We start from the raw sequence: 57,671 nt of genomic DNA, 5'->3' as shown, positions 1-57,671 counted from the left end.
CCTGCTCTTCGCCGAGGCCGTCGAGACCGCGAAGTGCTTCGAGGAGGGCGTCATCGAGTCGGCCGCCGCGGCCAACATCGGCTCGATCATGGGCATCGGCTTCCCGCCGATGACCGGTGGCGCCGCGCAGTACATGCAGGGCTACGAGAACGCGGCCGGCCAGGTCGGCCTGGGTGCGTTCGTCGCCCGGGCCGACGAGCTCGCCGACGCGTACGGCGAGCGCTTCCGCCCGACGGCGTACCTGCGCGAGCTGGCCGCCTCCGGCGGCTCGTTCCCCGCCTAGTCAACGCGTAGTAGCAGTGGGGGTCCTGCTCCTGGTCCGGCACGGTCAGGCGTCGTTCGGCACGGACGACTACGACGTGCTGTCCGAGACCGGCTGGGAGCAGGGCCGCCTGCTGGGCGCGTGGTTGCGCGACCGGCACGTGGCCCCGGACGCGGTGGTGCGCGGCGGGATGCGCCGGCACCGCGAGACGGCCGAAGCGATGGGGCTGTCGGACGCCGAGGTCGACATCGGCTGGGACGAGTTCGACCACCTGTCGGTGGTGGCGTCCTACCCGGACCTGCCGCCGGGCGAGCTCGACCGGCGCGAGTTCCAGCGGGTCTTCGAGCTCGCGACCGCGCGCTGGACCGGCGGCGGCAGCGACGGCGAGTACGCCGAGCCGTGGCCGGTCTTCCAGGAACGGGTGGCCCGGTCGTTCGACGCGGCGTGCCTCCGGGCCGGGTCCGGCCGCACGGTCGTGGCCGTGACCTCGGGCGGCGTGATCGCCGCGGTGTGCGCCGCCCTGGTGGACCCGGAGGCGGACGCGGCGACGTTCGCGCGACTCTGGGGCCGCTTCAACACCGTGCTCGTGAACTCCTCGGTCACGCGGGTCGTCGTCGGCTCGACGGGGGCCCGGCTGCTCACCTTCAACGAGCATCCGCACCTCGAAGGGAACGCGCTGACCTACCGCTGACCTGCCCGCGACCGAGGTGCATACGTGGTATACATACCCGGTATCTACTCGCCGCGGGCGGGTGCTGACGGGGTGTGGAGGCTCGGATGTCGGTCAAGCAGGCACTGCTGGCGTTGCTCGAGGAGGGACCGCGCTACGGCTACCAGCTGCGCGCGCAGTTCGAGCAGCGGACCGGCGCGACGTGGCCCCTCAACGTCGGGCAGGTCTACACGACCCTGACCCGGCTCGAGCGGGACGGGCTCGTGGTCGGCGCCGGGGCGGACGGCGAGGGTCACGTCGTCTACCGGATCACCGACGAGGGCCGCGACGCGGTCGCCGCGTGGTTCACCACCCCGGTCGAGCGCACCCAGCCGCCCCGCGACGAGCTCGCCATCAAGCTGGCCCTTGCTGTGACCGTCCCCGGCGTCGACGTCGCGACGGTGATCCAGCAGCAGCGCTCGGCCACGATGAGCGCGCTCCAGGACTACACGAGGCTCAAGCGCCAGGCGGAGGGCGGCGAGCTCTCGTGGAGCCTGGTCCTCGACTCGCTGGTCTTCGCGGCCGAGGCCGAGATCCGCTGGCTCGACCACTGCGAGGCGCGGCTCCGGCGGGCCCAGCTCGAGCGACCCGAGACGCTGCTCGAGGAGATCCTCGCGGACGAGGCGGACGAGGAGGCGCGTCGATGAGCGCCGGGACGAGCACCGTGCTGCGGATGGACGCGGTGACCCGGGTCCACGGCGAGGGCGCCACCGAGGTGCACGCGCTGCGGTCGGTCTCCTTCGGCGCGCACGCCGGCGAGCTGGTGGCCGTGATGGGCCCGTCGGGCTCCGGCAAGTCGACCCTGCTGACGCTGGCCGGCGGCCTGGACAGCCCGACGTCCGGCACGGTCAGCGTCGAGGGCACCGACCTCGAGGGTCTCGGCGCCGCCGGCCGCGCGCGGATGCGGCGTACGTCGATCGGCTACGTCTTCCAGGACTTCAACCTGATCCCCGCGCTCAACGCGATCGAGAACGTCGCCCTGCCGCTCGAGCTCGACGGCGTGCGGACCCGTACGGCGCGGGCCGCGGCGCGCGCCGCGCTCGACGAGGTCGGCATCCTCGACCTGGCCGACCGGTTCCCCGACCACATGTCGGGTGGCCAGCAGCAACGGGTCGCGATCGCCCGCGCGGTCGTCGGCGACCGGCGGCTGATCCTCGCCGACGAGCCGACTGGCGCCCTGGACAGCGACACGGGCGAGAGCATCCTGCGACTGCTGCGCGCCCGGTGCGACGCCGGGGCCGCGGGCGTCCTGGTCACCCACGAGGCGCGGCACGCGGCCTGGGCGGACCGGGTCGTCTTCCTGCGGGACGGGGTGGTGGTCGACGAGACCGGCACCGATGCCCCCGAGGCGCTGATCGACTCGGGCACCTCGCGATGAGCCGCGGCACCTCCTGGCGACTGGCCCTGCGCCTCGCCAGACGCGACGCGCTGCGCAACCGCGGGCGCTCGATCCTGGTCCTGGTGATGATCGCGCTGCCGGTGCTCGCGGTCACCGCCGCCGACGTCGTGATCCAGACCCAGGACGTCAACGGCGTCGAGTCCCTCGACCGGCGGATGGGATCGGCGGCCGACGCCCTGGTCACCGTCGAGGCCCAGGGCGCGCCCGTGATCCAGTTCTTCGACCCGTGGGACGGGTCCGGGACGACCGGCGACCAGGGCGCCGGCAGGCCACCCACGACCGAGCAGCTCTCCGCGGCCCTCGGTGGCGCGCGGCTGGTCGAGATGCGCAGGGGTGACGCGAACGTCCGCACCGACGACGGGGTCGGCTACCTCGCCGGCACCGAGGTCGACCTCGACGACCCCCTCGCCGACGGGCTCTTCGACCTGAACGCGGGACGGTGGCCGGCCGACACCGACGAGGTGGTCGTCAACCAGGCGATGCTCGACCAGGGCTACGCGCTCGGTGACGTGCTCGACCTGACGGAGGACGAGGCTCCCGCGCCGACGATCGTCGGCATCGCCGAGTCCGCCGAGCTGCGGACCACCCCCGCCGCGGCCGGCCCGATCGGGTCCCTCGGGCTGGGTCACCGCGAGGACGACGGCTATCCGCCCTCGTGGCTCGCGGGCGGCGGACCGGTCTCGTGGGAACAGGTGCGCGCCGCCAACGCGCTCGGCGCGACCGTGGTCTCGCGCGCGGTCGTCACCGACCCACCGTCGGCGTCGGAGCTGCCCGACGAGATGCAGGGCTGGGGTGGCAGCACCGACGACCAGATGGTGGCGGTGGTCGTGCTGGTCGTCGCGATGGCGCTGCTCGAGGTCGTGCTGCTCGCCGGGCCGGCGTTCGCCGTGACCGCGCGGCGCCAGTCGCGCACCCTCGCCCTGATGGCCGCGACCGGCGGCACGCCGGCCCAGAGCCGCCGCGTGGTGATCGGCGGCGGCGTGGTGCTCGGCTCGGTCGCCGCGCTCCTCGGGGTGGTGCTCGGCATCGGCGTCGCCTGGCTCCTGCTCCCGGTGCTCCAGCACTGGTCGAACGCGTGGTTCGGCCCGTTCGAGGTGCCGTGGCTCCACCTGGTCGGGATCGCGCTCTTCGGGCTGCTCAGCGCGGTCCTGGCGGCCGTCGTGCCGGCCTGGATCGCGTCGCGGCAGGACGTGGTCGCGGTCCTGGCCGGTCGCCGGGCGGACAAGCGCCCGTCGCTCCGGTCGCCGATCCTCGGGGTCGTCCTGCTCGGGATCGGCATCGCCGGCTCGGCGTACGGCGCGACCGCGAGCTCCAGCGGCGAGTTCGCGATCGCCGGCTCCGCGGTCATCGCGGTGATCGGCATGATCTTCCTGGTCCCGATCGTCGTGGTCGCGGTCGCCCGCCTCGCCGGCCGGCTGCCGCTGTCGCCGCGGTACGCCGCGCGCGACGCCGCCCGGCATCGCACCCGCACGGTGCCCGCGGTCGCCGCAGTCGCAGCCACGGTGGCCGGCGTGGTCGCCCTCGGCATCGCCGTCACCAGCGACGAGGCGCAGAACCGGGAGACCTACCGCCCCGAGCTGCCGGCCGGCATGGGCTCGGTCAGCGCGTATGTCGACGAGGGACCGGTCGACTGGACGCAGCTGCGCGCGGCCGTGGCCGACAAGCTGCCGGACGCGCACCTGGTCCCCGTGCACGGCCTGATCGAGAGCAGCACGGACGACGCGCCGTCGTACTGGCTCGAGATCAAGGCCCGCGACACCGACGAGCCGGACCGGCTGCTGGACAGCTACGGCACCTCGTGGGGTGCCTCGACCCTGGTGGGGGAGTCCACTCTGGAGGACCTCCCGATCGAGATGACGGACGCCGACCGGGAGGCGGCGCTGCGCATGCTCCGCGCCGGCGGCGTGGTCGCCTTCACCGACCAGGGCGTCGAGACCGACCACCTGCAGCTCGACCTGCACGAGTACTCGCCGGACTCCAGCGACGACGACGTCACGACGCTGTCGGTGCCGGCGGTCATGGTGCCGGTCGCCCTCGGCAACGCCGGGCCGCAGGCGATCCTCTCCACCGAGGCGGCGAAGCGTCTCGGGGCGCCGACCGGGGTCTCCGGGCTGGTGGTCTCCGGGCCGATCTCGCGGGCCCAGGAGGAGGCGGTGAGCGAGGCGCTCGCGGCAGCCGACACGAGCTCGTCGTTCTACGTGGAGCGCGGCTACCAGACGGACAACGAGACGATGATCGTCCAGCTGGTGCTTGCCGCCCTCGGTGGTGTGCTGATGCTCGGCGGGACCCTGACCGCGACGTTCCTCGCGCTCTCCGACGCGCGGCCGGACCTCGCGACGCTGTCGGCCGTGGGCGCATCGCCCCGACGGCGGCGCTGGGTCGCCGCGTCGTATGCACTGGTCATCGGCTTCGTCGGCGCGGTGCTGGGAGCGGCGGTCGGGTTCATCCCGGGCGTCGCCATCACCTATCCGCTGACCAGCGGCTACTCCGAGGCGACCGCCGGCCACTACCTCGACGTGCCGTGGCTGATGATCCTCGGGCTGGTCGTCGTGCTGCCGCTGCTGACGGCCCTGATCGTCGGCCTCACCGCCCGCTCGCGACTGCCCCTGGTGGCCCGTCTCGACTGACCCTGCTACCCAAAAAAGTCAGGCTTGACTGTTTGTTAGTACGTCGAGCATGCTGACCGGGTGACGACGGCGGCGGGGACGGCGCGGGTGCCCCAGGAGGAGCGCACCCGGCTGATGCGGGCCCGGTTGCTGGAGGCGACCGTCGACTGCCTGGTCGAGCGCGGGTTCGCCGGCACGTCGACCACGCTGGTCTCCGAGCGCGCCGGGGTGAGTCGCGGCGCGCAGCTGCACCACTTCCCGACCAAGAACGACCTCGTCGTCGCCGCGGTCGAGCACCTGACCGAGAAGCGGGCCACCGAGCTCGCCGCCGCGGCCGAGGCGCTGCCCGACGGTCCTCGGCACACCCGGGCGGTGCTGCAGGTGCTCGCCGACCACTTCGCCAGCCCTGTCTTCGCGGCCGCCCTCGAGCTGTGGGTCGCCGCGCGCACCGACGAGGCGCTGCTCGTCACGGTCGCGCCGTTCGAGCAGCGGGTCGGGCGCGACACCCACCGGCTCGCGGTCGACCTGCTCGGTGTCGACGAGTCGGTCCCCGGCAACCGGGAGCTCGTGCAGGCGACGCTCGACCTGGTGCGCGGCCTCGGCCTCGCCAACACCATCACCGACGACACCCGACGCCGCGAGCGGATCCTCGACCGCTGGGCCGACGTACTGGAGAAGGAGCTGTCATGACGCTGCTCGACGACCTGCTCGACGACCTGCACGCCGAGGGCGACCTGCTGTGGACCGCCGTCGCCGGCCTCGACGCCGAGGCCTGGCGGACGCCCACCCCGGCCGCGGGCTGGACCGTCGCGACCCAGGTCGCGCACCTGCTCTGGACCGACGAGGTCGCGGTGCTCGCCGCGCAGGCGCACACGCCGGAGGGCAAGGAGGCCTGGGACGCGCTGGTGCTGGAGGCGATCGCCGACCCGACCGGGTACGTCGACCAGCAGGCCTTCGAGGTCGCCCGGCTCGCGCCCGAGGCCCTGCTCGCGCGCTGGGGCAAGGCACGCGACGCGCTGCCGGCCGCGCTGCGGTCGGTGCCCGACGGGCAGAAGATGCCGTGGTTCGGCCCGCCGATGTCGCCGACGTCGATGGCGACGGCGCGCTTCATGGAGACCTGGGCGCACTCGCTCGACGTGTACGACGCCCTCGGCGTCGAGCCCGAGCGCAGCGACCGGGTCCGGCACGTCGCGCACCTCGGCGTCCGCACCCGCAACTTCGCGTTCTCCGTCCACGAGCTGCCGCCGCCGGCCGAGGAGTTCCGCATCGACCTGGTCTCGCCGTCCGGCGAGCAGTGGACCTGGGGTCCGGAGGACTCCGGCCAGACCGTGACCGGCTCGGCGTGGGACTTCTGCCTGCTGGTCACCCAGCGCGTGCACCGCGACGACACCGACCTCGTGGCGAGCGGCGCGGACGCCGAGCAGTGGCTGACGATCGCGCAGGCCTTCGCCGGTCCGGCTGGGGACGGGCGGCCGCAGAAGTGAGGATCGGCAACTGCTCCGGCTTCTACGGCGACCGGCTGGCCGCGATGCGCCAGATGCTGGAGGGAGGCCAGCTCGACTACCTCACCGGCGACTACCTGGCCGAGCTGACGATGCTCATCCTCGGCCGGGACACCATGAAGAATCCGTCGCTGGGCTACGCCAAGACGTTCGTGCGCCAGGTCGAGGACTGCCTCGGTCTCGCGCTCGAGGGCGGCGTGAAGATCGTGAGCAACGCCGGGGGGCTCAACCCCGCCGGTCTCGCCGACCGGCTCCGTGAGGTCGCGAAGGGGCTCGGGCTCGACCCCGCGATCGCGCACGTCGAGGGCGACGACGTCCGGGCGCTCGACCTGCGTCCGGGCGCGCTGACCGCCAACGCCTACCTGGGCGGCTTCGGCATCGCGGCCGCGCTGAACGCCGGCGCCGACATCGTCGTCACCGGCCGGGTCACCGACGCCTCGCTGGTCGTCGGACCGGCCGCGGCCCACCACGGCTGGACGCCCACGTCGTACGACGAGCTGGCCGGCGCCGTGGTCGCCGGGCACGTGCTGGAGTGCGGCACCCAGGCGACCGGCGGCAACTTCTCGGGCTTCAAGACGCTGCCGCACGACGGCCTGCCGCTCGGCTTCCCGCTCGCCGAGATCGCGGCCGACGGCTCGAGCGTGGTCACCAAGCACGCCGGGACGGGTGGCGCGGTCACCGTCGACACCGTCACCGCGCAGCTGCTCTACGAGATCCAGTCGACGCGCTACCTCAACCCCGACGTCACCACCCTCCTCGACTCTGTCGAGCTGGCGCAGGTCGAGCGCGACCGGGTGTCGATCACGGGCGTCCGCGGTGAGGCACCGCCCGAGCGGCTCAAGGTCTGCGTCAACGAGCTGGGCGGCTTCCGCAACACGGTCGAGCTCGTGCTGACCGGCCTCGACATCGACGCCAAGGCCGACTGGGTGCGCGAGCAGCTGACCCCGGCCCTCACGGCGAGCGACGTCAGCTGGACCCGCACCGCGTTGCCGCCCGCCGACGCCGACACCGAGGAGGGCGCGTCCTGCCTGCTCCGCTGCACGGTGAAGGACGTCGCCGCCGACCCGGTCGGGCGCAGCTTCACCGGTGCGGCGGTCGAGCTCGCCCTCGGGTCGTACCCCGGCTTCACGATGACCGGTCCGCCCGCCGCCCCGACGCCGTACGGCGTCTACCGCGCGGAGTACGTCGACCGCTCGGCCGTCACCCACACCGTCGTGCACGCCGACGGACGACGCGAGGTGGTGGCCGACCCGACCGAGTTCTCGGAGACCGACCCGCGCGAGGGGCTGCGGCCCTCGCCGTACCCGGCACCGCTCGACTCGCTGACCCGGCGGGCCCCGCTCGGCTCGTTCGTGCACGCCCGCTCCGGCGACAAGGGCGGCGACGCCAACCTCGGGCTGTGGGTGGTGCACGACGGCTCGGAGAAGTACGCCGAGCGCGTCACCTGGCTGACCAAGCTGATCACGCCGCGCAAGGTGCGCGAGCTGCTGCCCGAGGCCGCCGACCTGGACGTCGAGGTGCACGTGCTGCCCAACCTCGGCGGCGTCAACGTGCTCATCCGCGGGCTCCTCGGAGACGGCGTCGCGGCGTCGACCCGCTTCGACCCGCAGGCCAAGGGGCTCGGCGAGTGGATGCGCTCGCGGGTCGTGCACGTGCAGGAGGGCCTGCTGTGACCGAGCTGAAGCAGCTGGGCGCGGAGTTCGTGCGCCGCGAGGTCGCGCCGCACCTCCAGGAGTGGGAGGACGCGGGCGAGGTCCCGCGTTCGGTCCACCTGGCCGCCGCGAAGCAGGGCCTGCTCGGCATCTCGTTCCCCGAGGACGTCGGTGGTGAGGGCGGCGACGTCCTCGACACTGTGGACCTGCAGGAGGGGATGTTCGAGGCCGGGGCGTCGTCGGGATTCATGGCGGCGCTCTTCACCGGCGGCATCGCGCTGCCGCACATCGTCGCGGCGGCCGAGAACGGGCAGAGCACGGACCTGATCGACCGCTTCGTCCGGCCGACCCTCGCCGGCGAGACGATCGGCGCCCTGGGCATCACCGAGCCCGGTGGCGGATCCGACGTCGGCGGCATCATCACCACCGCCGTCCGCGATGGCGACCACTATGTCGTCAACGGCGCCAAGACCTTCATCACCTCCGGCGTGCGCGCCGACTTCGTGACCACGGCGGTCCGCACCGGTGGCCCGGGAGCCGGCGGTGTCAGCCTCCTCGTGGTCGAGAAGGGCACGCCCGGCTTCACCGTCGACCGTGGCCTGCGCAAGATGGGCTGGCACTGCTCCGACACCGCCGAGCTGTCGTACGTCGACGTGCGGGTGCCGGTCGCCAACCTGGTCGGCGAGGAGAACTCAGGCTTCCTGCAGATCGCAGCCCAGTTCGTGGTCGAGCGGCTGGCGCTGGCCGTGCACGCCTACGGGATCGCCGCCCGCTCGCTCGACCTGACGGCGGCGTACTGCCGCGACCGGGAGACCTTCGGCAAGCCACTGATCAGCCGGCAGGTGGTGCGCCACCAGCTCGTCGAGATGCGCCGGCAGGTCGAGGTGGCGCGCACCTACACGCGCGAGGTCGCACGCCGTCACTCGCTCGGTGAGAACGTGATCGCCGAGGCCTGCCTGGCGAAGCAGACCGCGGTCGACTGTGCGACGTACGTCTGCGACCAGGCCGTCCAGCTGCACGGCGGGACGGGATACATGCACGGGACCGAGGTGGAGCGGCACTACCGCGACGCCCGGATCCTGCCGATCGGAGGAGGGGCCAGCGAAGTGCTGACCGATCTCGCAGCCAAGCTGCTGGGCTACGCGTCATGACGAACAGAGAAGCGATGCTCGAGAAGCTCGCCGACCTCGACGCCGAGCACGCCAAGGCGGTCGCCGGGGGCGGTGAGCGGTCCGTCGAGCGGCACCACGGTCGCGGCAAGCTGCTGCCCCGCGAGCGCATCGAGCTGCTCGTCGACGAGGGCTCGGCCTTCCTCGAGCTCTCGCCGCTGGCCGGCTGGGGCTCGGACTTCGCTGTCGGCGCGAGCGTCGTGACCGGCATCGGCGTCATCGAGGGCGTCGAGTGCATGATCACCGCCAACGACCCGACGGTGAAGGGCGGTGCCTCGAACCCGTGGACCGTGAAGAAGATCTTCCGGGCCTCGCAGATCGCCGAGGAGAACGGGCTGCCGACGGTCTCGCTCGTCGAGTCCGGTGGGGCGGACCTGCCGACCCAGAAGGAGATCTTCATCCCGGGCGGCAAGCTCTTCCGTGACATCACCCGCGCGAGCGCGCGCAAGGAGCCGACGATCGCGCTGGTCTTCGGCAACTCGACCGCGGGCGGTGCCTACGTGCCCGGCATGTCCGACTACACGGTGATGGTCCGCGAGCAGGCCAAGGTCTTCCTCGGCGGTCCGCCGCTGGTGAAGATGGCGACCGGCGAGGAGTCCGACGACGAGTCGCTCGGCGGGGCCGAGATGCACGCACGGACGTCGGGCCTCGCCGACTACCTCGCCGAGGACGAGCTCGACGCGATCCGGATCGGGCGGCGGATCGTCGCGCGGCTCAACTGGCGCAAGGGTCTCGACACACGCCGCTCGTCCCTCGCGGCGCACTCGACCACCGAGAGCACGTACGCCGAGCCCGACGAGGACCCCGAGGGTCTGCTCGACCTGATCCCGACCGACCTCAAGGAGCCGTTCGACCCGCGCGAGGTCATCAGGCGCATCTGCGACGGCGTCTCCGAGACGAACGGGGCTGTGTTCGACGAGTTCAAGCCGCTCTACGGACCGTCCCTGGTGACCGGGTGGGCGCGGCTGCACGGGCGGCCGATCGGCATCCTCGCCAACGCCCAGGGCGTGCTCTTCTCCCAGGAGGCGCAGAAGGCGACGCAGTTCGTGCAGCTCGCCAACCAGACCGACACGCCGCTGCTCTTCCTGCACAACACCACCGGCTACATGGTCGGCAAGGAGTACGAGCAGGGCGGCATCATCAAGCACGGCGCGATGATGATCAACGCGATCAGCAACTCGACCGTGCCGCACCTCAGCGTGATCATGGGCGCGTCGTACGGCGCCGGCAACTACGGCATGAACGGCCGCGCCTTCGACCCACGCTTCCTCTTCACCTGGCCGTCCGCGAAGTCGGCCGTGATGGGCCCGGCCCAGCTCGCCGGCGTGCTCGAGATCGTCGCCCAGCAGTCGGCCGAGTCGAAGGGCCAGCCCTTCGACGCCGAGGGGTTCAAGGCGATCAAGGAGGTCGTCGAGGCGCAGATCGCGGAGCAGTCGATGCCGCAGTTCCTCTCCGGGATGCTGTACGACGACGGCGTCATCGACCCGCGCGACACCCGCACCATCCTGGCCATCTGCCTGTCCGTCATCGAGAACAAGCCGATCGTCGGCACCGACCGATTCGGGGTGTTCCGTCCGTGATCACGAGACTGCTGGTCGCCAACCGCGCCGAGATCGCGAGCCGGGTCTTCCGGACCTGCCGCACACTCGGCATCGAGACTGTGGCGATCCACTCCGACGCCGACGCGGCGCTGCCCTACGTGCGCGAGGCCGACGCCGCCGTACGCCTGCCGGGGAACGCACCTGCCGAGACCTACCTGCGCATCGACCTCGTGCTCGACGCCGCTCGCCGCTCGGGCGCCGACGCGATCCACCCGGGCTACGGCTTCCTCTCCGAGAACGCCGACTTCGCCCGCGCCGTGATCGACGCCGGCCTCACCTGGGTGGGGCCGACACCGGAGTCGATCGACGCCATGGGCTCGAAGATCGAGGCCAAGCGGATCATGCGCGAGGCCGGCGTACCCACGCTGGAGGCGCCCGCTGAGCCGACCGAGGCCGACCTCCCGCTGCTGGTGAAGGCGTCCGCGGGTGGCGGCGGCCGCGGCATGCGCGTCGTACGCCGACTCGAGGACCTCGCCGGCGAGGTCGCCACCGCCGAAGCCGAGGCGCTGTCGGCCTTCGGCGACGGGACCGTCTTCGTCGAGCCGTACGTCGAGAACGGGCGCCACGTCGAGGTCCAGGTCGTCGGCACCACCGTCTACGGCGAGCGGGACTGCTCGCTCCAGCGCCGCCACCAGAAGGTGGTCGAGGAGGCACCCGCGCCCGGCCTCAGCGACGACGTGCGAGCGGCGCTGCACGATGCCGCACGGAAGGCTGCCGAGGCGGTCGACTACCGGGGCGCCGGCACGGTCGAGTTCCTCTACGACCCGGCCACCGAGCGGTTCTTCTTCCTGGAGATGAACACCCGCCTCCAGGTCGAGCACCCGGTCACCGAGCTGGTGCACGGCGTCGACCTGGTCCAGCTGCAGATCGCGGCCGCGGAGGCTTCCGGGGTTTCGAGGCCCGCTGCGCTCGCACCTCAACCGCCGGAAGGGCACGCGATCGAGGTGCGGCTGTACGCCGAGGACCCGGCCGCGGACTACCAGCCGCAGAGCGGCGTGCTGTCCACCTTCGAGATCCCCCTCGAGGAGGGCATCCGGGTGGACGCCGGCTTCGAGTCGGGCAGCGAGGTGTCGACGCACTACGACGCCATGCTGGCCAAGGTCATCGCCTACGCGCCGACCCGGGAGGCCGCCGCCCGCAAGCTCGCCGGTGTGCTCAGCCGCGCGAGGATCCACGGTCTGGTCACCAACCGCGACCTGCTCGTCTCGGTCCTGCGCGAGCCGCGGTTCATCGCCGGCGACGTCTCGACCGCCTTCCTCGATGGTTTCGAGACGGGACTTCGTCCCTCCTCGACCACCGAGGCGGTGGCTGCTGCCATTGCACTGGCCGAGCGGGCCAAAGAGGCGCGGACCGTCCAGCGCGGCGTCCCGGTCGCCTGGCGCAACGTGGTCTCCCAGCCGCAGCGCACGGTCTTCGAGGAGGCGACCGTCGAGTGGTACGGCGACCGCGACGGCTACGTCGTCGAGGGCCACACGGTCGTGTCCGCGAGCCCGACGAGGGTCGTCCTCGAGACCGACGGCGTCCGGACGTCATACGAGGTGGCTGCGGGGGCGACCGGCTCGTATGACGTCGACAGTGCCCGCGGGCACGTGCGGCTGACGCGGGTGCCGCGGTTCGTCGACCCCGCCGACGCGGTGGCGAGCGGCAGCCTGCTGGCGCCGATGCCCGGCACGGTCGTCCGGGTCGCGGTCGAGTCCGGTCAGGCGGTGAGCGCCGGTGACCCGGTGCTCGTCCTCGAGGCCATGAAGATGCAGCACGCCGTGAGCGCGCCGTACGCCGGCGTCGTCACGGAGATCAACGTCGAGGCCGGGGCGCAGGTCGCCGCCGGTGAGGTTCTGGCAGTAGTGGAGGAAGCAGAGTGAGCACGTTCAGCGAGACCGAGGAGCGCCAGGAGCTGCGGAAGGCCGTGGCCAAGCTGGCCGGCAAGTACGGCCGCGAGTGGTTCACCGAGAAGGCACGCGCCGGCGAGAAGACCACCGAGCTGTGGCTGGAGATCGGGAAGAACGGCTACCTCGGCATCAACATCCCCGAGGAGTACGGCGGCGGTGGCGGCGGCATCGGCGACATCGCGGCCGTCTGCGAGGAGCTCGCCGCGCAGGGCTGCCCGCTGCTGCTGATGGTCGTCAGCCCCGCGATCTGCGGCACGATCATCAGCAAGTACGGCACCGAAGAGCAGAAGCAGCGCTGGCTCCCGGGCATCTGCGACGGCACCTCGACGATGGCCTTCGCGATCACCGAGCCCGACGCCGGCACCAACACCCACAACATCACCACCACCGCCCGGCGTGACGGCGACGAATGGGTGCTCAACGGCCGCAAGATCTACATCTCCGGCGTCGACGAGGCCGACAACGTGCTCGTCGTGGCGCGGGCGGAGGACGCGAGGACCGGCAAGGTGAAGCCGGTGCTCTTCGTCGTGCCGACGGACTCGGAGGGCTTCGAGTACAAGCACATCCCGATGGAGATCGTCAGCCCCGAGCTGCAGTTCCAGGTCTTCATCGACGACGTGCGGCTGCCGTCCGACGCCATCGTCGGCGACGAGGACGGCGGCCTCGCCCAGCTCTTCTCGGGGCTCAACCCCGAGCGGATCATGGCCGCGTCGTTCTCGACCGGCCTGGCGCGCTACGCCCTCGGCAAGGCCACGTCGTACGCCAAGGAGCGCGTGGTCTTCAAGGACGCCATCGGTTCGCACCAGGCCGTCGCGCACCCGCTCGCCCAGGTGCACATCGAGACCGAGATGGCCCGCCTGATGACGCAGAAGGCCGCGGCCCTCTTCGACGCCGGCGACGAGTTCGGCGCCGGCGAGGCCGCCAACATGGCGAAGTACGCCGCCGCCGAGGCCGCCTGCAACGCCGCCGACGCCGCCGTCCAGACCCACGGCGGCAACGGCATCACGCAGGAGTACGGCGTCGCCGGGCTGCTGGTCGCCACCCGGGCGGGCCGGATCGCCCCGGTCAGCCGCGAGATGATCCTCAACTTCGTGGCGATGCACTCGCTGGGGCTGCCCAAGTCGTACTGACCGGTCAGGAGCCCCAGATCGCGGCCACCCACTCGGGGTGGTCGATGAACGGGTTCCGGTTGTGCTGGTACGTCGTGTAGATGACGTCGTTGCGCGTCTTCTCACGAGCGTCGGGCGGGTCGGCCTGGTTCCAGGCCTTCAGCACCGAGAGCCGGCCCAGGAACGCGGTCGACCCGTTGACGGTGTCGTTGACCTCCAGGTCGGCGAAGCCGTCGCCGCCCTCGTAGCGGATGGCCATGTAGAAGACCATCCGCGCCACGTCGCCCTTCACCGCGTCACGGGGCTCGAACGAGTCGGCGTCGCTCCAGCAGTCGGTGCACTGCGCGACCGCCGTGCCGCCGTTGTCGAAGTCCTTGTTGCTCCGGGTGCCGTTGACCGTCACGTCCTCGGGGCGCAGGTGGTGCAGGTCGGTGCCGGGGCCGGCGGAGGTGCCGAAGTCGCCGTGGCTCTGCGGCCAGACGTGCTCGCGGTTCCAGTCGTCGACGCCGCCGCCGTTCGACGACTTCGGGACCGAGCGGCCGGAGTAGAACTCGATCACGTTGCTGCTGTTGGCGGGGTCGGCGTCGGTGACCTTCAGTGCGTCCCAGACGCCGGCGTACGAGAGCTTCGTCTGGTCGTCGATGATGCCGTGCAGCGCGGTGCGGAGCGCGGCGCCCGTCTTGCCGATGGCCGGGGCGTAGTAGGTGCCGTCGTACGGCCCGCTCGTCGTGGTGGCCGTCGGTGTCGGGGTCGGGGTCGGGGTGGGCGTCGTCGTGGTCGACGCGAGCGCGAACGCCGTCGTGCCGGTCATGCCGGGGTGCGAGAAGTACGCGCCGAGCGCACCCGTGACGTCGATGCGGGTGCCGAGGAGGCCGGGGTTGGACTTGAGCCCCCATGCCGACCGGAAGGCCGACGGGATCTGGACGTAGAGCATGTTCGACGTGCTGGTCTGGCTCGCGGAGTCAGCGATCGCGAGCGCGTAGTCGTTGGGGTAGTTGCTCGTGACGACCGTGCTGGTCGCCGTGGGCTGGCCCACGACGTACCCGCGCACGGTCTGGGTGCCGCTGTTGGAGGAGATCGCGGAGGCGACGGTGATCGGTGTCGCAGCGTCGGCCGAGGACGGCCGGAGCACGAGCAGCATCGCGGCGACGACCGTGAGGACGGCGGCCGCGACGCCGACGACGGCGACGGGTCCGGCGGAGCGTGGGGGGTGGGCAGGGCGAAGGGTCCCGAGAGTGGATGCCATGCCGACATCCTGCGGCACCGCGCCCGGTCTTGCCAGAGTCGAACATGTGTTCGATCATGGGCGGGTGATCCTGCACGCCGACCTCGACGCGTTCTTCGCCTCGGTCGAGCAGCGCGACGACCCGCGGCTGCAGGGACGGCCGGTCATCGTCGGCGGCGGGGTCGTGCTGGCGGCGAGCTACGAGGCGAAGGCGTACGGCGTGAAGTCGGCGATGGGCGGTCGCCAGGCCCAGCGCCTGTGCCCCGACGCCCTCGTCGTGCCGCCGCGCTTCACGGCGTACGTCGAGGCGAGCCGCGCGGTCTTCGAGATCTTCGACGACACGACGCCGCTGGTGGAGGGCATCTCGATCGACGAGGCGTTCCTCGACGTCGGCGGGCTGCGCCGGCTGGTCGGCGACCCCGAGACCATCGGCGCCGCGCTGCGCGCCCGCGTGCGCGCGGAGGTCGGGCTGCCGATCTCGGTCGGCATCGCGCGCACCAAGTACCTCGCCAAGGTCGCGAGCGCCGTGTCCAAGCCGGACGGGCTGCTCCGGGTGCCGCCGGACGGTGAGCAGCAGTTCCTGCACCCGCTGCCGGTCGAGCGGCTCTGGGGCGTCGGCGCGATCACCGCTGCCAAGCTGCATGCCGACGGGATCCGCACCATCGGCGAGCTCGCGCGTCGCGAGGAGGTCGAGCTGACCGCGGCCGTGGGCAAGGCGGCCGGGCGGCACCTGTGGGCGCTGGCCAACCTGCGCGACCCGCGCCCGGTCGAGGTCGGCCGGCGGCGGCGCTCGATCGGCTCGCAGGCCGCGATCGGCCGGGCCGGGCGCGCGAAGAGCCGCGAGGAGCTGGACGCGCTGCTCGCCGGGCTGGTCGACCGGGTCGCCCGGCGGCTGCGTGGAGGGGAGCGGATCGGGCGGACCTTCACGCTGCGCCTGCGGTTCGACGACTTCACCCGGGCGACCCGTTCGTCGACGATCCCGCGGTCGACGGCCTCGACCGCGACCTGGCTGGAGACCGGGCGCGGGCTGCTCGACGTCGCCTGGCCGCTGATCGAGGAGCGCGGGTGCACGCTCCTCGGGATCACCATCTCCGGCCTGGTCGACGCGAGCGGCGAGGAGCAGCTGGAGCTGCCGCTCTTCGCGGCCGAGACCGCCGCGGGCAGCCTCGACCTCGCGCTGGACCGGGTGCGCGACAAGTTCGGGTCGAGCTCGGTGAAGCGGGCCGTCCTCGTCGGCCGCCACGCCGGCCTCGAGATGCCCACGCTGCCCGACCCCGGACCGCCCACCCACCGTCCCCGCCCGCGTCTACGCTGACCGCCATGTCCAACCCGATCGAAGAGCACGCCCCCGAGGTCGCGGCCGCGCTCGCCGCCGTCGGCGCCGCGCGCACCGCCCTGGACATCGATCTCGACGACCCGCGTGTGGAGAACTTCGCCGACCAGTTCGGGGTCGACGTGTCGGTGATCGACGACGACTTGCGCCGCCGCTTCCTCGAGGCGACCGGGCCGACGGCCTTCGAGGTCGCCCAGACGATCTACGTCGACGACTACTGGCCGCGGATCGCCATCGTGTCCGGCGAGGTCCTCGGTGGCACCTGGGGCGGCGGCGAGCTCGGCGAGCCGACGGAGCTGTGGCCGCTGATCGAGGAGTTCATGCGGCAGGTGGCGCGCCTCGACACCCTCGACCCGGTGCTCACCGAGCTGGTGCGGCTGCGTGGTGCCCGTCAGCACGAGTGCCGGCTGTGCCGCTCCCGCCGGTCGGTGGCCGCGCTCGAGGCCGGTGCCGACGAGGCGACGTTCGAGGCCGTCGACGCGTACGCCGACAGCGACCTGCCGCCGGCGTACAAGGCCGCGCTCGGCCTCACGGACGCGATGATCTGGACGCCGTACCTCGTGCCGGACCAGGTCGTCGAGGACGCGCAGGCCCACCTGGCGCCCGAGCAGGTGGTCGAGGTGGTGCTCGACGTTGCCCGCAACGCGGCCAACAAGATCGCCGTCGCGCTGGGCGCGGACGCGGCGACCGTGACCGACGGGGTCGAGCTGTTCAGCACCGACGCCGACGGCAACCTGACGGTGGTGCCGCCCGAACCTCGGTAGCGTGTGCGGGTGGGCAAGGTCATCGACGGCGCCGACCGCGCCCAGCAGCGTTGGTCGGTGCTGGGCTATCCGGTCGCGGTGATCTACAAGTACTTCGACGACCAGGGCAACTACCTCGCCGCGATCATCACCTACTACGCCTTCATCGCGATCTTCCCGCTGCTGCTCCTCGGGTCGTCCGTCCTCGGCTTCTTCCTCGAGGGCAACTCGGACCTCCAGCAGGACCTGCTCGACTCGGCGCTCGCCCAGTTCCCGATCATCGGCGACCAGCTCGGGCGGCCCGAGGGTCTCCAGGGGTCGGTGACGGTCGTGATCATCGGTGGTCTGGTGGCCCTCTACGGTGCGATGGGCCTCGGGCAGGCGCTCCAGAACGCACTCAACATCGCCTGGTCGGTGCCGCGCAACAGCCGGCCCAACCCGATCCTGCTGAGGCTCAAGAGCCTCTTCCTGCTCCTCACGGCGGGCATCGCCGTGCTGACGATCTCGGTGCTCTCCACGCTGGCCGCCAACACCGAGGTGCTCGGCGAGACGGTGTCGTCGTACAAGTGGCCGATCACCCTGCTCACGGTGGTGATCAACACCCTCGTGCTCACCGCGCTCTTCCGGGTAGGGGCGGCGCGCAGCCACAACATCTGGCGCGGCTCCATCCCGGGAGCCATCACCGCCTCACTGCTCTGGATCGGGCTCCAGAAGATCGGCACCGTCTACGTCACCAACGTGATCGGCGAGACCGTCGGGATGAACCAGACCTTCGCGTTGGTCCTCGGTCTGATCGGCCTCATCTGGCTGACCGCCGCCCTCGGCGTCCTCGGCATCGAGGTCAACGTGGTGCTCGAGCGGCGGCTGTGGCCGCGGGCGCTGCTGACGCCGTTCACCGACAACGTGGAGCTGACCGAGGCGGATCGGCGCGCCTACATCGGATATGCGAGAGCCCAGCGCCACAAGGGGTTCGAGACCGTCGAGGTCACGTTCACAGACACGCAGAAGCTGCGCATCGTCCAGGCCGAGCCGGACGACGACGCCGATCACGCGTCGTAGTGCACCAGGTGCGACCAGGCGGACGACCACGAGCCGACCGGGCCGGCGCAGACCCAGATCCCGGCGCCGACCTCCTCGTTGTCGGCGCCCGCCGTGTTGCGCAGGCGGGCCTTCAGCTCGCAGCCCTCGAAGGCGCCCTCCGGCGAGCCCTGGAGCACCGCGACGACGGGTAGTGCGTCGTCCGGCGGCGGCCCCCAGGCCCGGTAGCCGTTGTGGCCGCTGTAGACGGGCAGGCCGACGTCGTACCAGGACATCGCCCCGGCCTCGCCGTAGTTGCTCGTGAAGACGATCGCCGTACGTCGCTGTTCCGGCGGCAGGTCGTCGACCACGGCTCGGACCTGGTCGGTGTAGTCGGGCCACCCGATCGTGTCGAGCTGGACGTCGTTCATGTCCGCCCAGACCGAGCCGGCGAACGTCGAGGCGGGCACCGCCGGGACCACGGCCGGGTAGGCGACCGCCGCCGACGCGACCAGGACGGCACCGGCGATCGTGACCCTGCGCGTCGACCAGCGCTCGGCGAGGTCGGTGCAGCCCGCGGCGATCAGCGGCGGAACCAGGCCGGCGAGGTAGTAGCCCTTGCCGCCGGTCACCAGGAAGACGACCAGCACGACGAGGAAGGCGATCGCCAGCGGCCGGAGACGGACCCAGTCGGGTCGGCGTAGCAGCCGGACCAGGCCGTAGACCCAGAGCACGCCGATCACGGGGCTGAACATCACGAAGGCCTGCGCCACGAGACCGATCCGACCGCCGAGGCCGCCGTACTCGTCGGCGATGTCGGCCGAGAGGTCGAGGACGGGCCAGTCGTGCTGCGCCTGCCACACGAGGTTGGGCACCCACATCGCCAGGGCGACCAGCCCGGCGATCCAGGGCCACGGCGTGCGCAGCACCGGCCGCGTCTCGCGGACCAGGGCGACGCCGACCAGGATCCCCAGCAGGCAGAAGACGACGGCGTGCTTGTTGTTCAGGCCGATCCCGGCGAGGACTCCCGCGAGCAGCCACAGCCGCGGGCGCTCGTCCGCGAGGGCCTGCGCGACCACGACCAGGACGGCCGTCCAGAAGAGCAGGTCGAAGGTCGCCGTCGAGAGCATGTGGCCGAGCCCGAGCACCAGCGCGGAGAAGGCGACCGTGACCGCGGTCAGCACCTGGCCGGCCCGCCGCGCACCGAGCAGCCGCGCGAGCTGCACCGACAGGAGCACGACGGCCGCGACCGCGAGGACGCTCGGGATGCGCAGCACGACCAGCCCCGACGGAGCGACCAGGTCGGCGAGCCCACCGAGCATCGGGGTGAACGACGGCTGGTCGGGATAGCCCCACGCGAGGTGCTGCCCGGCGACGACGAAGTAGAGCTCGTCGCGGTGCGGTCCGTAGCGCGGCGCGAGCAGGACCAGCGCCACGGCCTGCAGCACGACGACCGCGGCGACCTCACGGACGGCGTACGGCGCGCGACTCACGCACCCATGGTGGACCTCAGGCGGTCAGTCTGTCGCGCAGCTCAGCGAGGAGCAGGTCGTCGAGCCCGAGGCCGTCGCGCAGGTAGCCGTCGACGGAGCCGTAGAGCTCGTCGACCGCGTCGTACGCCGTCTGCAGGTAGGACTCCTCGACGAGCATCGTCGGCTCGTAGACGGCTTTCTTCTCCGCGCCCAGGTGCTCGGCCACCAGCGCGAGGTACTTGGTGCGCGTCGCCGACGAGAACGTGTTGGTGAGCAGGTAGTCGGCCATGATCGTGGCCCGGTCGACCCCGGCGATCTCGAGCAGCAGCGCGGCCGCCCAGCCGGTGCGGTCCTTGCCGGCCGTGCAGTGGAAGAGCTGCGGCAGCGGGCCGGTCGCGAGGTCGGTGAGCAGTGCGGCGTACGACGCACGCGCCTCGGGGGCGCGCACGAACACGTCGTACACCTGGCGCATCACGCGGACCGCGGCGTCGGCGTCCTCGAGGCCGGAGATCATCTCCATCGGGATGCCGGAGACCTCGACGTGGTGCCAGACGGCGCCCGGCACCTCGACGTCGGGGTGCGCCTCGATCTCCATCTGGCCGCGCAGGTCGTGGATGCGGGTGACCCCGAGGTCCGCGAGCACGCCGGCGTCGGCGGAGCTGAGCTGGAGCTCGTTGGAGCGGAAGAAGGCGCCGCGCCGGACCCGACCGCCGTCGACCGTCGGGTAGCCCGGGCCGGTCCCGGCCACGTCGCGGAAGTTGTCGGCCGACGCCAGGCGCACCAGCTCGTCGGGGACCGTCGTGTCGCTCACCCGCGCAGCATAAGGGTGGTCCAGATACGTCCGGCTTTCCGGGATGTGAACGCTCGACCTCGCCTACCGTGCCGGACATGTTGCGCAAGCTCATGGCCGTGCTGGCCGCACTCGCCGTCGCGACGGGCCTGACCGTCGCCGTCACCGCGATCACGTCGGGCGCCGACGCCAAGGCGGTCCTCCCCGCCCACGGCAACTACTCCGGCGTGGACCACGCCGGCCGCGTCGTCACCTTCAGCTTCTCGGGCAACTACATGTCCCACCTCACGATCAACCACCACACGATCGGCGGGGCCCACGTGGCCGGCGCCGCGTGGCACGAGACCTGCCACAACGGCTTCTGCACCCGGGGCACGTGGACCACCGACACCCACGTGGCGGGCTCGTGGCGCACCGGCGGCGGCCACTGGACGCACTTCTCCGCGTCCGTCGTGCCGTCGCTGCGGCCGTACGCCGGGCCGTACATGGGGCGCGACCACACCGGGCTGGCGATCCACCTGACCTACGGCAGCAGCATGATCCACGGCTTCAAGCTCGACCACAGCGTGCGCGGCAACATCGCGGTCCACAACGCCAAGTTCGACACCTGCCTCAGCTCGATCTGCGTCAAGGGTCACTGGCAGTCCGACTACGAGGTCGTCGGCTCGTGGCGCCCCGTCCACGGCTCGCACTGGGTCTCGTTCGAGGCGTACGCGTACGCACCCTGAGCTCACCGCAGCGGCACGAACCGGTAGCGCCCGTGCCGGCTGACGCGCACCTCCCCGGCGGTGCGCTCGATCAGCAGCATCTCGCCGGCCACCGGCAGCACCATCCGCGCCTCGTCGGCGAGCTGCGAGACCAGCTCGGTGGGGAGGGCGGCCGCCTCGGCGGACACCAGGACCCGGTCGTACGGCGCCGCTGACGGGTCGCCCAGCGTGCCCGGAGCGGCCGGGTCGATCCGCGCCCACGGCCACTCGCCGTGGCCCAGGTTGGCGCGGCCGAAGGCGACCAGGTCGGGCTCGAGCTCCAGCCCTCGTACGCTGCCGTCCGGGCCGACCAGGTGGGCGAGCAGGCCCGTCGTCCAGCCGGAGCCGGAGCCGACGTCGAGGACCCGGTCACCCGCACGGACGTCGAGCAGCCGCAGCATCGCCTCGACCGTGCGCGGCTGGGAGTTCGTCTGCCCCCTGCCGATCGCGATCGGACCGTCGTACCCCGAACGCTGCTGCTCCCGGATCGGCAGGAACCACTCGCGCGGCACCGCCGCGAACGCGTCCGCGAACCGGTCGCCGTCCATCTGCCCGAGTCTTCCACCGATCTGCTGACGCGGGGGCCTGCGATCCGTCACACTCTCGCCGTGATCAAGATCGAGGGTCTTTTCGGGATCGTCACGCTCGCCCTCTGGGTCTTCTGCCTGGTCGACTCGATCGGTAGCCCCGCGGACCGGGTCCGCAACCTGCCCAAGGTCGCGTGGGTCATCATCATCCTGCTGTTCCCGTTCGTCGGCTCGATCGCCTGGCTCGTCGTCGGTCGGCCGAAGTCGACCAACGCCCGCCGCTCGGCGTACGAGCGCGAGCAGCCGGGCTTCCCGGAGTACGACCGCCCCGGCCGCGCGGCCGCCGTCGACCCCGAGAAGGACGCCGAGTTCCTCCGCGGCGTGCGCGAGCGCGCCGAGGCGCAGCGCAAGGCGTACGACGAGCAGAAGAAGCGCGAGCGCGAGGCCGACGGCACTGCCGACGGCGCGTCGTAGGGGGACGCGGCTAGGGGGTGGAGCCGATGCCGCCCGACGTGCGCTCCGTCCCGCGGGGCTCGGCCGGGCGCGGGCGGAAGCGGTCCTTCAGCCGCAGGAACCGGCGCTCGACCAGTTCGTAGGACAACGTCGCCGCAGCGACGGTGGCGAGCACGTTCCAGGGCCATTCGTGGAGCACGATCACCGGATCGATCGGGCCGTTGCGCACGAACAGCCCCTGCCACAGGTAGATGCCGTAGGAGATCGTGCCCAGGTAGAGGATCGGTTGGACCTCGAGCAGGCGCACCGGCCACGAACGCTGGTTGCCGCACACCCACAGCAGCAGCAGCGCGATCGCCAGCCGCTGGATCTCCAGGTAGTTGGCGTCGATCCACAGGCTGTCGGACAGCAGGGGGGCGGCGATGGCGGCGATGCTGACCACGAGCGTCACGGGCGTGTGCGCCACGGCCCGCACCACGCGGTGCCCGGGCCGAGCGCAGACCAGGAGCGCCAGGATGCAGCCGATCAGGATCGCGTCCGCGGCCGGCAGGAAGTAGCGGTCGACGTAGTGGTTGAGGTCGGCGGGCGGGTAGGTGCGCCACCACCAGGAGGCGCAGACGCCGGCGATCGCCAGGGGCAGCGCGATGCGCCGTCCCCAGACCATGACGAGCGGCCACAGCACGTAGAACTGCTCCTCGACCGCCAGTGACCACAGGTGCGAGGTCTCCCGCGCCAGCGCGGGGAACGGCGCGTAGTTCGTGAGGTAGAAGCCGCCGGCGACCAGGGCCTCCCAGGGGACTGTCGCCCAGCCCAGGACGCCGAAGGCGGCGACCGCGATCAGGTACAGCACCAACGCTGGGTAGAGACGCAGCACCCTCCGTCCCCAGAACCGCCAGACGCTCCGGTCCCCGGAGTTCATCAACAGGCCGGTGATGAGGAACCCGGACAGGACGAAGAACATCGTGACCCCGTCGGCCCACTTGTGGCCGAGGTGGGTCGAGATGGTCGCTGCCACGGCGATGGCACGCAGCCCGTCGAAGCCGGCGATGCGACCCCGTCCGGGGACCACCACGGGCTCGTCCTTCATGCGCAGCACCCTAGGGCACGGCTCCGGGACGCTTCGGAGGGAGCGGGACGAACATCGAGGTGCGGGCGGCGTACTCGGGGTAGCCGGGGCGCTTCATCATGGTCCGCTCGAGCAGGCGGGCGCCGGTGATCCAGACGAGCCAGACCGTCATCGCGACCGGCGAGAGCAGCGAGGCCAGCCCGGCGAGCCAGCCGGAGGCGAGCCCGCCGGCGAGCCAGATGCCCCACCAGAGGCAGGCGTCGCCGAAGTAGTTGGGGTGCCGGGACCACGACCAGAGGCCGCGGTCCATGACGGGGCCGCGGTCGGGGTCGCGCTTGTACGCCGCGAGCTGGGCGTCGCCGACGGCCTCGACGACGACGCCGACGACCCAGACGGCGACGCCGAGCCAGACGGCCCACGACCAGTCGAGCCCGGCGACGGCGGCGGCCTGGAGCGGGAGCGAGACCAGCCAGACGGCGGCGCCCTGCACCAGGAAGACCCGGCGTACGGCGACGCCCATGCCGACCTCGGGCAACGGACCGCCGAGGACGGCCAGGTAGCGCGGGTCCTCGCCGTGGCTGCGGGAGCGCGTGAAGATGTGGGAGGAGAGCCGGCCGGCCCACACGCCGACCAGCACGACGAGCACCCAGCTCTGCCAGGTGCCGGAGAAGGCGGCGCAGGCGAGGGCGACGACCAGGAGGGCGATGCCCCAGGCGGTGTCGACCACGGAGACCCGGCCGACACGCGCGGCGACCAGGGCCGTCACGGTCATCACGACCACCGCTGCTGCCAGCGAGAGGCCGGCGACGAGCAGGAAGTCAGGCAACGGGTCGCTCCATCAGGATCTGGTCGACGCCCATCCTGCCGTCCCGGAAGGCCATCGAGCCACCGACCAGGTAGAGCCGCCACGCCCGCACGACCTCCTCGCCCATCAGCGCGGTGAGGCGGTCGAGGTGGGCGTCGAAGTTCTCGAGCCAGCCTGCGACCGTGTCGACGTAGTGCTCCCGCAGCGCCTGGACGTCGCGTACCTCGAGCCCCCCGGCCTCGAGGTACGCCACCGTCTCACCGAGCGGTCGCATGTGCATGTGCGGCGCGATGAACGCCTCGATGAACGGCCCGCCGCCGGGATGGCGCCCGCCGTTGCGGCCCTGGCGCGACATCTGCTGGACCAGCACCCGACCGCCGGGGCGCACGGCGCGGTGCAGGACCCCGGCGTACGTCGCGTAGTGGCGGCGCCCGACGTGCTCGCCCATCTCGAGTGAGCCGACCGCGTCGAATCCGGTTTCGGGGATCTCGCGGTAGTCCTGCACCCGGATCTCGACCCGGTCGGTGAGGCCGCGGTCGGCGATCCGCTTGTCGATGAACGCCTTCTGCTCCGACGCGATGGTCACGCCGGTGACCGTCACGCCGAAGTGCTCGGCGGCGTGCAGCGACAGCGAGCCCCAGCCGCAGCCGACGTCGAGCATCCGCATGCCGGGCTGGAGACCGAGCTTGGTGCAGACCAGGTCGAGCTTGGCGTGCTGGGCCTCCTCGAGCGACATCTCCAGGGAGCTGTAGTAGCCGCAGGAGTAGGCCATCGACGGGTCGAGGATCAGCTCGTAGAACTCGTTGGAGAGGTTGTAGTGGTCCTTGGCGGCGCGGACCTGCGACGGCGGGGTGCGCGGCGGCCGGCCGAGGGCGCCGATGCCGCCGGCGGTGCGGACGGCGCGCGCGACCGCGGTCAGAGACGGTCGGCGCCGGGGAAGCCCACGCTCCCTCGCGACGGCGAAGGCATGCGTCAGCGCCTGGTCGAGGTCGCCGGGGACGTCCAGCTCGCCGGTGACGTAGGCCTGCGCGGCTCCGAGCTCGCCCGGGTGCCACAGCAGCCGGCGTACGGCGTCCGGCGAGCGCAGCGCCACGACGGGTGCGTCGACCGGGCCGGCGGCAGAGCCGTCCCAGGCCTCGAGGCGCACGGGGAGGTCGCCACCGACGAACGGCGCGAGCGCCTCGGCCAGCGCGGGTGCGACGGGCCTCATCCGGCCGTCCGCTCCAGCAGCACCTGCTCCACGTCCAGGTAGCCCGACGCGAAGCCGGCCCGCGAGTAGCAGAGGTAGAAGTGCCACATCCGCAGGAACGTCTCGTCGAAGCCGAGCCGGCGCACCTCGTCGGCACGCTCGAGGAAGGTGTCGTCCCACCGGCGCAGCGTCTCGGCGTAGTCCTGCCCGAACGCCATCCGGTCGGTCACCCGCAGCGAGGTGTGCTCGCGGGTCACCTCGTCGATCGCCTGCGCGGAGGGCAGGAAGCCGCCGGGGAAGATGTACTTGTTGATCCAGGTGAAGCTGCCGCGCGTCGCCAGCATCCGGTCGTGCGGCATCAAGATCGCCTGGATGCCGGCCCGGCCGCCGGGGGCGAGCAGGCCGTCGATGGTGGCGAAGTACGTCGGCCAGTACTCCGCGCCGACGGCCTCGACCATCTCGACGCTGAGCACGGCGTCGTACTCGCCGTCGACGTCGCGGTAGTCGCACAGGTCGACCTGGACGCGGTCGGTCAGGCCGGCCGCCTCGATCCGCTGGCGGGCCAGGGCCTGCTGCTCGGAGGAGAGCGTCACCGACCGGACGGTCGCACCGCGCGCGGCGGCCCGGATCGCGAGCTCGCCCCAGCCGGTGCCGATCTCGAGCACCCGGGTGCCCTCGCCGACCTGCGCGACGTCCAGCAGCCGGTCGATCTTGCGCAGCTGGGCCTCGCGGAGGTCGCCCTCGGGGTCGCCGTCGAACCAGGCGGACGAGTAGCTGAGCGACTCGTCGAGGAAGAGCCGGAAGAGGTCGTTGGACAGGTCGTAGTGGTGCGCGATCAGCTCGCGGGTCTGGTCCTTCGTCGTGCGGTGCGCCCGGGGCATCCGGTGCTGCACGAGCGCGCGCAGGCGCTGCAGCGACCGTGGGACCAGGTCGGCGACGTCCGCCGCGAGCACGGTGAGGAACGGCGTGAGGTCCTCGGCGTCCCAGGCGCCGGTCAGGTAGGCCTCGCCGAAGCCGATCAGGCCGTCGCGGCCCAGGCGCTCGAAGAACTCGTCGGGGCGCAGGACGGTCATCTCCGGCCCCCCGAGGCCGTGCGCCTCCCCGTGCAGGTGCACGGTGACGGGGAGCCGGCGGATCGCGGAGAGGAAGAGGCGGCGGGCGACGGCGGCGGAGATCGCGGTGCGCGGTCCGCCGGGTACGGCGTCGAGGCCGGGCCAGGCGCCGGGGGTGGGTCGGGTCGGGGTGAGTGTCACCGGACTCCCTCCTGGTGGTGGTCGGGTCGGGGGCGGATCGGGAGCCGGCGGAGCCAGAGCGCGATCCCGTGCAGGCGGATGAGCAGTGCGCCCCGGAGCGCGGCCGGCGCCGCACGCAGCGGCCCGGTGTCAGCGCGGTGCCCAGTGAGCGACGCGCTGAATCGCGCGCCGTCGTCGGTGGTCAGGTTGACGCTGACGACCAGCTCGTCGCCGGGCACCGGCACGACGAGCTCGTAGGTGCCGTCGGTGCCGTGGAACGGCGAGACGTACATCTGCTTGGGGGTCGTGGCCCGGCCCCGCTCGTCCGGGTGGACGAGGTAGGCGTGCCGGTCGCCGTACGTGTTGTGCACCTCGACCACGACGCAGGGCTCTGTCACTCCTGGGCTGGACTCGGGGGTCACCCAGAAGACGCTGATCGGGTTGAAGCAGAAGCCGAACGCCCGCGGCTGGGCGGCCATCAGGACGCGTCCGGCGCCGAGCTCGACGTCGTGCAGGCGCAGGAAGGCGGCGAGGTTGTCACGGATCGTCCGGTCCGGGTCGCCGAGGTGGTCACGGGCCTCGAAGGTCCCCAGGACACCGTGGTCGGGGAGCTCGTCGAGGTCGACCAGCCAGGTGTGGGAGTGGTGGGTGAAGGACCGCTTCCACGGCTGGCGGCGGGTGTGCCGGATCGTCGTCGCGTAGAGACCGGTCGGGGTGGGCGGCTGGGGCTCCCCCCATCCGAACCCCAGCCGCTCAACGGCGGCCAGGCCCGAGCGCGCGCCGTCCTCGTGGAAGCCCCAGCCGTGGTAGGCACCGGCGAAGGCGATCCGCGTCGTGTCGATCTCGCCCAGGCGGGCCTGGGCGGCGACCGAGTCGGGCGTGTAGAGCGGGTGCTCGTACTCCATCCGGTCGATGACGGTCGCCGGGTCGACCAGGTCCTCGCCGCCGAGGGTCACCAGGTAGTGGGTGTCGGTGGGCAGTCGCTGGAGCCGCGTCAGGTCGTAGGTGACGGTGACGCTGCCCTGACGGCCAGCGGAGTCGTCGACCGGGCGCCGGAAGTTCCAGGACGCGCGGGCCCGCTCGGCCCGGGGCAGCACCGACGTGTCGGTGTGCAGGAGGGCGACGTTGCGCGAGTAGGGGAGCGCGGTGAGCACGTCGCGCTGCGCGGTGGTCGGCTCGGCCAGCATCGCCAGGGCGTGGCTGGGGTGCGTCGCGACCACGACGCCGTCGTACGTCGAGACGACGCCGTTGCCGTCGGTGACCTCGACACCGCCGTCGGTCTCCAGGACGGAGGTCACCTTGGTGCCGGTGCGGACCTCGGCGAGCGCTGCACCGACCCGTTCGACGTACGTGCGTGAGCCGCCGGTGACGGTGCGCCACTCGGGCGAGCCGAAGACGCCGAGCATGCCGTGGTGGTCGAGGAACGTGAAGAGGTAGCGGGCGGGGTAGTCGAGCGCGACCGTCGGGTCGCAGGACCACACCGACGCGACCAGCGGCTCCATGAAGTGCCGCTGGAAGTACGGCGAGAAGCCGCCGTCGTCGAGGAACGACCGCAACGTCTGGTCGGCTCCCTCGCTCCTCATGAGGCGGCGGGCGCGACGGTGGAAGCGCGGGACCTCGGTGAGCATCCGGAGGTACGCCGCCCGGCCCAGGTTGCGGTGGGTCGGGAAGAGCCCGCGCAGGCCGAGCGCACCCGCCCACTCCAGGCCGGTGGCGTCGTCGCGGGTCGAGAGCGACATCTCCGAGGGCTGGGTGGCGACCCCGAGCTCGCGGAAGAGCCGCAGCAGGGTCGGGTAGGTGCGCTCGTTGTGCACGATGAACCCGGTGTCGATCGCGAGACCGTCCACCTCATGGGTGTCGGCGTGCCCGCCCAGCCGGTCGTCGGCCTCGTAGAGGGTGACCGACGCCGTCCGGGACGCGACGTACGCGGCCGTCAGCCCGGCCACGCCGGAGCCGACGACGGCGATCCGTCGTGGACCTGCGGTCATGCCTTGTCCCCGAAGTCGAAGAGCGCGATCGGCTTCGTGGTCGGGTGGTCGGACCCGCCCTCGGGCTCGACGGTGATGCCGGCGCCCTGGGCGGTGGCGGCGTTGCCGGTGAGCAGCACCGTCTGGTCGGCCTTGACCGGCATCAGGCCGGCGGAGACCATCCCGCTGACCGGCTGGTCGAGCCAGAGCTGGTAGACCATGCCCTTCGGCGGCGGCGGCATCTTCTCGGTGACGATGACTGCCTCGCCGAGCGAGTCGGAGTGGGTGACGGTCGCCTTCGCCCCGCCCGGGAAGTCGAGCGACGAGCTGCGGGCGTCCGCCGCCGTGAGCACGGCGTCGGTCGCGGAAGGCGTCTCGGACGTGGAGTCCTGCCAGGGCTGCTGCCACACGACCGTCGCGCCGGCGCCCAGGACTACGACCGCGGCCGCCGCGGCCAGAAACCGGGCGCCACGTCCCTGACGACGGTGCGGCGCCGACGAAGCAGGCGTCGACGAGGGGGCCTCCGGCGGGAGCGGCCGGACGGTGGCGATGCCGGCGAGCACCCGGTCGCGCAGTGCGGCCGGCGGCTGGGCGGACGCCGTCTCGGCGAGCAGGCCCGCCGCCTCGCGGAGGCTGGCGACCTCGTCGCGGCAGTCGGCGCACTCGGCGAGGTGCCGCTCGAAGGCGGCCCGTTCGAGGTCGTCGACGGCGTCGACGGCGTACGCGCCGACGAGGGCGTGGATGTCGTTCGGCGTGGTCATGAGCCGACCCCCATTGCATCGCGGAGACGGATGAGCCCGTCTCGTATCCGTGTCTTGGCGGTGCCGACCGGCAGGTCGAGCATGGTCGCCACCTCCGTGTGGGTGTAGCCACCGAAGTAGGCGAGGCCGATGGCCTCCTGCTGCACCTCGGTGAGGGTCTTGAGCGCTGCGCGGACGCGGTGCGCCTCGAGCGAGGCCTCGACCGCCTCCGCGGTCGTGTCGCTCTCGGTGGGCTGGTGGCCCTGGTGGTACGTCGTGTCGCGGCGGGTCGAGGCCTCCGCCGACCGGACCCGGTCCACCGCCTTGCGGTGCGTGATGGTCAGGATCCAGGCGAACGGGCTGCCCCGGTCGGGGTCGTAGCGACCCGCGGTGCGCCAGATCTCCAGGAGCGCCTCCTGGGTGACCTCCTCCGCCTGCGCCGGGTCGCGGACGACCCGGAGTGCGAGGCCGTACACGCGGGGGGAGATCGCGTCGTACAGCACGGCGAAGGCGGCCTCGTCGGCCCGTCCGGCCCGCCGGAGCAGGTCGGAGAGGTCGGGTGACGCGCCCGGAGCCGCGCCGGGGGCGCCGTCAGCTGACGGATGCCCGGTGCTCACCGGTCGGAGGTGATCCATGTCGATGGTCCTTGCCCACGCGTAGTCGGTCGGGAGTGGTTCGGTACCCGTCCCGAGACGGATTGGTCAGGGTGAGCAAGTCTTTCGCACAACCGTTGCGGCAGGATGAACGTATGCCCGAGCTCGTGCACCTCCACACCACCGGCGCGGTCGCGACCGTCACCCTCGACTCACCGCACAACCGCAACGCACTCTCGCGCCAGCTCGTGTCCGAGCTGTTCGCCGCCCTCGAGCGCGCGGCCGAGGATCCCGACGTGAGGGTCGTGCTGATCACCTCGTCGGGCCGGGTCTTCTGCTCGGGTGCCGACCTGTCCGAGGCCTCCTCGGAGGGCATGGACGAGGGGACCCGCAAGATCGTGGCGCTCCAGCGGCTGATCGTGTCGATGGACAAGCCGGTCGTCACCCGCCTCGGCGGCGCGGTCCGGGCCGGCGGCATCGGGATCGTCGCGGCCTCCGACATCGTGGTCGCGGCCGAGGACGCCACCTTCGCCCTCACCGAGGTCAAGCTCGGTCTGGCGGCGGCGATCATCTCGCTGACCGTGCACGCCCGGATGAATCCCCGTGCGGCGGCGCTGACGACGCTGGGCGGCGAGGTCTTCAGCGGCACCGAGGCGGCGGCGTACGGCCTGGTCACGAGCGCGGTCCCCGCCGACGACCTGGACGCGGAGGTCGAGCGGGTGTGCGCGTCGCTGGCCACCGGCGCCGCCCAGGGCCTGCGTGAGTCGAAGCGGATCCTCAACCGCGACCTGCTCGCCCGGATCGACGCCCACGGCGACGAGATGGCCGAGCTGTCCTCGCGACTCTTCGCGTCCGACGAGGCGCGCGAGGCGATGACGGCGTTCCTTTCCCGGAAGAAGTAGACGGCAGGTAGGCTTGTCGACTCGCTGATCGGGTTGAGGGGACAGGCGTGTCGGAAGAGCTGGTCGAGCGGGAGATCGCGGCCGAGCAGGCGTTCGTGGACCGGGTCTACCGCCAGCTGGAGGTGTCCGCGAAGGCGGCCCAGGAGCTCGCCAAGGAGGGCCACAGCCGCGGGCGGCTCGGCCACGAGGGCGGGCTGGTGGAGCGCGACGCGATGGTGTTCCAGGCCGCTCGCCGCATCGCCCAGCTCGACGCCGCCCACGAGGGCCTCGTCTTCGGCCGCCTCGACATGCTCCCCGAGCTCGACCCGGCGCCGCGCTACATCGGCCGCATCGGGCTGCGTGACGACGACCGTGACTCGCTGCTGATCGACTGGCGGGCCCCGGCGGCCGCGGTGTTCTACCAGGCCACCGCCGCCGAGCCGCAGCGCGTCGTACGCCGCCGCGTGCTGCGCGCCGCCGGCCGCGAGGTCGTCGGCGTCGAGGACGAGCTCCTCGACGCCGAGGTCGAGACCGAGCTCCCGATCATCGGCGAGGGCGCGCTGATGGCCCAGCTGTCGCGGGCCCGCGACCGGTCCATGCACTCGATCGTCGCCACCATCCAGGCCGAGCAGGACAAGGCGATCCGGGCTCCCGGCCGCGGCGTCGTCTCGATCTCCGGCGGCCCCGGCACCGGCAAGACCGTGGTGGCGCTGCACCGCGCGGCGTACCTCCTCTACACCGACCGTCGACGCTACGAGACCGGCGGCGTCCTCGTCGTCGGCCCCAGCGGCGTCTTCATGCGCTACATCGAGCGGGTGCTGCCCAGCCTCGGCGAGACCGCGGTCGCGCTGCGCTCCCTCGGCGAGGTCGTCGACGGCGTGCGCGCCACCCGGCACGACGAGCCGGCCGTCGCCGACGTCAAGGGCTCCGCGGCGATGGCCGAGCTGGTGCGGCGTACGGCGCGGCAGCAGGCGCCCGGCAGCCCGACGGAGTTCCGGATCTTCTGGCGCGACGACACCATCGTGCTGACCCGCGGCCAGCTCGGGACGATCCGCCGCAGCCTGATGTCGCAGGGCCGGCGCAACCGCCAGCTGCCGCGCGTCGTGGGCACGCTGCTCGACGCGATGTGGCGCCAGGTGCGCGGCGAGCGCGGCCGCGACCGGGGCCGCGAGGCGTTCGACGACGACATGATGGGGGACCAGGCGTTCCTCGACTTCGCCGCCGGCTGGTGGCCGCCGCTCGACGCCACCGAGGTCTTCGACTGGCTGCGCGACCCCGACTTCCTCGCCCGCGTCGGCGACGGTGTCGTCGGCCCCGAGGAGCAGCGGCTGCTAGCCAAGTCGTGGGCGAACGTCTCGGAGGGGGCGCAGGACTTCTCGGTCGAGGACATCCCGCTGCTCGACGAGCTCCGCTACGCCATCGGCGACGTCCCCGCGCGCACGGACGACGAGGCTGAGCTCGGCGACACCGGCCTCCTCGACGGTGGCATCGACATGCAGGAGCTCTTCACCGCTGCCGACCGCGAGTTCGCGCCGACCGGTCGCGCCTGGGCGCCGCCGACGCACCGGATCGAGGACGACCCCTTCGCCCACGTGCTCATCGACGAGGCGCAGGACCTGACGCCGATGCAGTGGCGGATGGTCGGCCGGCGCGGTCGCTCCGCGTCCTGGACGATCGTCGGCGACCCGGCACAGTCGTCGTGGCCGGTCCCGGCCGAGTCCGCCGCCGCGCGGGCCGCGGCCCTCGAGGGCAAGGAGCTCCACGAGTTCCACCTCTCGACCAACTACCGCAACTCCGCCGAGATCTACGCGCACGCCGCGGCGTACGCCGAGCGCGTGGGTCTCGACGTCGACCTGCCGACGGCGGTCCGCTCGACCGGCGTCGACCCGGTCGTGCGCACCGGCGTCGCCGACCTGGAGGCCGCGACCCGCGAGGCGGTCGCGTCGATCGCCGGCCAGGTCGCCGGCACCGTGGGCATCGTCGTACCGGCCGCGCGGCGCTCCGAGGTCAACGCGTGGCTGGCGTCCTGGCCGGAGCACGCCGACGACGCGGCCGGCGCCCGGGCGGCCGTGGACTCGACGGTGACGCCGTCCGGTGAGGACCGGATCGTGGTGCTGACCGGTCTCGACACCAAGGGCCTCGAGTTCGACGGCATCGTCGTCGTCCGTCCCCAGGAGATCGAGGACGAGTCGGTGACCGGTCGGGCCACCCTCTACGTCGTGCTCACCCGCGCGACCCAGCTGCTGACGACGCTCGGCTAGCCAGGATCCACGGCGCTCGGCCGGGTGAACATCACCAACGAGACCGAGGCCGTCACGAGACCCAGCATGCCGAGGCTGACATTGGTCGAGAGGACGAGGCTGGACTCCAGCGACCAGCCGGTGGTCGCCAGCCGCAGGCCGACGAAGACCGCCAGCGCGACCACGCAGATCCCGGCCACGAGCGGTCGTTCGCCCAGCCCGTCGACCGTCGTCCGCAAGAACACGAACAACGCCACGCCCAGCGCGGCGGGAGCCAACGCCGACAGCAGGTCGGCATCCCCGGCGTACTCGCGCGACAGCAGGAGCGTCAGCAGCGGTCCGGCGACCCATCGCAGGGCGCCGAAGACGACCAGGCCGCACGAGACGGCCACGATGAAGTTCGCCAGGACGACCCGCCGGGCCGCCGCCCGACCGTGCGTGGCGACCCGTGCCCCGATCAGCGGGAGCATCACGATCGCGATGGGCGACGCCGCAGCGGTGAGGACCCCGAGCATCACGAAGAAGTAGTTGAAGACGGCCTCGCGGGTCGGCGCATCGGCCGCGGCGTACTCGCTCACCGGCAGCAGGAAGAGTGCGGCGTACGCGAGGTCACCGGGGACCCGTCCCAGGCCGGACCTGACGAGCGAGCCGAGGTTCGGGATGCTCCCCCGTGTCGGCCGGGGCAGCCGGCCGAGCATGACGACGGCGAGCACCCCGCTGCACGCGGCCCAGATCAGGAACGTCAGCTCGACGCTGTGCACCACGGCCACCGCGGCGACGGCCGGGAAGACGCCGTTGGCCAGGACCAGCAGCCAGGCACCCTCCCGGAAGCGCATCAGGCCGCGCTGGAACCCGTAGAGCATCGCGGTGCAGTTGGACGCGTAGGCCATCACCACGATCGCGGCGAGGCGCAGCGTGTCGTCCGGCAGCCGCGAGCCCAGCGGGTCGCCCGGGGTGGCGAGCAACGCCAGCAGGAGCAGTGCCACGCCCGCGGCGGCCACGAGCTGCAGGTAGAGGATCCGGAGGCTCTCCTCCATGACCGGCCTGATCGCGATCCGCAGTGGGATCGCGACGCCACCGCCGAGCGCGAGGACGGGGATCAGGAAGGCGAGGTAGCGACGATCCACGGAGTAGTCGCTCAGGAGCACAGGATCGCCCAGGAGCGCCACGACCTTGTACGCCGCGACGTTGCCCAGCGCCGCAGCCGCGATGCTGGCGAAGGTGACGACGAGCGAGGCGCCGGTGCTGGGCCGAGAAGCAGGTCCGTCAGCCACAGGTTGTTCCCACGTCACTCCGAATCCGACTGGCCTTCGCATCGCGTTCAGGGTGGGTCCGATGACCCGCCTGGAACAGTATCCACTTACGCTGCTCCCTGGACGACACGGCCTCGTGGGCCTGGTCGGACCGGTTCACACACCGAAACGGGGAGAGGTGTCCTGCGCATGACTGTTCCGCGCCCGACGGTCGCCGTCTCCGGAGCAGGCGGATTCATCGGACAGCACGTGGTGGCGACCCTGCGCAGCCACGGGCACCGCGTGGTCGCGATCGAGCGCACCGGTGAACCCGCTCGGGACCGTGTCGTGGACGACCTCTCCGACCCGAACGCCCTGGCCGCCTGCCTGGTCGAGGCCGGTGTCGCGGCTCTCGTCCATGCGGCCTGGACGGGCCACCCGCGCAGCGCGGGCAACGACTACGCCGGCCAGCTGCGCGACTCGCTGGTCCCCACCACGAACGTCGCCCTCGCGGCCGGCCTGGCCGGCGTGCGCAGCGTCGTCCTGATCAGCTCCGGCGGCGGGATCACCGCCATCCGGCAGCGGACGTCGGCCCCACCGGCGTACGGATGGGCGAAGGCGGTGGCCGAGGGGATCTTCGAGGCGCACGCCGAGATGTTCGACTACGCCCTCACGACGATCCGCCCGACCGCGGTCTACGGCCCGGGTCAGCGCCCCGAGCGCGGGCTCGGCGCGGTCAGTGTCTTCGCCGACGCGATGCTGCGCGACGAGCCGATCCGGGTGCTGGGTCCCGACTCGGCGACCCGCGACTACCTGCACGTCAGCGACCTCACGCGGGCGGTGCAGGCGGCGATCACGAACGAGGTCCACGGTGCGTTCGACCTCGGCGGCCCGCGACCGGTCAGCATCAAGGAGCTGATCTCCCTGCTGGAGACGGCGACCGGGCTCGGTGCGCGAGTCGAGCACCTGCCGGCCTCGGGCTTCGACCCGGACTCGGTGGAGCTCGACAACACTCCGTTCCACGATCTGACCGGCTGGACGCCTGAGGCCGACCTCGAGCACTCGATCGGCGAGGTCATCGCCTGGCTGCGGACCGATCGGTCGTCGGCGGGACCCCAGCAGGGATGACTCGACTGCTGGCGATCACGGGTCGCTCTCCCTACTCGACGACCGAGGAGGCCTTCGTCCAGGACGAGCTGGAGACGATGGTCCGCCACGGGGTCGACGTCGTCGTCGTCCCCACGCGGATGGCGACCGACGTGCCGAACGCGGGAGCCGTCGCCAGTGGTCTGGTGGACCACGTGGTCGGCGAGCCGCTGCTCAGCCCACGGGTGGCGCTCGGGGCGCTGCGGACCCTGCTCCGCCGTCCCGTGGTGAGCATCCGTGCGGTGACCGGGGCGCTGGTGGCGTCCGGGTCGTGGCGCAACCTCGGCTCCAACGTGATCTCGGTGCCCAAGGCGCTCTGGGTCGCCGCGCTGGCGCGCCAGCGGCGGGTGACGCACATCCACGCGTACTGGTACGCGCACCAGGCCACCATCGCGATGGTCGCCGGCCGGATCGCGGGCGTCCCGTGGAGCGCCACCGGCTACCGGTGGGACATCGATGCCGGCAACGCCCTCGACGCGAAGATCGAGCGGGCGGCGTTCCTCCGCGTCGCCGACGAGCTCGGCGAGCGCCTGATGCGCGCCCGGGTCGCCGCGTCCGACCGTCCCGACTGCCCGGTCCACCTGATCCGGACCGGCGTGGAGATGCCGCCGCCGGCGCCGGCCACCGGTGCGGCGCACGCGGTCCTCTGCTGTCCCGGGGGGTTCGTCGAGAAGAAGGGGCACCGCTTCCTCATCGAGGCCCTGCAGCCGTGGGTCGCGGGGGGTCGGGAGCTCGAGCTGCACCTCTTCGGGGACGGTCCGCTCCGGGCGGACCTCGAGACGAGGCTGGAGGCGGCCGGGCTCGCTGAGCACACCACGCTCCACGGCGTCGTCGACCTGAGCGTGCTCCGAGGCTTCCTCCGTGAGCACCGTCCGGTCGTGGTGCTGCCGAGCATCCGCACCGACGACGGCCAGGAGGAAGGGATCCCGGTCGTCCTGATCGAGGCCATGGCCAACAGCTGTCCGGTGGTGTCCACCCGCACCGGCTCCATCCCCGACCTGGTCCTCGACGGGTGCGGCTGGCTGGTCGCGGACCGCGACCCCGACGCGCTGCGGGCGGCCCTCGAGGACGTCGCGGCACATCCCGCGCGGACGGCCGAGGTCGTCGTGCACGCGCGCGGGCGCGTCGCCGGCGAGTTCGACCGCGACGTGTCGGCGATGCGGCTCGTCGAGCTGTGCGGGAGCGCCCCATGAGTCTCGCTGACGTCCTCCTCATCGGCGTCGTCGCGGTCCTGGTCTCCTACGGCGCGCTCGCCCTCCTGGCGTTCCGGCGCACGCGGGACCCGGGCTCGATCCTGGTGCTGACCTTCGCGGCGTACTGGTCCCTCGTCGGCGCAGTCTCCTTCCTGGTCGCCAAGCGCGTCGCCGGAGGCACGGTCTACACCTATCTCGAGGACCGGCTGTTCCCGGTCAGCATCGACGGCGTCTACGCGCTGGCACTGCTGGCCTACAGCGTGTTCCTGCTGATCGGCATCGGGACGTTCATCGTGCTGTCCCGCCCGTACCGTGCCGGAGGCGCCGAGGCACTCCCGGCCTGGGAGCGCCTCTCGCAGCGCTTCGCCCATCCACGCATGCTCGTCATCATCGCCGGGCTGACTGCGGCGAAGGTCTTCATCGTGCGCGAGCTGGTCGCGGCCAACGGCGGCGCCGGCAGCTTGTACGAGGCGACCCGCACGGTGAAGGGGTCGCTGAGTGGCGAGCTGCGGATCTACCAGTACCTCAACATCTCGACGTCGTACGCCCTCGCGACCGGCTTCGCCCTGTGGCTCGGCTTCCAGAGCGGACGGATGAGCTACCGTCCCGCGCACCGGCTCCTGATCTGGGGCAGCTATCTCGTGATGCTCGCCGAGGTGGTCGGCGAGAACGCGCTGCTCGGCAACCGGGCGGTGCTGCTCGTCGTGATGGCCGGCGTGGCCGCCGGTTGGGCGCGGTGGCGCTACCTGCCGAGCGAGGGCCGCACCCGCAGCGGCCTCACGCTCATGCTGGTGGCGCTCTCGGTGGCCGCGCTCCTCGGGCTCGGTGCCATCGGCAACGCCCGGGGTGGGGGCCTCACCACCCCCAGCGCGATCGCCGGCAGCCTGGTCGCGAACCTCGAGGACCCGAGCAACGTCCTGGCCCAGGTCGGGAACAGTGCCGAGAAGGTCGCGTCGCACATGTCCCTGGTCGGGGTCCTACGCTACGGCCCCGACATCCGCGAGCCGTTGGCGGCGAACAGCTACGTCCTCTACACCACTCTCGTCAACGCTCCGGCCGACCAGGTCTTCACGATCCACCCTGTCGCCGCGTGGTGGCTGCGCGTCGGTCCGGCAGGGGTGCTGGTCGCCGGTCTGCTGCTCGGCGTGGCACTGGCCTTCTTCCAACGGCTTTCCTTCCGACCGGGTGGCGCGGTGTTCTCCGCCTTCGCCCTGCCGGCCGCGGTGCTCCCGGCCGCCGGCCTGCCCGTCATCATGTTGCGCACCGGCCCGGAGGCGATCCGGTCCGTGGTGATCGAGCTGCTGGTCATCCCGGCGCTCCTCTGCTTGCCTGCGACGCTGTTCGGCCGAGAACCTCAGGTCGCCGGCGGCGCACCCCACCCCGTCGTACCCCCGAAGAAGATGACCATCCCGACATCAGGAGTCAGCGCCATGACCACTCCCATCACCAGCGACCTGGCCCGTGCCTTCGCTGCCGTTCGCCGACGCTGGTGGGTCGTGGTGGCGGCGGCCGTTCTCGGTGCCGTGATCGGGCTCGCCGGCGCCCGCGGCGGTGAGGCAGCGACGTACGACGTCAGCGTCGCGACGCCGACGGTCGTGACGAGCAATGGCGCCGTCTTCTCCGCGCCCGGCGCCCAGCTGGCGTCCGACCTGAAGAGCTCCGAGACGACGGAGCGACTGGGCGACGTGGTCGACGACACCACGATCGTGACCACGGTGCTGCCCGACCCCGGCGCGGCCGTCGACATCCGGGTCACCGCCCCGACCCCCGAGCGCGCCCAGACCGCGGCCGCCGCCTACGCGCAGGCAATGACCGACGCGTACGACGAGTCGATCGCCGAGCAGGCGCAGCAGCGGCTCACGTCGGTGCAGCAGGGGATCGACCTCATCGGTGACAACACGGGTGACCGGGCGATCGCGACGCTGGCCGAGCTGAAGGTGGAGCAGGCCTACCTGCAGGCGCTGGCCGACCATCGCTCGACGGTGCCGGACCCGGTCTCGCTGACCTCGAGCGGCACCAGCACGTCCACCGTGATCCTCCTGGCGATCGCGTTCGCTGGCCTGGCAGCGGCGGTCGTCGGCTTCCTGGGCATCGGCAGCCGCACGCTCCGATTCTCCGACGACGTCACCGCCGTCAGCGGGGACGACGGTCTGGTTGCCGCGGTGCCGAGCAGCGGCAGCTGGGCGCTGGGCGGCCTCATCGACCGGCTTGCCACCGAGAGCGGCAGGACGGTGACCCTGGTGCCCGTGGGCACCGCGGCGATCGACGACCTGCGCGACGGGCTCCTGGTGGGCGTCGAGGATCCCTCGCACGTCCGCTTCAGCCCACCCGTCGGCGCGCCCGGGGTCGAGAGCCCCGACGGGCCGGTCCTCCTGGTCGCACGGCTGGGCACGGACACCCGGCGCCAGCTCGACGCGGGTCACCGGGCCCTCTCGGCGGCCAACCCGAACTTCGTCGGCGTCGTCGCCGTCGACTCCCGCGCCTGAGCGGGTCCGGGACCTCGGCTCAGGCCGGCTTGGCGATCGCCACCACCCGGTGGGTGCGGAGCCAGGGGATCGCGCGCAGCAGCCGGTAGACGATGCCGTGACCCGCGACGCGACGGGCGATCGGCGGAGCCAGGGTGACGCGGCGCGAGGTCAGCGCACCCTCCGGAAAGAGCTCCCCGAGACGGGCCGGGGTGACCTTGCGGACGTCGGGGTTGGCGGGGTTGTCGAACACGAAGTCGTAGCTCAGCACGATGCCTCCCGGTCGCACCAGGCTCCACATCCGTCGGGCGAGGGCCATCTGGACCTCGGGATCCAGGACCGACGAGAACACGGTGGACTGGAAGACCACGTCGAAGGGCTGCTCGAAGGAGAGCTGCGTTGCGTCGCCGGCGTGGATCGCCAGCGCCTGGGGCAGCCGGTGCCGCGCGAGCGTGACCCGGTCGTCGAGCAGCTCGTTGCCGACGAGGTTCTCGGGCAGGCAGCCCCACCGCAGGAACCGGAGCAGGTTGTCGCCGGTGCCGCAGCCGACCTCGAGGACGCGCAGGTCCGAGAAGCTCCCGAGCCCCGCGTCGAGGATCATCCGCCGGGTCGCCGCGTCGTTCTCTTGGGCACCGCGGAAGACGTCGTCGTTGGTGAAGGCGTAGCGATCGACCGGCACGGACTCCTTGCGCCGCTCGTACTGCGCCTGCACGTCGTCGGGGCTGCTCATGCGCCACCCCGGGCCGGTGCCTGGCCGAGCCGGACGAACGGGACCTCCGCGAAGCCACGTGGGTCGAGCGTGCCCCGGCCGTCGACGACGCCGGCCACGCCAGGGAAGTCCGGCGCCCCGAGCGCGGCGTACTCCGGGTGCTCGGTGTGGAGCACGACCCGGTCCGCGGGCTCGCCGAGGTGGTGCGGGTCGAGCCCGAGCGCGGTCAGTTCGGCGTCGTCGTACCACGGGTCGTGGACGACGGCGGTGGCGCCGCGGGCGCCCAGCTCGGCGACGAGCGGGAAGACGCCGCTGAAGGCCGTCTCCTTGACGCCGGCGCGGTAGCTCGCCCCGAGGACGGCCACCCGCAGGCCGGCAACCGGTCCGGAGACCTGCTCCAGCAGGTCGACGGCGTACGCCGGCATGCCCTCGTTCGCGGCTCGCGCGGCTGACACGACGCTCGCCGCGGGATCGGTGCTGAGGTAGAGCTTCGGGTAGACGGGGATGCAGTGGCCGCCGACCGAGATGCCGGGCCGGTGGATGTGGCTGAACGGCTGGGAGTTGCAGGCGTCGATGACCTGGTGGACGTCGACGCCTGCGTCCGAGGCGAAGCGGGCGAACTGGTTGGCCAGCCCGATGTTGACGTCGCGGTAGGTCGTCTCGGCGAGCTTCGCCAGCTCGGCGGCCTCGGCCACGCCGAGGTCCCAGACGCCGTTGGGGCGCGCGAGATCGGCACGGTCGTCGAACGTGAGTGCCTGCTCGTAGAAGTCGCGGGCGGCCTTCGCGCCGTCCGCACCGAGCGCGCCGATGAGCTTGGGGTACTTGCGGAGGTCCTCGAACACCCTGCCCGTCAGCACCCGCTCGGGCGAGAAGACCACGTGGAAGTCGGTGCCCTCCATGAGTCCGGAGCCGGCCTCGAGGGCGGGCTTCCAGCGGGTGCGGGTGGTGCCCACCGGGAGGGTCGTCTCGTAGCTGATGAGCGTGCCGGGCGTGAGATGGGCCGCGATCGAGCTGGTCGCGCCGTCCATGATCCCGAAGTCGGGGTTGCCGGCCGCGTCCACGAACAGCGGTACGACGACGACGATCGCGTCCGCGTCGGGGATCGCCTCGGCGTACTCGGTCGTGGCGCGCAGCGAGCCGTCCGCCACGAGCCGCCTGAGGTAGTCGGCGAGGTGCGCCTCGCCGGGGAAGGGCTCCACGCCGGCGTTGACGGCGTCGACCGTGACCTGGTTGACGTCGACGCCGACGACGGTGTGCCCGGCGTCGGCGAACTGTGCTGCCAGCGGCAGCCCGATCTTGCCCAGCCCGACCACGGTGACCCGCATCAACCCATCCTCTCGACCGACGTGCTCGCAGGCCGTCGGCCCCGAGCAGCGCTCATCATGCCAGCCGGGTGACCCCGCTCCGAACGCCGCATGGTGCGGGCATGCTCGCCATCACGGAGCGGATTGGTACCCTGCCCCGTCCGCTTCCGCACAGACCTCGGATGGGTGAAGCAACGCAGTGATCGAACTCGCAAGCCGACTGCGCGCGCACCGACGGTTCTGGATCGCCAGCTTCGACGTCGTCGCCTGGATGTGTGCGGTGATCTGCGCCGCGCTGCTGCGACTGCTCGGGGTGTCGCGCGTGCCGTGGCCGCAGGTGCTGGTCGTCGGTCTGGCGTCCGGGGTGCTGTTCGTCGCGCTCGGCCGGATCTTCCGCCTGCACGAGGGCCGGGCCCGTCTGGCGAGTCTCGACGAGATGATCCTGCTGGGCCTGGTCGCGTTGCCCACCGGCGCGCTGGTCTTCCTGGCGAACCTCGCCGGCCAGTGGATCCCCCGCAGCGTGCCGCTCGGTGCGACGCTCGTCTTCGTGGTCATCGCGGCCTGGGGGCGCGCGACCTGGAAGTGGCTCCACGAGCGCGGCTTCGAAGCCCACGACGAGGACCGCGTGCGGGTGGTCATCGTCGGTGCCGGCGAGGGTGGCTACGACCTCATCCGGTCCATGTTGCACGACCCGGAGCGCCGGTGGCACCCGGTGGGCTTCCTCGACGACGACCCGCTCCGGCGCCATCGGCGGATCCGTGGCGTCGCGGTCCTCGGCACGACGAGCGAGCTCGCCGAGATCGTCCGCCAGACCCGGGCCGCCGCCGTGGTCGTGGCGATCCCCTCGGCCCCCGCCGGCTTCATCCGCAGGGTGAGCCGACAGGCCGCTGACCTCGGCGTCGAGGTGAAGGTGCTGCCCCCGACCGCCGGCCTGATGTCCGGCCACGTCGGCATCCGCGACATGCGCGACATCAACCTGGCCGACGTGCTCGGCCGTCACCAGCTCGACACGGGCGTCGCCTCGATCGCGGACTACCTCAAGGGCAAGCGCGTGCTGGTGACGGGTGCGGGCGGCTCGATCGGCTCCGTGCTCGCGCAGCAGATCCAGGCCTTCGGTCCCGCTCGGCTCTACCTGCTCGATCGTGACGAGTCCGCGCTGCACGCCATCCAGCTGATCCTGAGCGGGCGCGCCCTCCTCGACAGCGACGACATCGTCCTCTGCGACATCCGCGACGAGCGGGCCGTGCGCGACGTGTTCGACGCGATCCGCCCGGAGGTCGTCTTCCACGCCGCCGCGCTGAAGCACCTGCCGATGCTGCAGCGCTTCCCGGGGGAGGCGGTGAAGACCAACATCCGCGGCACCGCCAACGTGCTGGAGGCCGCGCGTGCGGTAGGGGTCGAGCGCTTCGTCAACGTCTCGACCGACAAGGCCGCTGACCCGAGCAGCGTGCTGGGCTACTCCAAGCGCATCGCCGAGATGCTCACCGCGGGGTACGCCGACGCCGACGGCACCTTCTTGTCCGTGCGTTTCGGCAACGTGCTGGGCAGCAGGGGCTCGGTGCTGACCACCTTCGCCAAGCAGATCAACGACGGCGGGCCGGTCACGATCACCGACCCGGACGTGACCCGCTACTTCATGACGATCCAGGAAGCGTGCCAGTTGGTGATCCAGGCGGCTGCCATCGGCAGCCCCGGCGAGGCGTTGGTCCTGGACATGGGTGAGCCGGTGCGCATCCTCGACGTGGCCCAGCAGTTGATCCGTCAGGACGGTGGGGACGTCGAGATCGAGTTCACCGGGCTACGGCCGGGCGAGAAGCTGCACGAGGACCTTTTCGGCGAGAGAGAGCCGCGCGACATTCGTCCGGAGCACCCGATGGTGTCGCACGTCCCGGTGGAGCCGGTGTCGCGGAGCGTGACGGACGAGCTGCCTGTGCATGGCGCCCCGGAGGCGATCGTCGAAGGACTCGCGGGGCTGTGTCGGGCCGCGCACGCCGTCCAGCGACACGCCTGAGCCGCGTCGCCATCGCCGCGACGAGCACGAGGCTGAACCAGCCCAGGGGCGCCTCGAGCACCGGCTCGGTCATCCCGTAGATCAGTTGGGCGGTCAGCGCGAGCAGGACCAGGCGCGCGGCCAGCCGCTGCTCGGGGGCCGGGTCTCGCCGAAGCACCCGCCAGGCGGCCACCCCTGCGAGCACGAAGACGAGGAGGGCCAGGACGATCCCGACCAGCCCGATCTCCGGTAGGAGGTCGAAGAACGAGTTGTGACCGTGGTAGACGAACTCACCTGCCTCGGCGTAGATCCGGTCAGCCACCTCGTTGCTCGACGGAGGGAACCACGGATGCGGCCAGACCGCTCCCCATCCCCAGCCGGTGAGCGGCCGGTCCTCGGCGACCCGGATCAAGGCGCTCCACAGCGGGATGCGGCCTGAGAGCCGGGTCGGGTCGCGGTCCAGGTCCTCGGTCAGCCGGCTGTAGCCGGAGACGACGGCGAAGCTGAGCACGATCGCCGCCAGCACCCAGAGCCCGAACCTCCAGCGCGGACCCCGGCGGTCCCGGGCGCGGACGGCCTGCAGGGCGACCGCCACGACCGCCAGCACGACGACGCCCAGCTTCCCGGTCGCCGACTCCGTGAGGTAGATGCCAACGGCGAGCGAGGCGAGCGTCAGCAGCCACGGGATCCGGTAGCGCCACCGGCGCGGGAAGACGGCGAGCAGCACCGCCAGGGAGAGGGCGAGCGTGTACGACAGGATGTTGCGGTGGCTGCCGACGCCCGTGAGGTACTCGCTGTACGACAGCGGGTAGTCGATGACCGGGAGCCGGCTGCGAACCTCGTACAGCGACGCGGCGAGGACGGCGAGCCCGCCCAGCGCGAAGCCCTGGATCACCAGGCGCACGTGGGCGTTGGCAGCCACGACGGCCGAGATCATCGCGATCCACAGGTACAGCAGGACGAAGCGCCCGGTGAACTCGGGGCTGATCGACCAGGTCATCGAGACGGCGCCCCACGACAGCAGGGCGAGGACCGTGAGCGGGATCCGCGGGAGGCACAGCCACGGCAGGGTCACGACGACCATGCCCACGGTGATCGCGGTCGCCAGGTGCAGCGAGTCCCAGAAGGTGGGGACCACCGTCAGCGGATTGGAGATCAGGAAGAAGTCGAGCGCGATGACGAGCGTCCACAGGGCGCCCCGCACCGTCCCCGACGACGCCGGCGCACGCTCCGGCAGGCGCGCCCGGAGCCGTCCCAGGCGCCCCGCAGCCGCGCCAGGGTCAGTCACGGTCTCCGGGGTCGACCAGATGGATGGACCGCCCCTCCCGTGCGGAGACGAGGCAGGCATCGGCCACGGCGACGGTGGCCATGCCCTCGCGCATCGTGACGATGTCGCCGGAGCCGTCCGCGATCGTGTTGCGGAAGTTCTCGTGCTGCACGCGCAGCGGCTCGGGCTTGGGGATCGCGTAGCGGATGCTGTCACCCTCGGTGACGCCCCGGAAGGTCGAGACCTGCTCCCACTCAGTGGCGACGAGGCCGTTTGCGTGGAAGTAGAGGTCGCCCTGGAGCGTGTCGGCGACCAGGGTTCCCTTCTCGCCGGTCACCACCGTGGTGCGCTCCTTGAGCGGCGACAGCCAGTTCACCAGGTGATTGATCACGATGCCGTTCGTGGAGCGCGCGGTGATCGCGATCAGGTCCTCGTGCTCGCGACCGCTCTTGTGGGCCGTCTGGGCCGACACCACCGCGTACGTCGAGGAGATGACCCACGCCGTCAGGTCGATGTCGTGGGTGGCGAGATCCTTGACGACGCCGACGTCGGCGATCCGGTTCGGGAAAGGACCCTGGCGCCGGGTCGCGACCTGGTGGATGTCGCCGAGCTCGCCGGCCTCCAGGCGCTCCCGCATGGCGCGCAGCGCCGGGTTGCTGCGCTCGATGTGCCCGACCGCGTTGACCAGGCCGGCGGACTCGAAGGCGTCGACGAGCTGGAGGCACTCCGCGGCGTCGGTCGCCAGAGGCTTCTCGATCAGGGTGTGGACGCCGGCCGCCGCCAGCTCCAGGCCGGAGCTCAGGTGGTACGCCGTCGGCGTCGCGACCACGGCCGCGTCGATGCCGTGGTCGATCAGCTCGGTCACCGAGCCGAAGACCCGGGCGGAACCGGCCAGGTCGAAGCGGTCGCCCGCCGGGTCGGCGACCCCGACCAGCTCGACGCCGTCCAGCGACCGCAGCACGCGGGCGTGGTTGCGCCCCATCATCCCGATGCCGACGAGGCCGAAGCGCAGAGTGGCCATCTCAGGCACCTGCCTTCGCAACCGCGTTGACGGCCGAGACGATGCGCTCGAGGTCTGGCTGGCCGAGACTGGGGTGGACCGGTAGCGACAGGCACTCGGCCGCCGCCCGCTCGGTCACCGGCAGGTCGACGTCGGCCTGGAAGGGCGCCAGGCGGTGGTTGGGGATCGGGTAGAACATGCCGCTCCCGATGCCGTGCTCCTCGCGGAGGGCGGTCGCGAAGCCGGTGCGGTCCTCGGGCACCCGGATCGTGTACTGGTGGTAGACGTGCTCCACGCCCGCGGCGACGGGGGGCACGGTGACACCGACGAGGTGCGCGTCGAGGAACGCGGCGTTGGCCTGGCGCTGCCGGGTCCAGGCCCCCACCTTCGTGAGCTGGACGCGACCGATGGCCGCGTGGATGTCGGTCATCCGGTTGTTGAAGCCGACGACCTCGTTCTCGTACTGACGCTCCATGCCTTGGTTGCGGTAGAGGCGCATCAGCCGCTCCACCTCGGGGCCGTCGACCGAGACCATGCCGCCCTCGCCGGACGTCATGTTCTTCGTCGGGTAGAGGGAGAACATGGCGAAGGTGCCGAAGCTGCCGACCGGGCGGCCGTCGATCGCCGCGCCGTGGGCCTGGGCCGCGTCCTCGAAGACCTGGAGCCCGTGTTGGTCGGCCACGGCCAGGTGTCCCACCATGTCGGCGGGGTGGCCGTAGAGGTGGACCGGCATGACGCCCACGGTCCGCTCCGTGATGCAGGCACGCACGCTCTCCGGGTCCAGGCAGAACGATGCGGGGTCGATGTCGGCGAAGACCGGGGTGGCTCCGGTGAGGGCGACCGAGTTCGCGGTCGCGGCGAAGGTGAAGCTCGGGACGATCACCTCGTCGCCGGGTCCGACGCCGCTGCTCAGCAGCCCCAGGTGCAGGCCGGAGGTGCCGGAGTTGACCGCGACGCAGGCTCGTCCGAGCCGGAAGTGCGCGGCGAACTCGGTCTCGAACGCCGCGACCTCGGGTCCCTGCGCGAGCATGCCGCTGCGCATCACGCGGTCGACGGCCGCCCGCTCCTCGTCGCCGATGATCGGCTTGGCCGGCGGGATGAAGTCAGGCACTGCGTGGTCCTTTGATCGGGGTCGGTGGGGCCGTCTGGAGGTGCGCCGACGGTCCGGCCGCGGCACCGTCGCTGGGCGTCGTCACTCCGCTGGAGCCTCGGCGGCCGGCTGCAGGGACCCGTCGACGACGCAGAAGTGCTCGGTGCCGGAGGAGCTCACCCAGCGACCGTCGCCCGCGTCGACAAGCGGCCGTCCGTCGCGACCGACCCAGCCGATCCGGCGGGCCGGGACGCCTGCGACGAGCGCGTGCGCGGGCACGTCCTGGGTGACGACGCTGCCCGCGGCGACCAGGGACCAGGCCCCGATCGTGACCGGGGCCACGCACACCGAGCGGGCGCCGATCGCGGCACCCCTCTCGACCACGACCCCGACGGCCTCCCAGTCGTCGGCGGTCTTCAGGGCGCCGTCAGGGGTGATCGCGCGGGGGTAGGTGTCGTTGGTCAGCACGACCGCGGGGCCGATGAAGACGCCGTCACCGAGACGGGCCGGCTCGTAGACGAGCGCGTGGTTCTGGACCTTGCAGTTGTCGCCCACGATCACGCCAGCGCCGATGTATGCCCCTCGGCCGATGACGCAGTCCCGCCCCAGCCGGGCGTGCTCGCGCACCTGTGCGAGGTGCCAGATCGAGCTGCCGTCGCCGATGACGGCCCGGTCGTCGACGTCCGACGATGGCGCCACCCTGGTTGTCACTGCGCTGCTCCGATGGGTCACTCGGGGTCGTCCCCCGTGTCCGAAACTCTGCCGCCCGAGATCCAGATCCAGCCTGGCGAGACAGCGACCGACATGCTAACCGAACGCTCGGCCGCCGTCCGGCCGCGTCAGTGCGTCGAGCTCTGCGGCCATCCGGTCGGCGATCACCCGCAGGTCGTGGTGCTCGGCGACGTAGTCGCGACCCCGCCGGCCCAGGGCGTCACGTTCGGCCACGTCGGCCCTCGCCAGCGAGACGAGCGCCGCGGCGAGATCGGCCGGCTGCTCCGGCGGCACGGACAGGCCGCCCCCACTCTCGATGACGGGGTTCATGGGGGTGTCGACCGCGATGACCACCGGGCGCTGGGCGGCCATGTAGTCGTACAGCTTGTTGGGGCTGATGCCGTGGCGGTAGAGCGGGGAGTCGCGCCAGGTGATGACGAGGATGTCGGCGGCGCGCAGCATCGCGGGGACCTCCGCCTTCGGGATCGGGTCGCCGAACGTCACGTGTCGCAGGTGCCGGTCACTGGCCATCCGGCGCAGCGCATCCTTCTGCTTCCCATCGCCCACCAGGGTCAGCGACATCTCGGGCGCGTCCTCGTCTCGCTCGATGATCGCCCAGGCGTCGATGAGCGTGTCGAGCGCGTTCGGCACGCCGTGGGCCCCCGCGTAGGCGACCGACACCGGACCCGTGGTGGCCGTGAGGCGCGGCTCGTCGGTCGAGGCGGTGGCCGCGTCGACGCCGTTCGGCACCCTGACCATGCGCGGCGGGTTCCGACAGACGTCGCGGATGTGCGCCTCGCTGCCCGGCAGCACCAGCAGGATCAGGTCGGCCGACCGGTAGAGGAGGCGCTCGACGACGTTCATCAGGAGCACCAGGGGATGCCGCGGCGACATCCCCATCAGCTCGACGAGGGAGAGCGGCCAGATGTCGCGCACCTCGAGGGCGAACGGGACCCGGAACCGGCGCGCCACCAGCAGCGCGGCCAGGGCGCCGAAGAGGTGCGGGCTCGACCCGAGCACGACGTCCGGACGCTCGCGTCGGGGCGTGCGAACCCCCAGGAGGAGCGTCCGCCAGGCGAAGTGGAGCATGTTGAGGACCCGGCGCACACCGTTGGACGGCGCCACGTGCACGGGCAGCGGGCGGAACATCGAGGAGGCCGCGTAGCCGGCGTCGCCCAGGTTCCAGTAGTGGCCGTCGCCCGAGATGATCGTCGTCCGGACACCCTGGCGCTCCTCCATCAGGCGGGCCAGCGTGGCGTGCCGGGTGATGCCCGGGGCGCTCTCCGGGATCGCGTACTGGTTCACCAGCCAGACCTTCAGGCCTCGGGGGCCGGACCGCGCACCGGTCACGAGGCCGCCCTCCGGAGTGTCGCCACGATGACCCGTAGGTCGGTGGTGAAGGTGCGGGTCTGGATGTAGGAGCTGTAGAGCTCGAGCTTCTGCGGCATCAGCACGGTGCGGTAGGCCTCGATCGGGTCGGGATAGGTGGCAAGGATCGCCTCCTCGTCGTAGAACTCGACAGCTGCGGGGTCGGTGATCCCCGGCCGCACCGAGAGGACGACGTCTCGGGTCGCCGCGGGCCACTGGGCGACGTACTCGGGGAGCTCGGGGCGCGGGCCGACCAGGCTCATCGTGCCGGAGAGCACGTTGAAGAGCTGGGGCAGCTCGTCGAGCTTGAAGCGCCTCAGGATGCGCCCGACGTCAGTCACGCGGGCGTCGCCGGCCACGGTGACGCCCGGGCCGGCACCGTTCGTCATGGTGCGGAACTTCAAGATCCGGAACGGTCGCCCGTCGCGTCCGACGCGGACTTGCCGGAAGAGGACCGGGGAGCCGTCCCTGGTCCGGATCACCAGCGCGATCGCTGCGAGGACCGGGGACAGCAGCACCGCTCCGACGAGTGCACCGACGACGTCGGTCGCGCGCTTGATCATGCCCCGGCTCCGGTCAGGGCGCCGCGGACGGTCGAGATCACCCGCTCCACCTGGTCGTCGGTGAGTGCCGAGGAGATCGGCAGGCTCACGACGCGCGCGAAGGAGTCTGTCGCGACCGGGAAGTCCTCGGCGCGCAGTCCGGAGCGCTCGCGCCAGTAGGACAGCAGGTGCAACGGGATGAAGTGAACGCTGGTGGCGATGCCGGCCCGGCCCAGGACATCGACAAGCCCGTCACGGTCCAGCGGGGCGTCGAGGAGGCGGACGCTGTAGAGGTGCCACGCGTGCGAGACGCCGTCCGGCGCCCTGGCCGGCAGCTGCAGCGGGAGATCGGCGAACGCCTCGGTGTAGCGCCGGGAGATGGCCTCGCGGCGCGCCCGCATGTCGTGCGCCCGCCCGAGCTGCACGCGGCCCATCGCCGCCGCCATGTCGGTGAGGTTGTACTTGAAGCCGGGCGCCACCACGTCGTACTGCCAGCTCGCCCCGACACGGGTGTAGCGGTCGAGCACGTCACGGTCGATCCCATGCAGCCTCATGACCCGGGCGCGAGCGGCGATCGCGTCGTCGTGGGTGGTCAGCATGCCGCCCTCGCCGGTGGTCATCGTCTTGGTCGCGTAGAAGCTGAAGGCGGTCGCGGTGGAGTCGCCGCCGCCGACGAGCGCGTCACCGGTCCCGGCGGGGAACGCGTGCGCGGCGTCCTCGACGACCTGTAGCCCGTGGTCGCGGGCGAACCCGGACAGCGCCACCGGATCCATCGGGAGCCCGGCGAAGTGGACGGGGATCACGGCGCGGGTGCGGTCGGTGACCCGCCCGACTGCCCGCTCCAGGTCGAGGGCCAGCGTGTCCGGCTCGACGTCGACCAGGACCGGCTCCGCACCGACGTAGCGGACGACCTCGGCGGAGGCCGTGAAGGTCCACGTGGGCACCAGGACCTCGTCGCCGGGCCCGATCCCGGCCGCTTCGAGCGCGAGGTGGAGGGCCGCGGTCGCGCTGGTCACGGCCACGGCATGGGTGGCGCCGACCGTGGCCGCGAACTCCTGCTCGAACTGGGCCGTGAGCCGACCGGTCGTGAGCCAGCCGGACCGGATCGCCTCGCCGACCGCTTCGGCCTCGGCGTCGCCGACGTCCGGTTGTGCGAAGGGGATGGACTCGCCGTGAGAGGTGATGACGGATCCTTGTGGTGAGGGGCCGGTGGACCCGCGCGATCCTACCCGTGCGTCCGCTCGACCCCGGCGTCGCGGGCGCAGGACCGGGGCGTGCTGGACCGGCGAGAAGTTTTACGGACGCGTTGCGTCGAAGCGCTTGCTGCCCCAGCACGCGGGGGCGAGGATGCGGCGGTGAACCCCGCCCGGGCCTTCGCCCTCGTCGCCGTCGTCGTCGCCCTCGTGGGCGGCGTCCTGTCGCCCTCCGCCGAGGCCGTGGACCGGTCGGCGCCGAAGGCGAGGCAGGCGCTCTCCCGGCTGCACGCCACGACCGGCAGTCAGCCGGGGATCTTCGACGAGCGCGGCGCGCGGGTGCTGCTCAGCTCGGTCAACCTGATGGGCCTCGGCGAGTACTACCAGGCCAACCCCGACTTCGTGGCCACCGTGCCGCTGCGACGCGCTGACTTCGCGGACATCGCGCGGCGCGGCTTCAACTCGGTCCGGCTGGTGCTGAGCTGGTCGGCCCTCGAGCCGACCCGGGGTGGGTACGACGAGGCGTACGTCGCGAAGATCAAGAAGGCCGTCCGCCAGGCCGCGGCGTACGGGCTCCACGTGGTGCTCGACATGCACCAGGACGCGTGGGGCATCGCGGTCGACACCCGCGACGGTGAGGTCTGCCCGACCGGCACCCAGCCGTCCGTCGGGTGGGACGGCGCCCCGGAGTGGGCGACGATCACCGACGGTGCGACGACCTGCCGCAACGGCGAGCGCGAGCTGGCGCCGGCGGTGATGCGCGCCTGGGGACACTTCTACGCCGACACGAAGGGCATCCAGACGCACCTGGTGCGGACGTGGCAGCGGCTGGCCCGCGACTTCGCGAAGAGTCCCACGGTCGCCGGCTACGACCTGCTCAACGAGCCCGGCTTCAGCCAGGACACCTCGACGGACGTCACCCGCCTCGGTGCGTTCTACGGTCGCACGATCAAGGCCATCCGGACCGCCGAGCGGCGCGCGGGCGGCTTCGAGCACATCGTCTTCTACGAGCCCGGGGTGCTCTGGTCGGCGCTCGGCACGACGCCGACGCCGACCGGCTTCAACCGCGACCGGAACATCGTCTTCGCGCCGCACATCTACGCCGAGGGCATCTCGTCGAACAGCATCGAGAGCGGCTTCGCGTCCGCAGCCTCCTTCGCGGCGTCCCAGGGGCAGACCGTCTGGGTCGGCGAGTGGGGCTTCTTCTCCAGCAACCCGGCCGACGACGCCGACGAGCTCGACCGCTACACCGACGCCCTCGACGAGCACGGCTGGGGCGGCGCGTGGTGGACCTGGAAGCAGTCGTGCGGCAACCCGCACATGATCGGTGCTCCCGGCGGCACGCCGGGCCCGGTCTCGCAGAGCCTGATCCGCTACACCTGCCCGGACGAGACGGCGCACGCGCCGGACCCGGCGTACGCCGAGCCGCTCTTCCGGCCGATGGTCTGGGCGGTGCCCGGGCGGATCACGAAGCTGCGCTCCGACGGCCGCGCCGGCACGCTGGACGTCTCGGGCAAGCGCGACCCGAAGGCCGACGCGTGCTCGCTGCGGGTCTTCGTGCCGAAGGCTGCGGCCGCCCACCAGGTCCGGGTCCGGGGTGTCAAGCGTCTCGCCCGCCACCACCGGCACGGCCGCATCGTGCTGAGCGGCTGCGTCGCGGACAGCTTCCGGCTGCGGATCGGCTGAGCCTTAGAGTTTCGGGCATGACGACCACGACCTCTGCCCGGGAAGCCATCGCGGCCATCCAGGGGCACGAGGCGTGGGCGATCATCCGACGTTCCACCCGCGCCGGCGACCGACCCACGGTCGGTGTCGTCGGCGGCCGGCGCAGCGTCGTCGAGTCGATCCTCGACATCCCGCTCGCCGAGGGCGTGCCCGAGGCCGGCCACATCGCGGACCGGCTCGTCGCCATCCCCTTCCGGCAGGTGCAGGAGCGCGGTTTCGCGGCGCACGACGACGGCACCCCGCTGGTGGTGGTCGACGTCGAGACCGAGCTCGAGTTCTCCGTGGCGGAGGTGGTCGACGCGATCGACGACACCGGCCTGGAGTTCTCCGACCGCGGCGGCTTCGAGACCGGCGACGAGGAGTACGGCAAGCTCGTCGAGTCGATCATCCACGACGAGATCGGCCAGGGGGAGGGCGCCAACCTGGTGATCGGTCGCCACTACCGCGCGCGCGTCTCCGACTGGGGCGCGGACAAGGCACTGACCGTCTTCAAGCGGCTGCTCGAGCGCGAGCGCGGGTCGTACTGGACCTACGTCTTCTTCACCGGCGACCGCTTCCTGATCGGTGCCAGCCCCGAGCGGCACGTCTCGATCCACGGTGGCGACGTCCGGATGAACCCGATCAGCGGCACGTTCCGGCTGCCGCGCGACCCCGGCCCGGGTCTCAAGGGTCAGCTGCTCGACTTCCTCGCCGACGAGAAGGAGGTCTTCGAGCTCTTCATGGTCGTCGACGAAGAGCTGAAGATGATGTGCGACATCTGCAACGAGGGCGGCCAGGTGCTGGGCCCGTTCCTCAAGCCGATGAGCCGGCTCGTGCACACCGAGTACCTCCTCGCGGGCCGGACCGCGCGCGACCCCCGCGAGGTGCTGCGCGACACGATGTACGCCGCCACCGTGACCGGCTCCCCGGTCGAGAACGCGTGCCGCCTGATCAAGGAGTACGAGTCCGTCGGCCGCGGCTACTACGGCGCCGCGCTGGCGATCCTCGGCCGCGACGAGGAGGGCGGCCCGGTCGTCGACAGCCCGATCGTGATCCGCACCGCCGACGTCGGCCTCGACGGCCGGCTGACGGTCACCGCCGGCGCGACCCTGGTGCGCGACTCGGACCCGGCGTACGAGGTGGCGGAGACGCACGCGAAGGCCGGCGGCATCCTCAGCGCCTTCGGGCTGGTCGAGCCCGCGCCGACGCCGAGCGTCGACGTCGCCGAGCTGGTCAACGACGAGGACGTGCTGCTCGCCCTCAACGCGCGCAACCGCCGGCTCTCCAGCTTCTGGCTGACCGACCAGGGCGGGGCCGCGCCGGACCCGCGGCTGGCGGGGAGGTCGGTCGTCATCCTCGACGGCGCGGACGACTTCGTGAACATGCTGCGCCACGTGCTCGGCGTCTTCGGCATGACCAGCGAGGTGGTGCGTCACGAGGAGTACGCCGCGGGCGTGCTCGACGGCTACGACCTCGTGATCGTCGGCCCCGGGCCCGGGGACCCGCGCGACGGCGACGACCCGAAGATGGCCCACCTGCGCGCGGCGGTGGCCGAGCTGATGGCGGCCGAGCGGCCGTTCCTCGCGGTCTGCCTGGGCCACCAGGCGCTCTGCCACCACCTCGGCGTACCGCTGGCCTACAAGGACATCGTCTTCCAGGGCACCCAGTCGCCGGTGAGCATCGACGGTCGCACCGAGCGGGTCGGCTTCTACAACACGTTCGTCGGCCGGCTCGGCCCCGAGGGCGCTCCAGACGGCGTCGAGGTCGAGGCCGACGTCCAGACCGGTGACATCCACCTGGTGCGGGGTCCGCACTACCGCGGCATCCAGTTCCACGCCGAGTCGATCCTCACCGAGCACGGCTTCGACCTGCTGCACGACCTCGTGCGGGACCTTCTCGTCGAACCCCGCGACAACCCGTCGGCCGAGCGGTAGTCTTCGCCGTACGGCGTGCCGTTCATGGGCCCGGTGAAGACTGCCCCCCAGCTTCATCGGGCCCTCCGTACGCCATCAGTAGGTTGAGCCCGTGACCGCCCCGGAGCTCGACGTGGTCGTGGTCGACCACCACGACTCCTACACCTGGAACCTCGTGCACCTCGTGGCGTCGGTGACCGGCTCGCTGCCGGCCGTCGTCCAGCACGACGAGGTCACCGCCGAGGAGGTGCTGGCCTTCAGCCACGTGGTCCTCTCGCCCGGTCCGGGCCACCCGGCGGACCCGGCCGACTTCGCGGTCGGCACCCAGGTGCTGCGCCGCGCTGCACGGCCGGTGCTGGGTGTCTGCCTCGGCATGCAGGGCATCGTGACGACCTACGGCGGAGAGGTCGGCCGGGTCGCGCCGGCGCACGGCGAGGTGGCGGCCGTCGAGCACGACGGCCGCGGCGTCCTCGCCGGGCTGCCGTCGCCGCTGACCGCCGTGCGCTACCACTCGCTCGCGGCGCTGGTCGTCCCCGACTGCCTCGAGGTGTCCGCGACGGTGGGGGACGTGGTGATGGGGGTGCGGCACCGCCACCTGCCGCTGGAGGGCGTGCAGTTCCACCCCGAGTCGATCCTCTCGGAGCACGGCGCCCGCCTGGTCGCGAACTTCCTGGGGGTGCCGTGACCGACCCCGTCGCCGCCTTCCGCTCCGTCGCGGCCGAGCACGACCGCTGCTTCTGGCTCGACGGCGGCGGTGCGCGGGAGTGGTCCGGCCGCCGCTCGCTCGTCGGCTGGCTCGACCCCGAGGACGTCTCGCTGACGTACGACGCGGGCACGCGCGTCGTGACCCGGCACGCCGGCGGCCGGGCCGAGGTGGTCGGCGACGACGTGTTCGAGGTGCTGGAGGCCGAGCTCGCCGACGGGTCGTCGACCGACCAGTGGTTCGGCTACCTCGGCTACGCCTGCCGGCCCGACCTGCCCGCGTCGTACGGCTCCGGGCTCCCCGACGCGGTCTGGATGCGACCCAGCCACGTGCGGCTCTTCGACCACGGCGACGGTGGTTTCGAGGCTCGCTCCGCTCGCACCTCAACCACCGGCTCGCCCTCACCACCCCCCACCTACGCCGCGGCCTTCGAGCGGGTCCAGGAGCAGCTGCACGCGGGCAACACCTACGAGGTCAACCTGACCTACCGGGCGGAGACGACCAGCGACCTCGACCCGGTGGCGGCGTACCTCCGGCTGCGCGAGCTCAACCCCGCGCCGTACGCCGGCTTCGTGCAGCACGACGTGCCCGGTGCGCGGGCGTGGCTGCTCAGCTCGAGCCCGGAGCGCTACGCGCTGGTCGGCGCCGACCGCACCCTGGAGACCAAGCCGATCAAGGGCACCACACCGCGCGAGACGACGCCCGACGCGGACGAGCGCCAGCGGCTCCGGCTGGCGAGCGACCCGAAGATGCGTGCCGAGAACCTGATGATCGTCGACCTGCTCCGCAACGACCTCTCGCTGGTGTGCGAGCCCGGCACGGTCGAGGTCCCGACGCTGATGGAGGTCGAGACCTACGAGTCCGTGCACCAGCTGGTCAGCACGGTGCGCGGCCGGCTCCGCCCGGAGGTCACCACCGTGCAGGCCCTGCGCGCGCTCTTCCCCGCCGGCTCGATGACCGGTGCGCCCAAGCTCCGGACCATGCAGGTGATCGAGGATGTCGAGGAGACCCCGCGCGGGGCGTACGCCGGGGCCTTCGGCTGGCTCAGCGCCGACGGGCGGGCCGACCTCGGGGTGGTGATCCGCAGCCTGATGACCGCGGGCGACGGGCGCTACCTGCTGGGCACCGGTGGTGGCATCACGGTGCGCTCCGACGTCGCCGAGGAGTGGGCCGAGGCGCAGTGGAAGGCGGACCGGTTGCGCCGGGTGTTCGACGGGCCGTCATGACTCCGCAACACGACAGGTCTAACCTCGAAGGCATGGAGAACCCGCACGTCATCGTGCTCTTCGGTGCCACGGGAGACCTCGCGCGCCGCAAGCTGCTGCCCGGGATGCTGCGCCTCTGGGAGGCCGGCCTGCTCGAGGACTCGCGCATCGTCGGCACCTCGCTCGAGGACCTCGACACGGAGACCTTCGTCAAGATCGCTCGCAGCTCGTGCGACGAGTTCGGGCACCGCCCGATCACCGACGCCCGCTGGGAGCCCTTCTCCCACATGCTCCGCTACGTCCCGCAGTCCGCTGGACCGGAGGCGCTGGCGCAGGCGGTGCGGGACGCCGAGGCGGAGGTCGCCGAGGCCGGCCGTGAGGTCAACTTCCTGCACTACCTGAGCGTGCCGCCGAAGGCCGCGCTCGACGTGGTCCGCCAGCTCGACGAGGCCCACCTCGTCGAGCGATCCAGGATCATCATGGAGAAGCCGTTCGGCACCGACCTCAAGACCGCGAAGAAGCTGAACGCCCGGCTGCACCAGGTCTTCGACGAGAGCCAGATCTTCCGGATCGACCACTTCCTCGGCAAGGAGGCGGCCCAGAACATCCTGGCGTTCCGCTTCGCCAACGGTCTGTTCGAGCCGATCTGGAACCGCAACTTCATCGACCACGTGCAGATCGACGTACCCGAGACCCTCGGCCTCGAGGACCGCACCAAGTTCTACGAGACCACCGGCGCCTACCGCGACATGGTCGTCACCCACCTGATGCAGGTGCTGGCGTTCATGGCGATGGAGCCGCCGACCTCGCTGGCGCCCGGACCGATCAGCGACGAGAAGAACAAGGTCTTCCGCTCGATGCGGCCGCTCGAGCCGCACAACGTCGTCCGCGGTCAGTACAGCGGCTATCGCCAGCACCACGACACCGCCGACGACTCCGACACCGAGACGTTCGTGGCGCTGAAGGTCGAGATCGACAACTGGCGCTGGGCCGGGGTCCCGTTCTTCCTGCGCACCGGCAAGAAGCTCGCAGAGGGCGCCCGGATCATCTCCATCGCGTTCAAGGAGCCGCCGCTGACGATGTTCCCCGCCGGCTCCAACGCGGGCACGCAGGGCCCCGACCACCTGACCTTCGACCTGGCGGACCAGTCGAAGATGTCGCTGTCGTTCTACGGCAAGCGCCCCGGACCAGGCATGAAGCTCGAGAAGCTCTCCATGCAGTTCGCGACCCACGACACCAGCTCGTCGGCCGCGGTGCTCGAGGCGTACGAGCGGCTCATCCACGACGCGCTGCGCGGCGACCACACCCTCTTCACGACTGCCGACGGCATCGAGACGCTCTGGGAGAAGTCCCAGGCGCTGCTCGACAACCCGGCACCGGTGCGCGCCTACTCGCCCGGCAGCTGGGGCCCGAACGCCATCCACCAGCTGATCGCGCCGCACGCCTGGCGGCTGCCCTTCGAGCGCTCCTGGCGGGACCCGAACTCCTTCGGCGAGTAGCCGCCCGTCCGCGGCACACGGTGGTTGAGGTGCGAGCGCAGCGAGCCTCGAAACCACCACAGCCCGCGGGTCGGTCTGTGGTCGCGCGCCGACAGGCTTCCTACACGGGTACGACCGGCTCGTGGTTCCGGCCGCTTCCCGGCACACGGTGGTTGAGGTGCGAGCGCAGCGAGCCTCGAAACCACCACCCGCAGCCGAACTCCAGCGCGGCGGGTTCGCTCGGGTCGGCCGCCGACAGGCTTCCTACACGGGTAAGGCCGGCGGTGGGCTCCGGCCGCTTCCCGGGCTGCGGGCCCGCCGAAACTTTAGAATCGACCGCGGAAATTGCTCGTACATGTGTTCGAATCGTGGTAAGATCGAGCATGGCTCGACGCACCCGGACCCAGGTCCCGCAGCTGCGGGACCTGTTGGCGTGCGCGACCGAGGCCGACCTCGCCGAACGACTCGCCGCAGCGAAGAAGTTCGAGCTCGCGGCCCGGTGGGCCGAAGCGCACCCGGCACCCGTCGAGGACGCGGTGGT

At 72.0% G+C, this 57,671-nt stretch carries 48 protein-coding genes and 1 pseudogene (1 of these 49 running past the window's edge); 28 read left to right on the top strand and 21 right to left on the bottom strand.

Going from position 1 to position 57,671, the window contains the following annotated elements:
* The 12 genes from ACFPYL_RS00245 to ACFPYL_RS00190 all read left to right on the top strand — a co-directional run.
* Positions 1 to 283, top strand: partial view of a 3-hydroxyacyl-CoA dehydrogenase NAD-binding domain-containing protein gene (locus ACFPYL_RS00245; protein ID WP_379149177.1) — the 3' portion only. 1,913 nt of this gene lie to the left of the window's left edge; only the last 283 of its 2,196 coding nucleotides appear in the window; the start codon falls outside the window, past its left edge; its stop codon occupies positions 281 to 283.
* Positions 284 to 299: 16 nt separating this feature from the next.
* Positions 300 to 953 (top strand): histidine phosphatase family protein, encoded by a 654-nt coding sequence (locus ACFPYL_RS00240; protein ID WP_379149175.1) that lies wholly within the window; start codon positions 300 to 302, stop codon positions 951 to 953.
* 86 nt (positions 954 to 1,039) lie between these two features.
* Positions 1,040 to 1,618: a PadR family transcriptional regulator gene (locus tag ACFPYL_RS00235; RefSeq protein WP_379149173.1), complete on the top strand. Its 579-nt coding sequence runs from the start codon at positions 1,040 to 1,042 to the stop codon at positions 1,616 to 1,618.
* Entirely contained in the window at positions 1,615 to 2,349 is a 735-nt protein-coding gene (locus ACFPYL_RS00230) for an ABC transporter ATP-binding protein (protein WP_379149171.1), read from the top strand. Before ACFPYL_RS00235 ends, ACFPYL_RS00230 begins: the two co-directional genes overlap by 4 nt.
* The gene (locus ACFPYL_RS00225; protein WP_379149169.1) at positions 2,346 to 4,997 is read left to right on the top strand and encodes an FtsX-like permease family protein; all 2,652 of its coding nucleotides are present in this window, start codon (positions 2,346 to 2,348) and stop codon (positions 4,995 to 4,997) included. The genes ACFPYL_RS00230 and ACFPYL_RS00225 overlap by 4 nt, the downstream gene beginning before the upstream one ends.
* A gap of 60 nt (positions 4,998 to 5,057) precedes the next feature.
* Entirely contained in the window at positions 5,058 to 5,666 is a 609-nt protein-coding gene (locus ACFPYL_RS00220; protein WP_379149167.1) for a TetR/AcrR family transcriptional regulator, read from the top strand.
* A complete protein-coding gene (locus ACFPYL_RS00215; protein ID WP_379149165.1) occupies positions 5,663 to 6,460 on the top strand; it encodes a TIGR03084 family metal-binding protein in 798 nt (265 codons plus the stop codon). Before ACFPYL_RS00220 ends, ACFPYL_RS00215 begins: the two co-directional genes overlap by 4 nt.
* Complete coding sequence (locus tag ACFPYL_RS00210) at positions 6,457 to 8,151, top strand: acyclic terpene utilization AtuA family protein (protein WP_379149163.1); 1,695 nt, start codon at positions 6,457 to 6,459, stop codon at positions 8,149 to 8,151. Before ACFPYL_RS00215 ends, ACFPYL_RS00210 begins: the two co-directional genes overlap by 4 nt.
* The gene (locus tag ACFPYL_RS00205) at positions 8,148 to 9,281 is read left to right on the top strand and encodes an acyl-CoA dehydrogenase family protein (RefSeq protein ID WP_379149161.1); all 1,134 of its coding nucleotides are present in this window, start codon (positions 8,148 to 8,150) and stop codon (positions 9,279 to 9,281) included. Before ACFPYL_RS00210 ends, ACFPYL_RS00205 begins: the two co-directional genes overlap by 4 nt.
* On the top strand, positions 9,278 to 10,879 hold the full coding sequence (locus ACFPYL_RS00200) for an acyl-CoA carboxylase subunit beta (RefSeq protein ID WP_379149159.1): 1,602 nt from the start codon (positions 9,278 to 9,280) through the stop codon (positions 10,877 to 10,879). Before ACFPYL_RS00205 ends, ACFPYL_RS00200 begins: the two co-directional genes overlap by 4 nt.
* Entirely contained in the window at positions 10,876 to 12,762 is a 1,887-nt protein-coding gene (locus ACFPYL_RS00195) for an ATP-binding protein (protein ID WP_379149157.1), read from the top strand. Before ACFPYL_RS00200 ends, ACFPYL_RS00195 begins: the two co-directional genes overlap by 4 nt.
* Positions 12,759 to 13,919 carry an acyl-CoA dehydrogenase family protein gene (locus ACFPYL_RS00190; protein ID WP_379149155.1) on the top strand — a complete coding sequence of 387 codons (1,161 nt, stop codon included), beginning with the start codon at positions 12,759 to 12,761 and terminating at the stop codon, positions 13,917 to 13,919. Before ACFPYL_RS00195 ends, ACFPYL_RS00190 begins: the two co-directional genes overlap by 4 nt.
* Before the next feature lie 4 nt (positions 13,920 to 13,923).
* On the opposite strand, the gene ACFPYL_RS00185 is transcribed toward ACFPYL_RS00190, so the two are convergent.
* The gene (locus tag ACFPYL_RS00185) at positions 13,924 to 15,144 is read right to left on the bottom strand and encodes an endonuclease (protein ID WP_379149153.1); all 1,221 of its coding nucleotides are present in this window, start codon (positions 15,142 to 15,144) and stop codon (positions 13,924 to 13,926) included.
* Between the two features lie 64 nt (positions 15,145 to 15,208).
* Between ACFPYL_RS00185 and dinB the strand changes: the two genes are divergently transcribed.
* Genes dinB through ACFPYL_RS00170 form a run of 3 tightly spaced genes read left to right on the top strand, consistent with a single transcriptional unit; the run spans position 15,209 to position 18,258 of the window.
* Positions 15,209 to 16,438, top strand: a complete 1,230-nt coding sequence (gene dinB / locus ACFPYL_RS00180) for a DNA polymerase IV (protein WP_379149151.1) — start codon at positions 15,209 to 15,211, stop codon at positions 16,436 to 16,438.
* 5 nt (positions 16,439 to 16,443) lie between these two features.
* Positions 16,444 to 17,220, top strand: coding sequence for a carboxymuconolactone decarboxylase family protein (locus ACFPYL_RS00175; RefSeq protein ID WP_379149149.1), 777 nt, complete (start codon positions 16,444 to 16,446; stop codon positions 17,218 to 17,220).
* A 9-nt stretch (positions 17,221 to 17,229) separates the two neighbouring features.
* Positions 17,230 to 18,258: a YihY/virulence factor BrkB family protein gene (locus ACFPYL_RS00170; RefSeq protein WP_379149148.1), complete on the top strand. Its 1,029-nt coding sequence runs from the start codon at positions 17,230 to 17,232 to the stop codon at positions 18,256 to 18,258.
* On the opposite strand, the gene ACFPYL_RS00165 is transcribed toward ACFPYL_RS00170, so the two are convergent.
* Complete coding sequence (locus tag ACFPYL_RS00165; RefSeq protein ID WP_379149146.1) at positions 18,246 to 19,709, bottom strand: ArnT family glycosyltransferase; 1,464 nt, start codon at positions 19,707 to 19,709, stop codon at positions 18,246 to 18,248. The two genes, ACFPYL_RS00170 and ACFPYL_RS00165, sit on opposite strands and share 13 nt — an antisense overlap.
* A 16-nt stretch (positions 19,710 to 19,725) precedes the next feature.
* Positions 19,726 to 20,499: a tyrosine-protein phosphatase gene (locus ACFPYL_RS00160; RefSeq protein ID WP_379149144.1), complete on the bottom strand. Its 774-nt coding sequence runs from the start codon at positions 20,497 to 20,499 to the stop codon at positions 19,726 to 19,728.
* A 77-nt stretch (positions 20,500 to 20,576) separates the two neighbouring features.
* Between ACFPYL_RS00160 and ACFPYL_RS00155 the strand changes: the two genes are divergently transcribed.
* Complete coding sequence (locus ACFPYL_RS00155; protein WP_379149142.1) at positions 20,577 to 21,206, top strand: hypothetical protein; 630 nt, start codon at positions 20,577 to 20,579, stop codon at positions 21,204 to 21,206.
* A 2-nt stretch (positions 21,207 to 21,208) separates the two neighbouring features.
* Here ACFPYL_RS00155 and ACFPYL_RS00150 read toward each other — a convergent pair whose 3' ends face one another.
* Positions 21,209 to 21,772: a protein-L-isoaspartate O-methyltransferase family protein gene (locus tag ACFPYL_RS00150; RefSeq protein ID WP_379149140.1), complete on the bottom strand. Its 564-nt coding sequence runs from the start codon at positions 21,770 to 21,772 to the stop codon at positions 21,209 to 21,211.
* 60 nt (positions 21,773 to 21,832) lie between these two features.
* Here ACFPYL_RS00150 and ACFPYL_RS00145 point away from each other — a divergent pair, with 60 nt between their 5' ends.
* The gene (locus ACFPYL_RS00145) at positions 21,833 to 22,225 is read left to right on the top strand and encodes a PLD nuclease N-terminal domain-containing protein (protein WP_379149138.1); all 393 of its coding nucleotides are present in this window, start codon (positions 21,833 to 21,835) and stop codon (positions 22,223 to 22,225) included.
* Between the two features lie 10 nt (positions 22,226 to 22,235).
* Here ACFPYL_RS00145 and ACFPYL_RS00140 read toward each other — a convergent pair whose 3' ends face one another.
* From ACFPYL_RS00140 to sigK, 7 genes are read right to left on the bottom strand one after another with little or no spacing between them, the layout of a single operon-like run.
* The gene (locus ACFPYL_RS00140) at positions 22,236 to 23,291 is read right to left on the bottom strand and encodes an acyltransferase family protein (protein WP_379149136.1); all 1,056 of its coding nucleotides are present in this window, start codon (positions 23,289 to 23,291) and stop codon (positions 22,236 to 22,238) included.
* Between the two features lie 10 nt (positions 23,292 to 23,301).
* Entirely contained in the window at positions 23,302 to 24,096 is a 795-nt protein-coding gene (locus tag ACFPYL_RS00135; RefSeq protein WP_379149134.1) for a DUF1295 domain-containing protein, read from the bottom strand.
* The gene (locus ACFPYL_RS00130) at positions 24,089 to 25,285 is read right to left on the bottom strand and encodes a class I SAM-dependent methyltransferase (RefSeq protein ID WP_379149132.1); all 1,197 of its coding nucleotides are present in this window, start codon (positions 25,283 to 25,285) and stop codon (positions 24,089 to 24,091) included. Before ACFPYL_RS00130 ends, ACFPYL_RS00135 begins: the two co-directional genes overlap by 8 nt.
* Positions 25,282 to 26,517, bottom strand: coding sequence for a class I SAM-dependent methyltransferase (locus ACFPYL_RS00125; RefSeq protein ID WP_379149130.1), 1,236 nt, complete (start codon positions 26,515 to 26,517; stop codon positions 25,282 to 25,284). Before ACFPYL_RS00125 ends, ACFPYL_RS00130 begins: the two co-directional genes overlap by 4 nt.
* The gene (locus ACFPYL_RS00120) at positions 26,514 to 28,484 is read right to left on the bottom strand and encodes an FAD-dependent oxidoreductase (protein ID WP_379149128.1); all 1,971 of its coding nucleotides are present in this window, start codon (positions 28,482 to 28,484) and stop codon (positions 26,514 to 26,516) included. The genes ACFPYL_RS00125 and ACFPYL_RS00120 overlap by 4 nt, the downstream gene beginning before the upstream one ends.
* Positions 28,481 to 29,224 carry an anti-sigma factor gene (locus tag ACFPYL_RS00115; protein WP_379149126.1) on the bottom strand — a complete coding sequence of 248 codons (744 nt, stop codon included), beginning with the start codon at positions 29,222 to 29,224 and terminating at the stop codon, positions 28,481 to 28,483. The genes ACFPYL_RS00120 and ACFPYL_RS00115 overlap by 4 nt, the downstream gene beginning before the upstream one ends.
* The gene (sigK, locus tag ACFPYL_RS00110; RefSeq protein WP_379149125.1) at positions 29,221 to 29,838 is read right to left on the bottom strand and encodes an ECF RNA polymerase sigma factor SigK; all 618 of its coding nucleotides are present in this window, start codon (positions 29,836 to 29,838) and stop codon (positions 29,221 to 29,223) included. Before sigK ends, ACFPYL_RS00115 begins: the two co-directional genes overlap by 4 nt.
* A gap of 113 nt (positions 29,839 to 29,951) precedes the next feature.
* On the opposite strand from sigK, the gene ACFPYL_RS00105 reads away from it, so the two are divergent.
* Positions 29,952 to 30,698, top strand: coding sequence for an enoyl-CoA hydratase family protein (locus ACFPYL_RS00105; protein WP_379149123.1), 747 nt, complete (start codon positions 29,952 to 29,954; stop codon positions 30,696 to 30,698).
* 47 nt (positions 30,699 to 30,745) lie between these two features.
* Positions 30,746 to 32,938 carry a HelD family protein gene (locus tag ACFPYL_RS00100; RefSeq protein ID WP_379149121.1) on the top strand — a complete coding sequence of 731 codons (2,193 nt, stop codon included), beginning with the start codon at positions 30,746 to 30,748 and terminating at the stop codon, positions 32,936 to 32,938.
* Here ACFPYL_RS00100 and ACFPYL_RS00095 read toward each other — a convergent pair.
* A complete protein-coding gene (locus tag ACFPYL_RS00095; protein WP_379149119.1) occupies positions 32,935 to 34,191 on the bottom strand; it encodes a hypothetical protein in 1,257 nt (418 codons plus the stop codon). The genes ACFPYL_RS00100 and ACFPYL_RS00095 overlap by 4 nt on opposite strands.
* Positions 34,192 to 34,359: 168 nt before the next feature.
* On the opposite strand from ACFPYL_RS00095, the gene ACFPYL_RS00090 reads away from it, so the two are divergent.
* The 3 genes from ACFPYL_RS00090 to ACFPYL_RS00080 are packed head-to-tail and all read left to right on the top strand — an operon-like array spanning position 34,360 to position 38,974.
* Positions 34,360 to 35,277, top strand: a complete 918-nt coding sequence (locus tag ACFPYL_RS00090) for an NAD-dependent epimerase/dehydratase family protein (RefSeq protein ID WP_379149118.1) — start codon at positions 34,360 to 34,362, stop codon at positions 35,275 to 35,277.
* Positions 35,274 to 36,488 (top strand): glycosyltransferase family 4 protein, encoded by a 1,215-nt coding sequence (locus ACFPYL_RS00085; RefSeq protein ID WP_379149116.1) that lies wholly within the window; start codon positions 35,274 to 35,276, stop codon positions 36,486 to 36,488. Before ACFPYL_RS00090 ends, ACFPYL_RS00085 begins: the two co-directional genes overlap by 4 nt.
* Positions 36,485 to 38,974: a hypothetical protein gene (locus tag ACFPYL_RS00080; RefSeq protein WP_379149114.1), complete on the top strand. Its 2,490-nt coding sequence runs from the start codon at positions 36,485 to 36,487 to the stop codon at positions 38,972 to 38,974. Before ACFPYL_RS00085 ends, ACFPYL_RS00080 begins: the two co-directional genes overlap by 4 nt.
* Positions 38,975 to 38,993: 19 nt before the next feature.
* On the opposite strand, the gene ACFPYL_RS00075 is transcribed toward ACFPYL_RS00080, so the two are convergent.
* The gene (locus ACFPYL_RS00075; RefSeq protein ID WP_379149112.1) at positions 38,994 to 39,683 is read right to left on the bottom strand and encodes a class I SAM-dependent methyltransferase; all 690 of its coding nucleotides are present in this window, start codon (positions 39,681 to 39,683) and stop codon (positions 38,994 to 38,996) included.
* Complete coding sequence (locus ACFPYL_RS00070; protein ID WP_379149110.1) at positions 39,680 to 40,987, bottom strand: nucleotide sugar dehydrogenase; 1,308 nt, start codon at positions 40,985 to 40,987, stop codon at positions 39,680 to 39,682. Before ACFPYL_RS00070 ends, ACFPYL_RS00075 begins: the two co-directional genes overlap by 4 nt.
* 178 nt (positions 40,988 to 41,165) lie before the next feature.
* Here ACFPYL_RS00070 and ACFPYL_RS00065 point away from each other — a divergent pair, with 178 nt between their 5' ends.
* On the top strand, positions 41,166 to 42,977 hold the full coding sequence (locus ACFPYL_RS00065) for a polysaccharide biosynthesis protein (protein ID WP_379149108.1): 1,812 nt from the start codon (positions 41,166 to 41,168) through the stop codon (positions 42,975 to 42,977).
* Positions 42,978 to 43,185: 208 nt separating this feature from the next.
* On the opposite strand, the pseudogene ACFPYL_RS00060 reads toward ACFPYL_RS00065, so the two are convergent.
* From ACFPYL_RS00060 to ACFPYL_RS00030, 7 genes and pseudogenes are all read right to left on the bottom strand, one after another.
* Positions 43,186 to 43,893: pseudogene (locus tag ACFPYL_RS00060) on the bottom strand (O-antigen ligase family protein); the annotation flags it as partial.
* A 343-nt stretch (positions 43,894 to 44,236) separates the two neighbouring features.
* Positions 44,237 to 45,244, bottom strand: a complete 1,008-nt coding sequence (locus tag ACFPYL_RS00055) for a Gfo/Idh/MocA family protein (RefSeq protein ID WP_379149106.1) — start codon at positions 45,242 to 45,244, stop codon at positions 44,237 to 44,239.
* Position 45,245: 1 nt separating this feature from the next.
* Entirely contained in the window at positions 45,246 to 46,334 is a 1,089-nt protein-coding gene (locus ACFPYL_RS00050; RefSeq protein WP_379149104.1) for a DegT/DnrJ/EryC1/StrS family aminotransferase, read from the bottom strand.
* A gap of 81 nt (positions 46,335 to 46,415) precedes the next feature.
* On the bottom strand, positions 46,416 to 47,024 hold the full coding sequence (locus tag ACFPYL_RS00045; protein ID WP_379149102.1) for an acyltransferase: 609 nt from the start codon (positions 47,022 to 47,024) through the stop codon (positions 46,416 to 46,418).
* 96 nt (positions 47,025 to 47,120) lie between these two features.
* Positions 47,121 to 48,329 (bottom strand): glycosyltransferase family 4 protein, encoded by a 1,209-nt coding sequence (locus ACFPYL_RS00040; protein WP_379149100.1) that lies wholly within the window; start codon positions 48,327 to 48,329, stop codon positions 47,121 to 47,123.
* Between the two features lie 41 nt (positions 48,330 to 48,370).
* Positions 48,371 to 48,955, bottom strand: coding sequence for a sugar transferase (locus ACFPYL_RS00035; protein ID WP_379149098.1), 585 nt, complete (start codon positions 48,953 to 48,955; stop codon positions 48,371 to 48,373).
* Positions 48,952 to 50,097 carry a DegT/DnrJ/EryC1/StrS family aminotransferase gene (locus tag ACFPYL_RS00030; RefSeq protein WP_379150141.1) on the bottom strand — a complete coding sequence of 382 codons (1,146 nt, stop codon included), beginning with the start codon at positions 50,095 to 50,097 and terminating at the stop codon, positions 48,952 to 48,954. Before ACFPYL_RS00030 ends, ACFPYL_RS00035 begins: the two co-directional genes overlap by 4 nt.
* A 192-nt stretch (positions 50,098 to 50,289) precedes the next feature.
* Between ACFPYL_RS00030 and ACFPYL_RS00025 the strand changes: the two genes are divergently transcribed.
* From ACFPYL_RS00025 to zwf, 5 genes are all read left to right on the top strand, one after another.
* Positions 50,290 to 51,813 (top strand): glycoside hydrolase family 5 protein, encoded by a 1,524-nt coding sequence (locus tag ACFPYL_RS00025; protein WP_379149096.1) that lies wholly within the window; start codon positions 50,290 to 50,292, stop codon positions 51,811 to 51,813.
* 17 nt (positions 51,814 to 51,830) lie between these two features.
* Positions 51,831 to 53,765 (top strand): anthranilate synthase family protein, encoded by a 1,935-nt coding sequence (locus ACFPYL_RS00020; RefSeq protein WP_379149094.1) that lies wholly within the window; start codon positions 51,831 to 51,833, stop codon positions 53,763 to 53,765.
* 91 nt (positions 53,766 to 53,856) lie between these two features.
* On the top strand, positions 53,857 to 54,429 hold the full coding sequence (locus ACFPYL_RS00015) for an anthranilate synthase component II (RefSeq protein WP_379149092.1): 573 nt from the start codon (positions 53,857 to 53,859) through the stop codon (positions 54,427 to 54,429).
* Positions 54,426 to 55,673, top strand: a complete 1,248-nt coding sequence (locus ACFPYL_RS00010) for an anthranilate synthase component I family protein (protein ID WP_379149090.1) — start codon at positions 54,426 to 54,428, stop codon at positions 55,671 to 55,673. The genes ACFPYL_RS00015 and ACFPYL_RS00010 overlap by 4 nt, the downstream gene beginning before the upstream one ends.
* Before the next feature lie 32 nt (positions 55,674 to 55,705).
* Positions 55,706 to 57,151 carry a glucose-6-phosphate dehydrogenase gene (gene zwf / locus ACFPYL_RS00005; protein WP_379149088.1) on the top strand — a complete coding sequence of 482 codons (1,446 nt, stop codon included), beginning with the start codon at positions 55,706 to 55,708 and terminating at the stop codon, positions 57,149 to 57,151.
* Positions 57,152 to 57,671 lie beyond the last annotated feature (520 nt).

Origin of the sequence: Nocardioides hankookensis (assembly GCF_042658885.1) — a bacterium.
GTDB classification, from domain to species: domain Bacteria; phylum Actinomycetota; class Actinomycetes; order Propionibacteriales; family Nocardioidaceae; genus Nocardioides; species Nocardioides hankookensis.
Note: the sequence above shows the minus strand (reverse complement) of the source record. Positions and strands in the feature narration are given on the sequence as shown.

What these genes read in the sequence shown, in the direction of transcription:
- ACFPYL_RS00235 (WP_379149173.1), top strand. Translation starts at nt 1,040, where the DNA reads ATGTCGGTCAAGCAGGCACTGCTGGCGTTGCTCGAGGAGGGACCGCGC.
- ACFPYL_RS00105 (WP_379149123.1), top strand. Translation starts at nt 29,952, where the DNA reads ATGCCCGAGCTCGTGCACCTCCACACCACCGGCGCGGTCGCGACCGTC.
- ACFPYL_RS00055 (WP_379149106.1), bottom strand. Translation starts at nt 45,244, where the DNA reads ATGGCCACTCTGCGCTTCGGCCTCGTCGGCATCGGGATGATGGGGCGC.
- ACFPYL_RS00090 (WP_379149118.1), top strand. Translation starts at nt 34,360, where the DNA reads ATGACTGTTCCGCGCCCGACGGTCGCCGTCTCCGGAGCAGGCGGATTC.
- ACFPYL_RS00150 (WP_379149140.1), bottom strand. Translation starts at nt 21,772, where the DNA reads ATGGACGGCGACCGGTTCGCGGACGCGTTCGCGGCGGTGCCGCGCGAG.
- sigK (WP_379149125.1), bottom strand. Translation starts at nt 29,838, where the DNA reads ATGGATCACCTCCGACCGGTGAGCACCGGGCATCCGTCAGCTGACGGC.
- ACFPYL_RS00130 (WP_379149132.1), bottom strand. Translation starts at nt 25,285, where the DNA reads ATGAGGCCCGTCGCACCCGCGCTGGCCGAGGCGCTCGCGCCGTTCGTC.
- ACFPYL_RS00035 (WP_379149098.1), bottom strand. Translation starts at nt 48,955, where the DNA reads ATGATCAAGCGCGCGACCGACGTCGTCGGTGCACTCGTCGGAGCGGTG.
- ACFPYL_RS00115 (WP_379149126.1), bottom strand. Translation starts at nt 29,224, where the DNA reads ATGACCACGCCGAACGACATCCACGCCCTCGTCGGCGCGTACGCCGTC.
- ACFPYL_RS00085 (WP_379149116.1), top strand. Translation starts at nt 35,274, where the DNA reads ATGACTCGACTGCTGGCGATCACGGGTCGCTCTCCCTACTCGACGACC.
- zwf (WP_379149088.1), top strand. Translation starts at nt 55,706, where the DNA reads ATGGAGAACCCGCACGTCATCGTGCTCTTCGGTGCCACGGGAGACCTC.
- ACFPYL_RS00230 (WP_379149171.1), top strand. Translation starts at nt 1,615, where the DNA reads ATGAGCGCCGGGACGAGCACCGTGCTGCGGATGGACGCGGTGACCCGG.
- ACFPYL_RS00070 (WP_379149110.1), bottom strand. Translation starts at nt 40,987, where the DNA reads ATGCGGGTCACCGTGGTCGGGCTGGGCAAGATCGGGCTGCCGCTGGCA.
- ACFPYL_RS00075 (WP_379149112.1), bottom strand. Translation starts at nt 39,683, where the DNA reads ATGAGCAGCCCCGACGACGTGCAGGCGCAGTACGAGCGGCGCAAGGAG.
- ACFPYL_RS00120 (WP_379149128.1), bottom strand. Translation starts at nt 28,484, where the DNA reads ATGACCGCAGGTCCACGACGGATCGCCGTCGTCGGCTCCGGCGTGGCC.
- ACFPYL_RS00155 (WP_379149142.1), top strand. Translation starts at nt 20,577, where the DNA reads ATGTTGCGCAAGCTCATGGCCGTGCTGGCCGCACTCGCCGTCGCGACG.
- ACFPYL_RS00225 (WP_379149169.1), top strand. Translation starts at nt 2,346, where the DNA reads ATGAGCCGCGGCACCTCCTGGCGACTGGCCCTGCGCCTCGCCAGACGC.
- ACFPYL_RS00020 (WP_379149094.1), top strand. Translation starts at nt 51,831, where the DNA reads ATGACGACCACGACCTCTGCCCGGGAAGCCATCGCGGCCATCCAGGGG.
- ACFPYL_RS00080 (WP_379149114.1), top strand. Translation starts at nt 36,485, where the DNA reads ATGAGTCTCGCTGACGTCCTCCTCATCGGCGTCGTCGCGGTCCTGGTC.
- ACFPYL_RS00175 (WP_379149149.1), top strand. Translation starts at nt 16,444, where the DNA reads ATGTCCAACCCGATCGAAGAGCACGCCCCCGAGGTCGCGGCCGCGCTC.
- ACFPYL_RS00140 (WP_379149136.1), bottom strand. Translation starts at nt 23,291, where the DNA reads ATGAAGGACGAGCCCGTGGTGGTCCCCGGACGGGGTCGCATCGCCGGC.
- ACFPYL_RS00200 (WP_379149159.1), top strand. Translation starts at nt 9,278, where the DNA reads ATGACGAACAGAGAAGCGATGCTCGAGAAGCTCGCCGACCTCGACGCC.
- ACFPYL_RS00185 (WP_379149153.1), bottom strand. Translation starts at nt 15,144, where the DNA reads ATGGCATCCACTCTCGGGACCCTTCGCCCTGCCCACCCCCCACGCTCC.
- ACFPYL_RS00215 (WP_379149165.1), top strand. Translation starts at nt 5,663, where the DNA reads ATGACGCTGCTCGACGACCTGCTCGACGACCTGCACGCCGAGGGCGAC.